The sequence below is a fragment of the Serratia sp. LTN-2 genome (assembly GCF_059740205.1).
Genome location: NZ_JCAXDO010000006.1, coordinates 231,793 through 286,588, shown reverse-complemented (window position 1 = coordinate 286,588; position 54,796 = coordinate 231,793). Strand labels below are relative to the sequence as shown.

52 protein-coding genes and 1 rRNA gene are annotated in these 54,796 nt (G+C 60.4%); 13 read left to right on the top strand and 40 right to left on the bottom strand.

What is annotated here, in order from left to right; translation table 11 throughout:
* The 6 genes from AC6BYQ_RS14840 to AC6BYQ_RS14815 form a co-directional block, all read right to left on the bottom strand.
* A 16S ribosomal RNA gene (locus tag AC6BYQ_RS14840) occupies positions 1–407 on the bottom strand; the annotation flags it as partial.
* 399 nt (positions 408–806) lie between these two features.
* On the bottom strand, positions 807–1,340 hold the full coding sequence (gene hemG / locus AC6BYQ_RS14835) for a menaquinone-dependent protoporphyrinogen IX dehydrogenase (protein ID WP_004934493.1): 534 nt from the start codon (positions 1,338–1,340) through the stop codon (positions 807–809).
* 21 nt (positions 1,341–1,361) lie between these two features.
* Complete coding sequence (gene trkH / locus AC6BYQ_RS14830; protein WP_004934492.1) at positions 1,362–2,813, bottom strand: Trk system potassium transporter TrkH; 1,452 nt, start codon at positions 2,811–2,813, stop codon at positions 1,362–1,364.
* A 35-nt stretch (positions 2,814–2,848) separates the two neighbouring features.
* On the bottom strand, positions 2,849–3,463 hold the full coding sequence (locus AC6BYQ_RS14825) for an IMPACT family protein (RefSeq protein WP_063918300.1): 615 nt from the start codon (positions 3,461–3,463) through the stop codon (positions 2,849–2,851).
* Positions 3,463–4,794 carry a Xaa-Pro dipeptidase gene (gene pepQ, locus AC6BYQ_RS14820; protein ID WP_019455276.1) on the bottom strand — a complete coding sequence of 444 codons (1,332 nt, stop codon included), beginning with the start codon at positions 4,792–4,794 and terminating at the stop codon, positions 3,463–3,465. The genes AC6BYQ_RS14825 and pepQ overlap by 1 nt, the downstream gene beginning before the upstream one ends.
* 112 nt (positions 4,795–4,906) lie before the next feature.
* Positions 4,907–6,103: an MFS transporter gene (locus AC6BYQ_RS14815; protein ID WP_498057098.1), complete on the bottom strand. Its 1,197-nt coding sequence runs from the start codon at positions 6,101–6,103 to the stop codon at positions 4,907–4,909.
* Between the two features lie 233 nt (positions 6,104–6,336).
* On the opposite strand from AC6BYQ_RS14815, the gene fadB reads away from it, so the two are divergent.
* Together fadB and fadA are read left to right on the top strand one after the other, a co-directional pair.
* The gene (gene fadB, locus AC6BYQ_RS14810; RefSeq protein WP_154747345.1) at positions 6,337–8,526 is read left to right on the top strand and encodes a fatty acid oxidation complex subunit alpha FadB; all 2,190 of its coding nucleotides are present in this window, start codon (positions 6,337–6,339) and stop codon (positions 8,524–8,526) included.
* Between the two features lie 10 nt (positions 8,527–8,536).
* Complete coding sequence (gene fadA, locus AC6BYQ_RS14805) at positions 8,537–9,700, top strand: acetyl-CoA C-acyltransferase FadA (protein ID WP_063918298.1); 1,164 nt, start codon at positions 8,537–8,539, stop codon at positions 9,698–9,700.
* Positions 9,701–9,872: 172 nt separating this feature from the next.
* Here fadA and fre read toward each other — a convergent pair whose 3' ends face one another.
* The 3 genes from fre to pepE form a co-directional block, all read right to left on the bottom strand.
* Positions 9,873–10,574, bottom strand: coding sequence for an NAD(P)H-flavin reductase (gene fre, locus AC6BYQ_RS14800; protein WP_025160385.1), 702 nt, complete (start codon positions 10,572–10,574; stop codon positions 9,873–9,875).
* Between the two features lie 50 nt (positions 10,575–10,624).
* Positions 10,625–12,145 carry a 4-hydroxy-3-polyprenylbenzoate decarboxylase gene (ubiD, locus tag AC6BYQ_RS14795; RefSeq protein WP_043129093.1) on the bottom strand — a complete coding sequence of 507 codons (1,521 nt, stop codon included), beginning with the start codon at positions 12,143–12,145 and terminating at the stop codon, positions 10,625–10,627.
* A gap of 62 nt (positions 12,146–12,207) precedes the next feature.
* Entirely contained in the window at positions 12,208–12,933 is a 726-nt protein-coding gene (pepE, locus tag AC6BYQ_RS14790) for a dipeptidase PepE (RefSeq protein ID WP_498057097.1), read from the bottom strand.
* A gap of 247 nt (positions 12,934–13,180) precedes the next feature.
* Here pepE and rfaH point away from each other — a divergent pair, with 247 nt between their 5' ends.
* A complete protein-coding gene (gene rfaH / locus AC6BYQ_RS14785) occupies positions 13,181–13,669 on the top strand; it encodes a transcription/translation regulatory transformer protein RfaH (protein ID WP_498057096.1) in 489 nt (162 codons plus the stop codon).
* 42 nt (positions 13,670–13,711) lie between these two features.
* Here rfaH and hemB read toward each other — a convergent pair whose 3' ends face one another.
* The 12 genes from hemB to udp all read right to left on the bottom strand — a co-directional run bounded on the left by hemB (position 13,712) and on the right by udp (position 24,330).
* Positions 13,712–14,734: a porphobilinogen synthase gene (hemB, locus tag AC6BYQ_RS14780; RefSeq protein WP_042783470.1), complete on the bottom strand. Its 1,023-nt coding sequence runs from the start codon at positions 14,732–14,734 to the stop codon at positions 13,712–13,714.
* A 14-nt stretch (positions 14,735–14,748) separates the two neighbouring features.
* Positions 14,749–15,531 carry a 3'-5' ssDNA/RNA exonuclease TatD gene (tatD, locus tag AC6BYQ_RS14775; RefSeq protein WP_025160386.1) on the bottom strand — a complete coding sequence of 261 codons (783 nt, stop codon included), beginning with the start codon at positions 15,529–15,531 and terminating at the stop codon, positions 14,749–14,751.
* 53 nt (positions 15,532–15,584) lie between these two features.
* On the bottom strand, positions 15,585–16,355 hold the full coding sequence (gene tatC / locus AC6BYQ_RS14770) for a Sec-independent protein translocase subunit TatC (protein WP_019455285.1): 771 nt from the start codon (positions 16,353–16,355) through the stop codon (positions 15,585–15,587).
* Positions 16,356–16,358: 3 nt separating this feature from the next.
* A complete protein-coding gene (tatB, locus tag AC6BYQ_RS14765; protein WP_019455286.1) occupies positions 16,359–16,928 on the bottom strand; it encodes a Sec-independent protein translocase protein TatB in 570 nt (189 codons plus the stop codon).
* Positions 16,929–16,931: 3 nt separating this feature from the next.
* Positions 16,932–17,195, bottom strand: coding sequence for a Sec-independent protein translocase subunit TatA (gene tatA, locus AC6BYQ_RS14760; protein ID WP_019455287.1), 264 nt, complete (start codon positions 17,193–17,195; stop codon positions 16,932–16,934).
* A gap of 79 nt (positions 17,196–17,274) precedes the next feature.
* Positions 17,275–18,906, bottom strand: a complete 1,632-nt coding sequence (gene ubiB / locus AC6BYQ_RS14755; RefSeq protein WP_019455288.1) for a ubiquinone biosynthesis regulatory protein kinase UbiB — start codon at positions 18,904–18,906, stop codon at positions 17,275–17,277.
* Positions 18,903–19,511, bottom strand: coding sequence for a ubiquinone biosynthesis protein UbiJ (gene ubiJ / locus AC6BYQ_RS14750; protein WP_019455289.1), 609 nt, complete (start codon positions 19,509–19,511; stop codon positions 18,903–18,905). Before ubiJ ends, ubiB begins: the two co-directional genes overlap by 4 nt.
* Before the next feature lie 13 nt (positions 19,512–19,524).
* Entirely contained in the window at positions 19,525–20,280 is a 756-nt protein-coding gene (ubiE, locus tag AC6BYQ_RS14745) for a bifunctional demethylmenaquinone methyltransferase/2-methoxy-6-polyprenyl-1,4-benzoquinol methylase UbiE (protein ID WP_004934443.1), read from the bottom strand.
* A 78-nt stretch (positions 20,281–20,358) separates the two neighbouring features.
* The gene (gene rmuC, locus AC6BYQ_RS14740) at positions 20,359–21,906 is read right to left on the bottom strand and encodes a DNA recombination protein RmuC (RefSeq protein WP_498057095.1); all 1,548 of its coding nucleotides are present in this window, start codon (positions 21,904–21,906) and stop codon (positions 20,359–20,361) included.
* Between the two features lie 140 nt (positions 21,907–22,046).
* Entirely contained in the window at positions 22,047–22,577 is a 531-nt protein-coding gene (locus tag AC6BYQ_RS14735) for a DedA family protein (RefSeq protein ID WP_019455291.1), read from the bottom strand.
* 79 nt (positions 22,578–22,656) lie between these two features.
* Positions 22,657–23,439, bottom strand: a complete 783-nt coding sequence (locus tag AC6BYQ_RS14730) for a tyrosine-protein phosphatase (protein ID WP_498057094.1) — start codon at positions 23,437–23,439, stop codon at positions 22,657–22,659.
* A 129-nt stretch (positions 23,440–23,568) separates the two neighbouring features.
* Positions 23,569–24,330: a uridine phosphorylase gene (gene udp / locus AC6BYQ_RS14725; RefSeq protein WP_004934432.1), complete on the bottom strand. Its 762-nt coding sequence runs from the start codon at positions 24,328–24,330 to the stop codon at positions 23,569–23,571.
* Between the two features lie 487 nt (positions 24,331–24,817).
* Between udp and AC6BYQ_RS14720 the strand changes: the two genes are divergently transcribed.
* A complete protein-coding gene (locus AC6BYQ_RS14720) occupies positions 24,818–25,645 on the top strand; it encodes a dienelactone hydrolase family protein (RefSeq protein WP_074055613.1) in 828 nt (275 codons plus the stop codon).
* Between the two features lie 83 nt (positions 25,646–25,728).
* Here the strand turns inward: AC6BYQ_RS14720 and metE are convergent, their stop codons facing one another.
* A complete protein-coding gene (gene metE, locus AC6BYQ_RS14715) occupies positions 25,729–28,017 on the bottom strand; it encodes a 5-methyltetrahydropteroyltriglutamate--homocysteine S-methyltransferase (protein ID WP_498057093.1) in 2,289 nt (762 codons plus the stop codon).
* Positions 28,018–28,107: 90 nt separating this feature from the next.
* Here metE and metR point away from each other — a divergent pair, with 90 nt between their 5' ends.
* A complete protein-coding gene (gene metR, locus AC6BYQ_RS14710; protein WP_074055615.1) occupies positions 28,108–29,052 on the top strand; it encodes an HTH-type transcriptional regulator MetR in 945 nt (314 codons plus the stop codon).
* A gap of 32 nt (positions 29,053–29,084) precedes the next feature.
* On the opposite strand, the gene AC6BYQ_RS14705 is transcribed toward metR, so the two are convergent.
* Entirely contained in the window at positions 29,085–29,945 is an 861-nt protein-coding gene (locus tag AC6BYQ_RS14705) for a carboxylate/amino acid/amine transporter (RefSeq protein WP_019455296.1), read from the bottom strand.
* A gap of 151 nt (positions 29,946–30,096) precedes the next feature.
* Here AC6BYQ_RS14705 and AC6BYQ_RS14700 point away from each other — a divergent pair, with 151 nt between their 5' ends.
* Complete coding sequence (locus AC6BYQ_RS14700) at positions 30,097–30,426, top strand: hypothetical protein (protein WP_198636712.1); 330 nt, start codon at positions 30,097–30,099, stop codon at positions 30,424–30,426.
* On the opposite strand, the gene AC6BYQ_RS14695 is transcribed toward AC6BYQ_RS14700, so the two are convergent.
* The 12 genes from AC6BYQ_RS14695 to AC6BYQ_RS14640 form a co-directional block, all read right to left on the bottom strand.
* Positions 30,407–31,363 (bottom strand): AEC family transporter, encoded by a 957-nt coding sequence (locus AC6BYQ_RS14695; protein ID WP_498057092.1) that lies wholly within the window; start codon positions 31,361–31,363, stop codon positions 30,407–30,409. The two genes, AC6BYQ_RS14700 and AC6BYQ_RS14695, sit on opposite strands and share 20 nt — an antisense overlap.
* A 60-nt stretch (positions 31,364–31,423) precedes the next feature.
* Entirely contained in the window at positions 31,424–32,161 is a 738-nt protein-coding gene (gene ugpQ / locus AC6BYQ_RS14690; RefSeq protein ID WP_019455299.1) for a glycerophosphodiester phosphodiesterase, read from the bottom strand.
* Positions 32,161–33,231 (bottom strand): sn-glycerol-3-phosphate import ATP-binding protein UgpC, encoded by a 1,071-nt coding sequence (locus AC6BYQ_RS14685; protein WP_019455300.1) that lies wholly within the window; start codon positions 33,229–33,231, stop codon positions 32,161–32,163. The genes ugpQ and AC6BYQ_RS14685 overlap by 1 nt, the downstream gene beginning before the upstream one ends.
* Before the next feature lie 5 nt (positions 33,232–33,236).
* Positions 33,237–34,082, bottom strand: a complete 846-nt coding sequence (ugpE, locus tag AC6BYQ_RS14680) for a sn-glycerol-3-phosphate ABC transporter permease UgpE (RefSeq protein WP_019455301.1) — start codon at positions 34,080–34,082, stop codon at positions 33,237–33,239.
* Positions 34,079–34,966 (bottom strand): sn-glycerol-3-phosphate ABC transporter permease UgpA, encoded by an 888-nt coding sequence (gene ugpA / locus AC6BYQ_RS14675; RefSeq protein ID WP_015376293.1) that lies wholly within the window; start codon positions 34,964–34,966, stop codon positions 34,079–34,081. The genes ugpE and ugpA overlap by 4 nt, the downstream gene beginning before the upstream one ends.
* A 78-nt stretch (positions 34,967–35,044) precedes the next feature.
* A complete protein-coding gene (ugpB, locus tag AC6BYQ_RS14670) occupies positions 35,045–36,364 on the bottom strand; it encodes a sn-glycerol-3-phosphate ABC transporter substrate-binding protein UgpB (RefSeq protein WP_498057091.1) in 1,320 nt (439 codons plus the stop codon).
* 312 nt (positions 36,365–36,676) lie between these two features.
* Positions 36,677–37,864, bottom strand: coding sequence for an aminotransferase-like domain-containing protein (locus AC6BYQ_RS14665; RefSeq protein ID WP_019455304.1), 1,188 nt, complete (start codon positions 37,862–37,864; stop codon positions 36,677–36,679).
* 44 nt (positions 37,865–37,908) lie between these two features.
* Positions 37,909–38,610, bottom strand: a complete 702-nt coding sequence (livF, locus tag AC6BYQ_RS14660) for a high-affinity branched-chain amino acid ABC transporter ATP-binding protein LivF (protein WP_019455305.1) — start codon at positions 38,608–38,610, stop codon at positions 37,909–37,911.
* Position 38,611: 1 nt separating this feature from the next.
* Positions 38,612–39,382, bottom strand: coding sequence for a high-affinity branched-chain amino acid ABC transporter ATP-binding protein LivG (livG, locus tag AC6BYQ_RS14655; RefSeq protein ID WP_154747355.1), 771 nt, complete (start codon positions 39,380–39,382; stop codon positions 38,612–38,614).
* The gene (locus AC6BYQ_RS14650) at positions 39,379–40,662 is read right to left on the bottom strand and encodes a high-affinity branched-chain amino acid ABC transporter permease LivM (protein ID WP_019455307.1); all 1,284 of its coding nucleotides are present in this window, start codon (positions 40,660–40,662) and stop codon (positions 39,379–39,381) included. The genes livG and AC6BYQ_RS14650 overlap by 4 nt, the downstream gene beginning before the upstream one ends.
* On the bottom strand, positions 40,659–41,585 hold the full coding sequence (gene livH / locus AC6BYQ_RS14645) for a high-affinity branched-chain amino acid ABC transporter permease LivH (protein WP_019455308.1): 927 nt from the start codon (positions 41,583–41,585) through the stop codon (positions 40,659–40,661). Before livH ends, AC6BYQ_RS14650 begins: the two co-directional genes overlap by 4 nt.
* A gap of 117 nt (positions 41,586–41,702) precedes the next feature.
* Positions 41,703–42,818 (bottom strand): branched-chain amino acid ABC transporter substrate-binding protein, encoded by a 1,116-nt coding sequence (locus AC6BYQ_RS14640; protein ID WP_015376289.1) that lies wholly within the window; start codon positions 42,816–42,818, stop codon positions 41,703–41,705.
* Positions 42,819–43,223: 405 nt separating this feature from the next.
* On the opposite strand from AC6BYQ_RS14640, the gene panM reads away from it, so the two are divergent.
* From panM to AC6BYQ_RS14625, 3 genes are read left to right on the top strand one after another with little or no spacing between them, the layout of a single operon-like run.
* Positions 43,224–43,616 carry an aspartate 1-decarboxylase autocleavage activator PanM gene (gene panM, locus AC6BYQ_RS14635; RefSeq protein ID WP_019455310.1) on the top strand — a complete coding sequence of 131 codons (393 nt, stop codon included), beginning with the start codon at positions 43,224–43,226 and terminating at the stop codon, positions 43,614–43,616.
* Complete coding sequence (locus AC6BYQ_RS14630; RefSeq protein WP_435981643.1) at positions 43,613–44,830, top strand: DUF3142 domain-containing protein; 1,218 nt, start codon at positions 43,613–43,615, stop codon at positions 44,828–44,830. Before panM ends, AC6BYQ_RS14630 begins: the two co-directional genes overlap by 4 nt.
* A 43-nt stretch (positions 44,831–44,873) precedes the next feature.
* Positions 44,874–46,892 carry a hypothetical protein gene (locus tag AC6BYQ_RS14625; protein ID WP_498057101.1) on the top strand — a complete coding sequence of 673 codons (2,019 nt, stop codon included), beginning with the start codon at positions 44,874–44,876 and terminating at the stop codon, positions 46,890–46,892.
* 62 nt (positions 46,893–46,954) lie between these two features.
* Here AC6BYQ_RS14625 and rpoH read toward each other — a convergent pair whose 3' ends face one another.
* From rpoH to ftsY, 4 genes are all read right to left on the bottom strand, one after another.
* Entirely contained in the window at positions 46,955–47,812 is an 858-nt protein-coding gene (rpoH, locus tag AC6BYQ_RS14620) for an RNA polymerase sigma factor RpoH (protein ID WP_004934345.1), read from the bottom strand.
* A 316-nt stretch (positions 47,813–48,128) separates the two neighbouring features.
* On the bottom strand, positions 48,129–49,082 hold the full coding sequence (gene ftsX, locus AC6BYQ_RS14615) for a permease-like cell division protein FtsX (RefSeq protein WP_019455313.1): 954 nt from the start codon (positions 49,080–49,082) through the stop codon (positions 48,129–48,131).
* A complete protein-coding gene (gene ftsE, locus AC6BYQ_RS14610) occupies positions 49,072–49,743 on the bottom strand; it encodes a cell division ATP-binding protein FtsE (RefSeq protein ID WP_004934337.1) in 672 nt (223 codons plus the stop codon). The genes ftsX and ftsE overlap by 11 nt, the downstream gene beginning before the upstream one ends.
* Positions 49,744–49,748: 5 nt before the next feature.
* Positions 49,749–51,398, bottom strand: coding sequence for a signal recognition particle-docking protein FtsY (ftsY, locus tag AC6BYQ_RS14605; protein WP_498057090.1), 1,650 nt, complete (start codon positions 51,396–51,398; stop codon positions 49,749–49,751).
* A gap of 242 nt (positions 51,399–51,640) precedes the next feature.
* On the opposite strand from ftsY, the gene rsmD reads away from it, so the two are divergent.
* Positions 51,641–52,261 (top strand): 16S rRNA (guanine(966)-N(2))-methyltransferase, encoded by a 621-nt coding sequence (gene rsmD, locus AC6BYQ_RS14600; RefSeq protein WP_049186124.1) that lies wholly within the window; start codon positions 51,641–51,643, stop codon positions 52,259–52,261.
* On the top strand, positions 52,251–52,523 hold the full coding sequence (locus AC6BYQ_RS14595) for a DUF1145 family protein (protein ID WP_004934327.1): 273 nt from the start codon (positions 52,251–52,253) through the stop codon (positions 52,521–52,523). Before rsmD ends, AC6BYQ_RS14595 begins: the two co-directional genes overlap by 11 nt.
* Before the next feature lie 3 nt (positions 52,524–52,526).
* Here the strand turns inward: AC6BYQ_RS14595 and AC6BYQ_RS14590 are convergent, their stop codons facing one another.
* A complete protein-coding gene (locus AC6BYQ_RS14590; RefSeq protein WP_498057089.1) occupies positions 52,527–52,883 on the bottom strand; it encodes a DUF2500 domain-containing protein in 357 nt (118 codons plus the stop codon).
* A 265-nt stretch (positions 52,884–53,148) separates the two neighbouring features.
* On the opposite strand from AC6BYQ_RS14590, the gene AC6BYQ_RS14585 reads away from it, so the two are divergent.
* Positions 53,149–53,883, top strand: coding sequence for a hypothetical protein (locus tag AC6BYQ_RS14585; protein ID WP_498057088.1), 735 nt, complete (start codon positions 53,149–53,151; stop codon positions 53,881–53,883).
* Between the two features lie 264 nt (positions 53,884–54,147).
* Entirely contained in the window at positions 54,148–54,774 is a 627-nt protein-coding gene (locus AC6BYQ_RS14580; protein ID WP_019452518.1) for a lysoplasmalogenase, read from the top strand.
* Positions 54,775–54,796: the final 22 nt, after the last annotated feature.

Genomic DNA, 54,796 nt, shown 5'->3' with positions numbered 1-54,796 from the left:
ACACGCGGCATGGCTGCATCAGGCTTGCGCCCATTGTGCAATATTCCCCACTGCTGCCTCCCGTAGGAGTCTGGACCGTGTCTCAGTTCCAGTGTGGCTGGTCATCCTCTCAGACCAGCTAGGGATCGTCGCCTAGGTGAGCCATTACCCCACCTACTAGCTAATCCCATCTGGGCACATCTGATGGCAAGAGGCCCGAAGGTCCCCCTCTTTGGTCTTGCGACGTTATGCGGTATTAGCTACCGTTTCCAGTAGTTATCCCCCTCCATCAGGCAGTTTCCCAGACATTACTCACCCGTCCGCCGCTCGTCACCCAGGGAGCAAGCTCCCCTGTGCTACCGCTCGACTTGCATGTGTTAAGCCTGCCGCCAGCGTTCAATCTGAGCCATGATCAAACTCTTCAATTAAAAGCTTGATTTGCTTCCACTCGAGAAGCGATGCTCAAAGATTTACTGCATGAATTTTACTTCAGTTAGTCACTCTTCAAGACTTGATATTTTTTTGCATCCGAAGATGCTGGATATCGTCTTGTGGAGTGCCCACACAGATTGTCTGATAAATTGTTAAAGAGCAGTGAGTTAGGCGCTTTCGCTTGCTAACTCGAGGTGGCGTATATTACGCTTTTCACCCGGAGAGTCAAGCGTTTATTTCGCTTTTCTCTCGCTGACCCGGCGGCTTGTCAGTCGTTGTTCCCGGTCAGTGGAGGCGCATTATAGGGAGTTCTCGGCGGGCCGCAACCCCTAATTGCAAAAAACTTTTCAAGCGCGGATTTTTTCGGCAAAACGCTGGCCAAACCCGCGTTTTTGTCACTTTTCGTACTGGATCTGGCTAAATTCCTGGGCGAAACGATCGACCTGCTGCCAATCTGTGTACTCCACTTCCTTACTGGTATCCGTTTCACCGCCCGTCATACGCATAATAAATTGAATCATGATGCGGTCGAACCAACGATAGCGCGGATAACGCAATGCGCCGGCAAACACCGCGCACTGTTTTGGCTGCCACGGCGAGGCCAACAGGAACTTGCGGGTATAGGCGTTGGTTTGCGGCGAACGCTTTTCCGGTTTACGCGCGGTCAGGTTCACCGCGAAGAACGCGCTCGGCATCCTATTCAGCTGTTCGGCATGGCGCTTAACGAATTTATCCAGTACCGGGTTAAAGTGCCCGTAGCGGATGGAGGCGCCGATCATCACCTGCTGATACTGGCTAAGGTCGACCTGTTCCGCCTGCAGCAGATCGATCACCTCACAGCGCAGCGTGTCCTGCAACTTGCTTGCTATATAAGAAGCGATAGCACGTGTTTGCCCGTCACGGCTCGAATAAAGTATCAATGCCTTCATGGCGTACTCCTTATATCAGGCTCACTCACGCCAGAAGGTTGGCGTGAACAGCACCAGCAATGTAAACACTTCCAGACGCCCGAACAGCATCGTCACCACCAGGATCCACTTGGCTGCCGCTGGCATCGTGGTGAAGTTATCCGCCACCACGCCCAGGCCGGGGCCAAGGTTATTGAGCGTTGCCGTCACTGCGGCGAACGCGGAAAAGTCGTCGACACCGGTGGCAATGATCGCCAGCATGCTGACGATAAACACCAGCGCGTAGGCGGAGAAGAATCCCCATACCGCTTCCAGAATGCGTTCCGGCAGCGCGCGATTGCCCAATTTGATGGTATAGACCGCGTTGGGGTGCACCAGCCTCTTCAACTCGCGCGAGCCCTGCAGGTATAGCAGCAGAATACGGATCACCTTCAGGCCGCCGCCGGTCGAGCCGGCGCAGCCGCCGATGAACGCCGAACACAGCAACAACATCGGTAAGAACAGCGGCCATTTGGCGATGCTGTCGGTCGTAAAACCGGCCGTGGTCGCCATCGAGACCACCTGGAAAAACGCCTGATTGAGCGTTTCCATACCGCTCTTGTACACGCCATGCCCCCAGAGCACCAACGTACACACCACCACCAGCGTCAGCTGAACGAAGATAAACATGCGGAATTCAGGATCGCGCCCATACACCTTCAGACTGCGGCCACTCAGCAAAGCGAAGTGCAGGCCATAGTTACAGCCGGAAATCAGCAGGAACACGGCGATGATGGTGTTGATGGTCGGACTGGCGTAATAACCGATACTGGCGTCGTGGGTAGAAAAACCGCCGATGGCGATAGTCGAGAAACTGTGGCCGATGGCATCGAACACCGACATCCCGGCACCCCATAGCGCCAGCGCGCAGGCCACGGTCAGCAATACATAGATCAGCCACAGGGTTTTGGCGGTTTCGGCAATGCGCGGACGCATCTTGTTATCTTTCAGCGGCCCAGGCATTTCCGCCCGATACAGCTGCATGCCGCCGACGCCTAGTATCGGCAGTATCGCCACCGCCAACACGATGATCCCCATACCTCCCATCCATTGCAGCATTTGGCGATAAAACAGAATGGCCTTCGGCAGCGAGTCCAATCCCACCAGCGTCGTCGCACCGGTGGTCGTCAATCCCGAGAAGGATTCAAAGAAGGCGTCGGTCAGTGACAAGTTGGGCCGTTCCGAAAACAGGAACGGCAATGCCCCTACGCTGCCCAGCACGGTCCAGAACAATACGACGATCAGGAAGCCTTCGCGCGGCTTCAGCTCGTGTTTCTGTTTGCGGTTCGGCCACCACAGCATCAGGCCGATGGTCAGCGCCACGAAGAAGGTTTGGCTGAACGCGCGCCCCGCCCCATCGCGGTAAATCAATGCCACCAGGCCGGGAATAAACATCGTCCCGGAGAACAGGATGACCAGCAGACCAACGATACGGGTTATGGCGCGAAAATGCATTTCAGCAAGATCCTTAGCAATTCAATTGGGAGGAATTATTGCGAAATGGGGGTTAATTGCAAATTACCGCGACTGAGATCACGCAATTTATTCCCAAACAGATCGACCTCGGTGGCCGGCAACGCCAGATGCAGCACGACGGCGGCGCCGTATTCGCCCTGCAGGATCCGACCTGCGGTTTGCTGCAGCAAGTTCTCCACCAACGCCAACTGCGCATAGTCGCACTGCAAGATATATTCGGCTTCCGGCACCTTTTGTACCAATGCCAACTGCTTCAACGCCTGTTGAACGCCGTTGCCATAGGCTTTCACCAGCCCGCCGGTGCCTAATTTGACGCCGCCGTAGTAACGGACAACCACGGCGGTCACTTCGCCGATACCGCTGCCCATCAGCTGCGCGAGGATCGGTTTGCCGGCGGTGCCCGACGGTTCGCCGTCGTCGGAGAACCCCAACTGCTGCGAGTCATCGGGACTACCGGCGACGAAGGCCCAGCAGTGGTGCCGCGCCGCCGGGTGCTCATCCCGTACCTGCTGAATAAACGCCTTTGCCGCTTCTACCCCGCTGGTCGGCGCCAGCAGGGTGATAAAACGGCTCTTCTTTATCTCTTCGGTAAAGCAGGTTGCTTCCGCCGGTATCGGGTACGGCCGCATCAGGCCAGGTTCAGATCGCGCGTCATGTTCTCGATGCGCTTTTCGTGGATCACGATGTTGTCTTCGATACGGATGCCGCCATACGGCTTCAGCGCATCGATGCGATCCCAGGCGAAGTGCTGCTTGAACTCACCGCTGCGCCACGGCGCCAACAGAGAGTCGATAAAGTACAGACCCGGTTCGATGGTCAACACCATGCCCGGCTGCAACACGCGGGTACACCGCAGGAACGGATACTTGGACGGCGCCGCCAGATGGGTGCCTTGCTCATCCTGCATAAAGCCGGCGGCGTCGTGCACCTGCAGGCCCAGCGGGTGACCCAACCCGTGCGGCAGGAACGGCGTGGTGATGCCCGTTTCAACCATCGCCTCTTCGCTAAGGCCGTTCACCAGCTTGTGATTCTTGAGCAGCTTGGCGATGCGCTGGTGCATCTGCACATGATAGTCGGTATAGCGCACGCCGGTCTTGATGGTGTCGATCAACGCCAGTTGTTCACTATTGAGATCTTTCACCAGGTGGGCGAACTCGCTGCCGCTTTGCGCTGCATAGGTGCGGGTCAGATCGGCGGCGTAGCCGTTATATTCCGCACCGGCGTCGATCAGGAAACTCAGTGACTCGGCCGGCGGCTGGTGATCCAGTTTGGTGTAGTGCAGCACCGAAGCGTGTTCGTTCAGCGCCACGATGTTGTCGTAAGGCACGTCGGTATCGCGGTGGCCGGTCGCCGTCAGGTAGGCCAGGTTGATGTCGAACTCGCTCATGCCGGAGAGGAAGGCCTCATGCGCCGCGCGATGGCCGGTTACCGCCGTCTTCTGCGCTTCGCGCATGCAGGCCAGCTCGTAACCGGTTTTGATCGAACGGTGGAAATCCAGGTAGTTCAACACCGCTTTCGGATTGATGTTCTCAGAAGGGATGCCGAGATCGCGGGCGCGCTGTTGCGCATAACCGATATAGCCGACGCGCTCACGCTGAGGCGGAAGCTGCTGCGCAATAGCGTCAGCGTTGGCCAGCGGCATCAATTCAAGGGATTTGGTCCAGAAACTGTTCGGCAGCGGCTCTACGCTATGCCAATAGTCAACCGGAGAGTAGAACCACAGCTTCGGCTTATTGACGCCGTCGATCCACAACCAGCAGTTCGGCACCGACGTCACCGGCACCCAGGCTTTGAAATGCGCATTCACTTTGAACGGATAGCTATGGTCGTCCAAAAATACCTTTTGCAGTTCCCCGGAGTGAATCAGCAGCGCATCCAACTTGTTGCGCTCAAGCACTTCGCGCGCGCGTTTTTGCAGCTCTGCCAGGTGGTCGTTATACAAAGAAGCCAGCGTTTCCATCACAATACCCTTATGCCTTAGCACGAAAGAAGCCATCTTAACACAGCGCTCCGGCGCACCAACCTCATCGCGTTGGGCATGCGGAGCAGCTCGCAATTCCCTGCAAATGCCGTTACATCCGCAGTTTAACCATCAGCCAGCCGGCCAGACCGAGCAGCGCTATCGCCAGCGCCCACAGGCCATGGTGCTCCAACAACACCGCGCCGGCTGCGGCGACGCCCGCCAGACACTGCTGCAGAAAACCGCACAGCGCCATCGCATAGGCGCCGTACTCTTTGGCGTCGCTGACCGCCATCGCCATGCTGTTGGGAAACAGCACCGCCTGGCCAAAAATAGTCAGGCAATACAGCGCGATGAACACCACCATGCCGGAAAGGCCGGCCAGGACGCCGCTCCACCACAACAGCAGGATCGCTGCCGTCGCCAGAGCCACGATGCCGCTGCCGGTTTGCATCAGCTTTTTCCCGCCGACACGCGCCACCGTGCGGTTCACCGTCAACGCGCCGCTAAAGTAGGCGATGCCGATCACCAATCCCAACGCGCCGAACGCCGTGACGTTGAGACCAAAACCTTGCTGCATGACGAACGGGCTCACCTCCTGCAACGTCACCGTGGTGGCGAAGCCCAGCCCGCCAACGCAGGCCGGCCAAAAGAACCCCGGCCGCCGCAGGATGGCGAAGTAGGTGGCCGCCATCGCCGGACGTGGCCCGCGTGCCCGCCCCGCCTCCAGCGGCAGCGTCGCCATCAGCGCCAGAACGGTCAATCCGGTGGCGCCCATCAAGACGAAGCCCATCTGCCAGTGCGAATATTGGCTGAGTAGGCCGCCGATAAACTGCCCCCCGCCCAGCGCGGTGATGAAAGCGATGGAGAGCACCGACAGACGGCGCGCCAGCTCATCACCGCTCCAGTTATCCCGCACGATGATACGCGCAATGATCGCCGCACCGCCGGCGCCGACGCCCTGCAGAGCGCGCAGGGTCAGCAGCTCGGCACCGTTGCTGCACAGCGCCAACAGCCCGCTGCAGCCAATGAAGAGAAACAGGGAAAGCGTCAGCGGCGCTCGACGGCCAAAGCGATCGGCCGCCGCGCCCCAGAACAGCACCGGCAACGCAGCGCCGATGACGAAAATTGAAATGGACAACTCGGTGGCTCGCCGGCTCATCGTCAACTCCCGCATCACCGTCGGCAGCGAAGGCAGGTACAGGGTCGTCGCCATTTGTGCCATGAACACCAACAGACACGCCAGCGTCATGGTTCTGGCGGGAATGCTCCATAAGCCGCTGCGTTTGACACAAGCCGCCTTATTCATGCGTAACCTCGTCTGAATGATCAATCGCTGCGAGCAAGTGTATGAGGGCCGACCAACTCCAGCAAATGCCGATAGCACATAAAATATAACTTCGTTCTAAATCAAAACACTAACTTGGTGAGATGTGATCCGACCAGCAAATATGCAATCTCTTATTTGCATATTATTAACATAAAAACCACACTCCTCTTCATCTGGTCATACCAGATCATACGCTGATTCAGGAGATAGACATGCTCTACCAAGGCGAAACATTACAACTGCACTGGCTCGATAACGGCATCGCCGAGCTGGTGTTCAATGCACCAGGCTCGGTCAACAAGCTGGATACCCGCACCGTCGCCAGCCTGGGCGAAGCGCTCACCGTGCTGGAAAACCAGCCTGCGCTGAAGGGGCTGCTGCTGCGCTCCACCAAAGCCGCGTTTATCGTCGGCGCCGATATCACCGAATTCCTTTCTCTGTTCGCCGCGCCGGCCGAAAAGCTGCAAGAGTGGCTGGTGTTCGCCAACAACGTCTTTAACCGGCTGGAAGATTTGCCGGTGCCGACCATTTCGGCCATTAACGGCTATGCGCTTGGCGGCGGTTGCGAATGCATTCTGGCGACCGATTTCCGCGTCGCCTCACCGGACGCGCGTATCGGCCTGCCGGAAACCAAATTGGGCATCATGCCGGGCTTCGGCGGTTCCGTCCGCCTGCCGCGCCTGCTGGGTAACGACAGCGCGCTGGAAATCATCGCCGCCGGCAAAGACGTCAGCGCCAAAGACGCGTTGAAAGTCGGCCTGGTCGATGCGGTAGTGGCGCCGGAAAAACTGGCCGAAGCGGCGCTCAAAATGCTGCAACAGGCGATCGACGGCAAACTGGACTGGCGCGCCGCGCGTCAACCGAAGCTGGAGCCGCTGAAGCTCAGCCCGATCGAAGCGGCGATGAGCTTCACCACCGCCAAAGGCATGGTGCTGCAGACCGCCGGCAAACATTACCCGGCGCCGATGACCGCAGTGAAAACCATTGAAGCCGCCGCCAAGCTGGGCCGCGATGAAGCACTGAAACTGGAAACCGCCAGCTTCGTGCCGTTGGCGCGTTCCAACGAAGCGCGCGCGCTGGTCGGCATCTTCCTCAACGACCAGTTCGTGAAGGGCCAGGCGAAAAAGCTGGCCAAGAATGTGGATGCGCCGAAACAGGCGGCGGTGCTGGGCGCCGGTATCATGGGCGGCGGCATCGCCTACCAATCGGCGCTGAAAGGCGTGCCGGTGATCATGAAAGACATCAGCGACAAGTCGCTGGCGCTGGGCATGAGCGAAGCGGCCAAGCTGCTCAACAAGCAGCTGGAGCGCGGCAAGCTGGATGGCCTGAAAATGGCGCAGGTGCTGTCGACCATTCAGCCGACGCTGGACTACGCCGGCATCGAGCGCGCGCAGGTGATCGTCGAAGCGGTGGTGGAGAATCCGAAGGTGAAAGCCGCCGTGCTGTCGGAAGTGGAAGGCCTGATCGGTGAAGACACCGTTCTGGCGTCGAACACCTCGACCATTCCGATTAATCACCTGGCAAAATCGCTGAAGCGCCCGCAAAACTTCTGCGGCATGCACTTCTTTAACCCGGTGCACCGCATGCCGCTGGTCGAGATCATCCGCGGCGAACAGACCAGCGACGACACCATCGCCAAAGTGGTGGCCTACGCCAGCCGCATGGGCAAAACGCCGATCGTGGTGAACGACTGCCCGGGCTTCTTCGTCAACCGCGTGCTGTTCCCGTATTTCGCCGGTTTCAGCCTGCTGCTGCGCGACGGCGCCGACTTCCGTCAGATCGATAAAGTGATGGAGAAACAGTTCGGCTGGCCGATGGGCCCGGCCTACCTGCTCGACGTCGTGGGCATCGATACCGCGCACCACGCGCAGGCGGTGATGGCCGCCGGCTTCCCGGATCGCATGAGCAAAGACTACCGCGACGCCATTGACGTGATGTTCGACAGCCAGCGCTTCGGTCAGAAAAACCAACTGGGCTTCTACCGTTACAGCCAGGACAACAAAGGCAAGCCGCGCAAGGACAACGACGAACAGACCGATGCGCTGCTGGCCGAAGTGAGCCAACCGCGCCAGACCATCAGCGACGAAGAAATCATCGCGCGCATGATGATCCCGATGATCAACGAGGTGGTTCGCTGCCTGGAAGAGAAGATCGTCGCCAGCCCGGCGGAAGCCGATATGGCGCTGGTCTACGGCATCGGCTTCCCTCCGTTCCACGGCGGCGCGTTCCGCTACCTGGATACGCTTGGCACCGCCAACTACGTTGAGCTGGCCCAGCGTTACGCACACCTCGGCGCTCTGTATCAGGTGCCGGCCGGTCTGCGCGCCAAGGCCGAGCGCAATGAAAGCTACTACCCGGTGGCGACACCGCTGTCCGACGTCGCTACCCGCCAACCGGCATGAGGTCATAAAGATGGAAAACGTAGTTATTGTTGATGCCGTACGCACGCCGATGGGCCGCTCCAAGGGTGGCGCCTTCCGCCAGGTACGCGCCGAAGATCTCTCCGCTCACCTGATGCGCGAAGTGCTGAGCCGCAACCCGGCGCTGGACGCCGCCGAGATCGATGACATTTACTGGGGCTGCGTGCAGCAGACGCTGGAGCAAGGCTTCAACATCGCCCGCAACGCCGCGCTGCTGGCCGAGATCCCGCACCGCGTGCCGGCGGTGACCGTCAACCGCCTGTGCGGCTCTTCGATGCAGGCGCTGCATGACGCGGCGCGCGCCATCATGGTGGGCGACGCGCACGTCAGCCTGATCGGCGGCGTGGAACACATGGGCCATGTGCCGATGAACCACGGCGTGGATTTCCATCCGGGCCTGAGCCGCAGCGTGGCCAAAGCCGCCGGGATGATGGGGCTGACCGCCGAAATGCTGGCCAAGATGCACAACATCAGCCGCCAGATGCAGGATGAATTCGCCGCCCGCTCCCACCAGCGCGCGCATGCAGCGACGCTGGCGGGTTACTTTAAAAACGAGATCGTACCGACCAACGGCCACGACGCCGACGGCGTGCTGACCCGTTTCGACTTCGATGAAGTCATTCGCCCGGAAACCACCGTCGAAAGCCTGTCGGCCCTGCGCCCGGCGTTCGATCCGGTCAACGGCACCGTCACCGCCGGCAGTTCTTCCGCCCTGTCGGACGGCGCTTCCGCCATGCTGCTGATGAGCGAATCGCGCGCCAAAGCGCTCGGTTTGAAGGCCCGCGCCCGTATCCGCTCGATGGCGGTCGTCGGCTGCGATCCTTCCATCATGGGCTACGGCCCGGTGCCGGCCAGCAAGCTGGCGCTGAAACGTGCCGGTCTGAGCGTGCAGGACATCGATCTGTTCGAGCTGAACGAAGCGTTCGCCGCCCAGTCGCTGCCGTGCATCAAGGATCTGGGGCTGATGGACAGCCTCGACGACAAGATCAACCTGAACGGCGGCGCCATCGCGCTCGGCCACCCGCTGGGTTGTTCAGGCTCTCGCATCTCGACCACCTTGTTGAACAACATGGAACGTCGCGACGCGCAGTTTGGCCTGGCGACCATGTGCATCGGTCTGGGCCAGGGTATCGCCACCGTCTTTGAACGCGTTTAGCTGTGTCTATCTTGGGATGACCGCGTCACCACTTCAAATCGCGGCATCCCGCCAAGTTTAGTTGCCGTTCTTCCCGCCTGTCAGGGGCGGGTTTTTTATGCCTGAAATTTGCCGACGCCCAAATAAAAACGGGGCGACCCTCGGCCACCCCGTTCACTGTGCATCGCTTCTGTCAGATAAACGAAAACGCGTCGCCGAACATATGCGCTTCCTGCGCGCCGCGCTCGGCGCAGAAACGCTCGCGGGCGATTTTCGCCATCTCGAAACGCCCGGCGATATAGATGTCATGCTCCGCCAGCGTCCCGAAATCCTGCAGCACCGCGCTGAGCACGGTGCCGCTGCGGCCGCGCCATTCGGCATCCGGCTGCTCGACCACCGGGATCACCTTCAGGTTCGGGTGCTGCAACGACAGCGCTTCCAGCTCGCTCAGATCGTACAGGTGCTTCAGCTCACGCCCGCCCCAGTAGATAGAAATGTCGCGATCGGGCTGCTGCTCCAACGCGGTCAGCAGAATTGAACGCGCATAAGAGAAACCGGTGCCACCGGCGATCAGCACCAGCGGACGGCTGCCCTCTTCCCGCAGCCAGGCATCGCCGTGCGGCATGTCGACGGTGATCGCCTGCTCTTTCAGGATGCGATCCATCACCGCCATGGCGTACAAATTCAGTTCCGAAGCGCCGATATGCAGCTCGATATAATCTTGCTGCGTCGGGGTAGATGCCAGCGAGAACGGACGCTTGTCGCGCTCGTCCATCACCACCATCAGATATTGCCCTGCCTTGAAAGAAAACGGCTGTTCAGGCACCAGACGTACCCGATAAACCGTATCGGTAATGGCCTCTACCGAGGTCACTTTACAGCTCAATATTGTCATGCGTTCCCTCTGTCGGGTCATCAATGCAAAGCTGAGAACAGAGCCTGACGTTATAACGTCGGCTCCCTGTCACTGAAGATTGCGAGCTCATCCCAGATTTCGTCGACGCGCGCACGTACCTTTTCATCCATCTGAATCGGACGGCCCCATTCGCGATCGGTTTCACCCGGCCATTTATTGGTGGCGTCCAGCCCCATCTTCGAACCCAGCCCGGAAACCGGCGAGGCGAAGTCCAGATAGTCGATCGGCGTATTCTCCACCAGAACGGTATCCCTTGCCGGATCCATTCGTGTCGTGATCGCCCAAATCACGTCGTTCCAGTCGCGCGCATTGACGTCATCATCACAGACGATAACAAATTTGGTGTACATAAACTGCCGCAGGAACGACCAGACGCCCATCATCACGCGTTTAGCGTGGCCGGCGTACTGTTTTTTCATGGTCACTACCGCCAGGCGATACGAGCATCCCTCCGGCGGCAGATAGAAATCAACGATTTCCGGGAACTGCTTTTGCAGGATCGGCACGAACACTTCGTTCAGCGCCACGCCCAGGATCGCCGGCTCATCCGGCGGCCGGCCGGTGTAGGTCGAGTGATAGATCGCGTTGCGGCGCTGGGTGATGTGGGTGACGGTGAATACCGGGAACTGGTCGATTTCATTGTAGTAGCCGGTGTGATCGCCGTACGGGCCTTCCGGCGCCATTTCACCCGGTTCGATATAGCCTTCCAGCACGATTTCAGCGCTGGCGGGCACTTCCAGATCGTTGGAAAGGCACTTGACCACTTCGGTTTTATTGCCGCGCAGCAGCCCGGCAAAGGCGTATTCAGACAGGGTATCCGGCACCGGCGTGACCGCGCCGAGGATAGTGGCGGGATCGGCGCCCAACGCCACGGCGACCGGGAAACGCTCGCCGGGATGCGCCTGGCACCACTCCTGGTAATCCAGCGCGCCGCCGCGGTGCGACAGCCAGCGCATGATCACTTTATTCTTGCCCAGCACCTGCTGGCGGTAGATGCCGAGGTTTTGCCGTTCCTTGTGCGGGCCGCGGGTCACCGTCAGCCCCCAGGTGATCAGCGGCGCGGCGTCTTCCGGCCAGCAGTGCATCACCGGAATACGGCTGAGATCGACATCATCGCCTTGCCATACCTGCTCCTGACAAGGCGCTGAACCCAGCACCTTGGTCGGCATGTTCAGCACCTGCTTGAACTTCGGCATTTTGTCGAACAGATCGCGGAAACCTTTCGGCGGTTCCGGTTCTTTGAGGAACGCCAGCAGTTTGCCGACTTCGCGCAGCGCGCTGATGTCTTCCTGCCCCATGCCCATCGCCACGCGATTGGCGGTACCGAACAGGTTGCACAGCACCGGCATGTCGTACCCTTTCGGGTTTTCAAACAGCAATGCCGGGCCGCCCGCCCGCAGGGTGCGATCGGCAATCTCCGTCATTTCCAGGTAAGGATCGATCGGCTGGCTGATGCGTTTTAGTTCCCCTCTCTTCTCCAGCAACGAGAGGAAATCGCGTAAGTCACGGTATTTCATGCTGATCATTATAGCGGCCAGTGGGGAGGGCATTATAAGCCCTCTTCACGGTTGTTGCTGCAATTTTGTTAACGCCGCCCGCTGCCGGGCGGCGTTCAGCGGCAGTGGAACGGCACCAGTGAGGCCAATGCGTGCGTATCCTGATATTCGCGCGTCTCTTCGCCGTGGCGGAACACTTTGAAGCCTTGCCCGTTGGCGCTGAAGTAACGCAGCTCGTTGCCTTCAACGTGCAACAGGCTGCCTTCACGCAGCGCCACTACCGATTCGCTCGGGTTGATCGCGCAGAACTCCGCCAGGCGCTCATCACGGGTTTCGCCCATGTGGCCGCTGATATGCGCATCGATGTAATGCGGGTTGATCTGCACCGGGAACAGCCCTAGCGCCGGCAGCACCACGCTGCAGCGCACCGGCATATCGTTGGTGGTGCGAATGCTCGGCGTGGCCACGTTGCAACCGGCACTCCAGCCGACGTAAGGCACTTCGCGTTCGCGCACCGCGCGCTGGATAGGCACAATCAGGCCTTGCTCGTGCAGCATCTGGTTCAGCAACCAGGTATTGCCGCCGCTGACCAAAATGCATTCCGCCTGCGCGATGGCCTCCGCGGGCGAAGCGGCGTGGTGGATGCTGGTGACTTCAATGCCCAACGTTTGCGCCAGCTCCTGCGCACGCCGATCGTAGTCGTAACGGATCAGCGCGTAAGGGATAAAGACGGCGGATTTAATGCCGCGGCGCGCAATCATCGCCAGCAGTTGGCTTTTGGCGTACCCCAGCAGTTCGGCTTCGCCAGACAGCTTGCCGTTGCTCAACAGAAACAGCTCCATTTCTCTCCCCCTCGGTCAAAAACGATGAATAGCGTCACAGCCGGTGGCGCAACGCCTTGCCATACTGTGACGGTAACAAATTTTTCAGCCCTCTGTTATACCAGCACCGTATCGACAAGTGTGTGACCCTTCGCTAATAGCCATAGATTCATAGAGATAGGCGATGTTACATGCTGAAACTTGCATCACTATGTATCCGGAATAGCTTTTGATATGCTTACCGGCTGGCAGAAAGGCATGTGAAATTATGGAATCCTGGTATCTACTTTATTGCAAACGCGGTCAGCTGTTGCGGGCGCAGGAACATCTGGAACGGCAGCAGGTAAACTGCCTCAGCCCGATCATCACGCTGGAAAAAATCGTGCGTGGCAAACGCATTGCGGTCAGCGAACCCCTGTTTCCCAACTATCTGTTTGTGGAGTTCGACCCGGAGCGCATTCACACCACCACCATCAGCGCCACCCGCGGCGTCAGCCACTTCGTGCGTTTCGGCACGCTGCCGAGCGTCATCCCGAGCAAGGTGATCGATGAGCTGCGCACCCACGCCAGCGAAGCCTATGTCGATCCGGAAACCCCGCAGCCTGGGGATACCGTCCTGATCGTCGACGGCGTGTTCGAAGGATTGCAGGCGATCTACACCGAGCCAGACGGCGAGGCGCGCTCCATGCTGCTGCTGAACCTGATCAACAAACAGGTCAGTCAAAGCATCGACAATCGGCAATTCCAGAAAATGTAATGTAAAAAGGCGCCCTCAGGCGCCTTTTTTACGGTTTCGCGCTTAGCGGCGCAGCGCTTCTTCATGCAGCCACTGGGCGACACGCTTGGCGAAGTAAGTCAGCACGCCGTCGGCACCGGCGCGTTTGAAGCACATCAACGACTCCATCACCGCCGGCTGCTCCTGCAGCCAGCCGTTCTGAATCGCCGCCATGTGCATGGCGTACTCACCGGACACCTGATAAGCGAAGGTCGGCACGCCGAAGGTATCCTTCACGCGGCGCACCACGTCCAGGTACGGCATGCCCGGCTTCACCATCACCATGTCCGCACCTTCCTGCAGATCCTGTGCAATCTCCTGCAGCGCTTCGTCGCTGTTGGCCGGATCCATCTGATAGGTCTTCTTGTTGCCGCCCTTCAGATTGCCGCTGGAGCCCAGCGCATCGCGGAACGGGCCGTAGTAGCAGGAAGCGTACTTGGCGGAGTAGGCCATGATCTGAGTGTTCACCAGGCCCTGCAGCTCCAGACGATCGCGGATCGCTCCGATGCGGCCGTCCATCATGTCGCTCGGCGCCACGATTTCCGCGCCCGCTTCGGCATGGGACAGCGCCTGACGCACCAGAATGTCTTTGGTCACGTCGTTAATTACGTAGCCCTGTTCATCGATCACCCCGTCCTGCCCGTGCGTTGTGTAAGGATCGAGCGCTACGTCGGTCAGAATGCCCAGCTCAGGCACCGCGTCTTTCAGCGCGCGCACCGTGCGCTGCACCAGCCCTTCCGGGTTATAGGCTTCTTCTGCATGCAGCGATTTCAGGCCCGGTTCGATCACCGGGAACAGGGAGATCACCGGCACGCCGAGTTTGGCGATGGTTTCCGCTTCCTTGACCAGCAGATCGATCGTCATGCGCGATACGCCCGGCATCGAGGCCACTTCTTCCTGGCGGTTGCTGCCTTCCATAACAAACACCGGATAGATCAGGTCGTTGACCGTCAGTTGGTTCTCGGCCACCAGGCGGCGGCTGAAGTCATGACGGCGCACGCGGCGCATACGGCGACCAGGGAAGGTGCCCGGAAATGCATAGCTCATAGTTTTCTCCTAGCTCAAACCAGCCGGAATAGCCGGCGGGCGTTCTCATCGGTTTTTTGCCCCAGCCATTGCGGCTCTTCCTGCCGCCAGATGGCGACCTGATGCACGATGTGGGGCAGGAAACAGGGTTCGTTGCGGCGAGATGCGGGTTTAGGCAGTAAATCCCGGGGCAACAGATAAGGGGCGTCCGTTTCCAGCAGCAGACGCTCGGCCGGGATCTGCGGCAACAGGGCGCGCAATTCCAGGCCGCGCCGCTCGTCGCAGACCCAACCGGTAATCCCGATCGACAGGCCCAACGACAGGCAGCTTGCTAATTCTTCGGCGGTGCCGGTGAAGCAGTGCACCACGGCCGCGGGCAGTTTATCCAACCACGGCGTCAGTAGCTCGGCAAAACGTGCGTGTGCGTCGCGGCAATGCAGAAAAACCGGCAGCGCCAACTCCGCCGCCAGCGCCAGCTGCGCAGTGAACGCCGCTTCCTGCTGCTCAGGCGTCGAGAAATTGCGGTTGAAATCCAGACCGCATTCGCCGACCGCCACCACTTCGGGGCGGGCGGCCAGGGCATAAATCTGCTCGGCGGTTTGTTCATTCCAACTGCTGGCGTAGTGCGGATGCACGCCGGCGGTAGACCAACAATAGCCCGGATGTTGTTGCGCCAGTTCGGCGGCTTCGCGGCTCTCCGGCAGATCGGTGCCGGTAATCAACATCCCGGTCACCCCTGCGGCGCGGGCACGCTCCACCACCACCTGACGGTCTTTGGCGAATTGGCTGCTGGTGAGATTAACGCCGATATCAAACATGGTTTTTTCCAAAGCAAAAGCCGCCCAATGGGCGGCTTAGCAATCAATGTGGTTCAGGGGGCTGGGGGTTCGTCGCCCTCGTCTTCTTCTTCCGCCTGCGGACGACGTTTGCCGGTATAGAAGCGGGCGAAGAACACCCCGACTTCAAACAGCAGATACATCGGTATCGCCAACAGGGTTTGCGAGAACACGTCCGGCGGCGTCAACAACATGCCGACCACAAACGCGCCGACCAGCACATACGGCCGTTTCTTCTTCAGGTCGTCCGGCGAAGTGACGCCACTCCAGCACAGCAGAATAATAGCGACCGGCACTTCGAAGGCGACGCCAAACGCCATAAACAGCGCCATGACGAAGTCGAGGTAGTTTTTGATGTCGGTAGCAATGGTCACCCCCATCGGCGCGGTCTTGGCGAAGAAGCCGAAGGCCAGCGGGAACACGATGAAGTAGGCGAAGGCCATACCGAGGTAAAACAGCAGGCTGCTGGACACCAGCAGCGGCATCATCAGGCGGCGTTCGTGCTTGTACAGCGCCGGCGCGATGAATGCCCATACCTGATACAGGATCATCGGCGCAGAGACGAACACCGAGACGATCATGGTCAGCTTGATCGGAGTAAAGAACGGTGACGCCACGTCGGTGGCGATCATGCTCGCCCCGGCCGGCAGCTGCTTGAGCAGCGGCGCGGAAACCAGCTGGTAGATGTCATTGGCGAAAAACACCAGCACCACGAACACCGCCAGCACGCAAATAATCGAGTTCAACAGCCGCTTGCGCAGCTCTATCAGATGACTGATAAGGGGTTGGGTATCTTCAACAGCCATGTATTAACGATCGCCACTAGGTTGGTGAGACGCTGGGGTTTTATCCGCAACAGGTTCGACAGAGGCAGGCGCCGTTTCCACCGGCGCTTTAGCGGGTTGCGCCGCCACTGGCGGTGCCGGTGACACGGGCGCGACGGCTTCAGGCTCCGCTGGCGGTTTTGGCGCAGCGGCGGGCGCGCTGGCGCGGGTTGCCGCTTCAGCCGGCGTCACGCCGTCATGCAAGGCTTCCGGATCGGTGACCTGCGGATTATGAATGGTATTCGCCAGCTCTTCTTTCTCGCCCCGGTAGGTGCGTTTCAAAGATTCCGCCGCGTCTTTCAGCTCATCCATCGACGCCTTCAGCTCCGGCGTCAGGTTCTGCAGGCCGGCCTGTTCCGCTTTTTTCAGACTGTCCTGCAGCTCCTGCAGCTTCAGCTCTTGAGACAGTTCGTGCTGCACCGAGGCCGCCAGCGAGCGCAGCGCGCGGATCCAGCCCGACACCGTTCTGACCGCGACCGGCAACCGTTCCGGCCCCAGAACAACCAGGCCGATCACCAGCACCAACAGCAGCTCACTAAACCCAATGTCAAACACGGTTTATACCTGCTCTTTGTTCTTCGACTCTTCCGGTTTCACTTCCGGCTGCTTTTCGGTAATAGGCTTGGCCGAGAAGTCAGCGTCATCCAGGCTGCTTTTTTCAGCCGTGTTGGTAGTCGACGGCGTATCGTCGCCGATCGCCTTCTTGAAGCCCTTGATCGAGGCGCCGAGATCGGAGCCCAGCGTGCGCAGTTTTTTGGTACCGAACAGCAGCACCACGATCACTGCGATGATCAACAATTGCGTAATACTAATACCGCCCATTTTAATTACCTCTAATTTAAAGGGTCTTTTAAAGCCAGCCCGCATTATAGGGCCGACTTTACCAGAGTAACGAATTAGATCAGGTGGTTCGCTTCCAGCCAATCACCCAGCATACGATGCCGGCGGCCATCATCCAGGCGGGAAACACCTCGATTTGCCCCAGCAGCAACAGCGTGCCGCTTACCAACAGTGTAGCGCCAACGCCGAACAAATAACGTGACTGCCCCTGACGAACCCGCTGAGCCTGCATCTGATTAGTCAGCTTATCAACGCTTTGTTGCAACAGTTTATGTTGCTGCAGGCTGTCGTAAAACAGCTCGGGCAGTTCAGGCAGCTTCTCCGCCCAGAACGGCGCTTTCTCTTTCAGCGCGCGCACCACCGCCGGAATGCCGACCTGATCGCGCAGCCAGCTCTCGAGGAACGGCTTGGCGGTGGTCCACAGATCCAGCTGCGGATAGAGCTGGCGCCCCAGACCTTCAACATACAGCAAGGTCTTCTGCAATAACACCAGCTGCGGCTGCACTTCCATATTGAAGCGGCGCGCGGTGTTGAACAGGTTCAGCAGCACGTTGCCGAAGGAAATCTCCGCCAGCGGCTTCTCGAAAATCGGTTCGCACACCGTGCGGATGGCGAATTCGAAGTCTTCCACATTGGTGTCGCGCGGCACCCACCCGGAATCGACGTGCAGTTCCGCCACCTTACGGTAATCGCGGTTGAAGAAGGCGATGAAGTTTTCCGCCAGGTAACGTTTGTCATCCTTGTTCAGCGAACCGACGATGCCGCAGTCGATGCCGATGTAGCAGGGATCTTCCGGATGTTCATAGCTGACGAAAATATTACCGGGATGCATGTCCGCATGGAAGAAGCTGTCGCGGAATACCTGGGTAAAGAACACCTGGACGCCGCGTTCCGCCAACAGTTTCATGTTGGTGCCCTGTTGCTCCAGCGTGGCGATGTCCGAAACCGGAATGCCATAGATGCGTTCCATCACCAATACGCTTTCGCGGCAGTAGTCGGAATAGACCTCCGGCACATACAGCATCGGGCTGCCGTCGAAATTGCGGCGCAGCTGAATGGCGTTGGCCGCTTCGCGCAGCAGGTTCAATTCGTCCAGCAGCGTTTTCTCGTACTCGCGCACCACTTCGCGCGGACGCAGGCGGCGGCCGTCCGGCAGCAGCTTCGGCACCCAGCCGGCCAACCGGTACATCAGCCGCACGTCGGCCTTGATAACCGGCCCGATATCCGGCCGGATCACCTTCAGCACCACTTCCTGACCGGTGGTTTTCAGCCGCGCGGTGTGCACCTGCGCTATCGAAGCAGAAGCCAGCGGCTGCTGTTCGAAGTCGTCGAACCAGGTTTCCAGCGGGCCGCCCATCGCCAACTCGATATGCTTGCGCGCCAACGCACCGTCGAAAGGCGCCACCCGATCCTGCAGCAGCGTCAGCTGATCGGCAATCTGCGGTGGAAACAGATCGCGGCGGGTCGACATCATCTGGCCGAACTTGATCCAGACCGGCCCTAACTCCTGCAGCGCCAGCCGCAGGCGTTCGCCCAGCGGTTTGTCCTTGTGCCGATTCGGCATCCAGAACAGCAGCCGGCGGCCGAAGCGCAGCGGCAGCGTCAAACGCATTTTAGGGATCAGCTCATCCAGCCCATAGCTGAGAAAAACGCGGACGATAAAATACAAACGACGCAGTTCGCCTGGGGTCATCGCTTGCCCTCCAACTTGTCCATACGGGCAATCAGCGCTTCCGCGCTGCGGGCGAGCGCGTCGACTTCTTCATGGAACCACACCACTTCCAGCGGCCCCGGCGCCAGACGCCACTCTTCGGTCAGCGCCTCCGCCATGTCTTGTTGCCGACGCATCAATCCGGTCTTGAGTAACGAGGCACCTTTTCCCAGCGCCTGCGTGATGCCCTGAGCGGCGATATCGCCGATGTAGGGCGCCAGCCACTCCGCCGGATCCCACTCCGCCAGATCGAGCAGGCCAACCAGCTGTTGCACCACCTGAATATCGCCTTCCACCGTCAATTCACCGCTGCGCATCAGCACCGGCAACTGCTGGCGATCGCGCAGCTTCAGCAAGGAGGGAATGCGGCTGCGCACCGTGCAATCAGCGCTGTCTTCAGACTGCCCCAGCACATCCACGCGCAGTTCGCTGAACACCAGCACCAGCGGCGAAGCCAACTCTTCCAGTTCAATGCGCAGCACCTTGCCCGCCAAACGTTGGCGGGCGGCTTTCATGCTGCGATCGCGAAACAGCAGATTATTCAGCGAGGTTTCCAGCGCACCGGTCAGCAGAGGGGTAAACAGCATCGGCATCTCCCTCTCAGAACTTGAAGCCGCGATGCAGGGCGACAATCCCACCGGTCAGGTTGAAATAGGTGACGTTTTCAAAACCGGCGTTGCCCATCATGCCCTTCAGGGTTTCCTGATCGGGGTGCATGCGGATCGATTCCGCCAGGTAACGGTAACTGTCCGGATCTTTCACCACCAGCTCGCCGATCTTCGGCAGCACGTGGAAGGAGTAAGCGTCGTAGGCTTTGCTCAGCGGCGCCAGCAGCGGCTTGGAGAACTCCAGCACCAGCAGGCGGCCGCCCGGCTTCAGCACGCGGAACATCGAACGCAGCGCTTTGTCTTTGTCGGTGACGTTGCGCAGGCCAAAGGAGATAGTGATGCAATCGAAGTAGTTGTCCGGGAACGGCAACGCTTCCGCATTGGCCTGGACGTAGTTGATGTTGCCGACAATGCCGCGATCGCGCAGCTTCTCGCGCCCCATTTTCAACATCGAATCGTTGATGTCCGCCAGCACCACCTGCCCCTGCTCGCCCACCATGCGGGAGAACTTGGCGGCCAGGTCGCCGGTGCCGCCGGCCAGATCCAGTACGCGCTGCCCACGGCGCACGCCGCTGCAGTCAATGGTGAAACGCTTCCAGATACGGTGAATGCCGAACGACATCAGGTCGTTCATCACGTCATACTTTGCCGCTACCGAATGAAAAACGTCCGCCACCATGGCCTGTTTTTCGTCTCTAGCGACGGTGCGAAAACCGAAATCGGTGGTTTCCTGCGATTGATCTGCCATTGTCCTGCCTGCTATTCAGTCAATTTTGTGTGGATGAGTGTACCAGAAGCCCGGGGAATACCCCACCTCACCACGGCCTCAGCCGTGCGAAACGAAGCCCGGTTCCCCGGCGGTATCATCATCGTCGTTCATCTGCGGCAGCGCGGCGACATCGTCGTCGTTCGCCTCTTCCGCTTCATCGTGTTGCGCGCCGGCTTGCTGCGCCAGCAGCGGGTTGATCGGCCGTTTGACCTCAACCCCCAACGCGCGAAAACCTTCAATTTGGCCAATAAGATTACCACGGCCTTCGCTCAGTTTGTTCATCGCCTGACGATAACTGCCTTGAGCCTTGTCCAGACTCTGCCCCAGCGCGGACATATCGTCCACGAACAGCCGCATCTTGTCATACAGTTTCGCCGCGCGATCGGCGATGCGTTGGGCGTTATGGCTCTGATGTTCATAGCGCCACAGATTGGTGATGGTGCGCAGCGCCACCAGCAACGTGGTCGGGCTGACCAGCATGATGTTGTGCTTGAGCGCTTCGCTGATCAGCTCCGGCTCGCGATCGATAGCCAGCAGGAAGGCGGGTTCGACCGGAATGAACATCAACACATAATCCAGCGAGCGCAGCCCCGGCAATTGCTGGTAGTCCTTGCGGCCCAGCATGCGGATGTGGCCACGCAGCGAAGCGATATGTTCGCTCAGCGCCGCTTCGCGCTCCACTTCGTCTTCACCGTTGAAATAACGTTCGTAGGCGATCAGCGACATCTTGGCGTCGATCACTACATCCTTGCCCTGCGGCAGACGCACGATAACATCGGGCTGCATGCGGCTCTGGTGATCCACCCGCACGTTGACCTGCGTTTCATATTCGTGCCCTTCGCGCAGGCCTGAGGCCTCCAGCACCCGGCTCAATACCACCTCGCCCCAGTTGCCCTGCGTCTTGTTGTCGCCTTTCAGCGCCTTGGTGAGGTTGATGGCCTCGCGCGCCATCTGCGCGTTCAGCTGCTGCAGATTGCGTATCTCGTGCGTCAGCGTGTGGCGCTCCCGCGCCTCCTGGCCAAAGCTGTCTTGCACCTGACGGCGGAAACCGTCCAGCTGTTCGCGCAGCGGCAACAGTAAACGATCCAGACTTTGCTTATTTTGCTCGTCAACCTTGCGGCCGCTGTGTTCAAAAATGCGGTTGGCGAGATTTTCAAACTGGGTGGTGAGCCGCTGTTCGCTGTTGATAAGCAGGCGTTGCTTCTCTTCCGCCGCCATGCGCGTCTCTTCCAGACGGATGGTGACTTCGCGCAGTTCGGCTTCTTGCGCGCTATTGACCTCGCGCTGGGCACGCAGCTCCTGATTGAGCAGTTCGCATTCGTTGCGCCAATGGTTGAGCTGTTGCAGCTTCTCATGCCCGGCCGCCAGTTGGCTGTGCAGATTGCGCAGCTCCAGCTCGCTCTGGCGCAGCTGTTGCTCGTGGCGCTGCAACGTTTCCTGCCGCGCCGCCGTTTCCTGCTGCGCCTGCTGCAACGCTTGCTCCAGCAACCGCAGCTCGGTTTCATGTTGCGCATGCGTCTGCTGCACCCGCAGACTGGCGATCAGCCACCCCAACAGCATGCCGATCGCTACGCCGCCAATCCCATAAATCAGACTGGTATCCACCCTGCCTCCTGTTGCACCTTGCCGTTGCGGCGTTTTGCACGCCCATTGCCCGTCACGTTAAGGGGAGGCTGTATGGATGTCCAGCCTGATTTTGCCAGCCACGCACAATATTGCGCAGCGCTGCGCAATTTAGCGAGAAATCAACCCAGCCACTGGCTGAGCCACTTGATGCCGAATGCCCCCGGCGCCAGAATACCGAACGCCCAGATCATCGCCGACGTGACGTTGGCCAGTTGGAAGTAGCGCTGCGGCATGCCGCAAATGCCGCCCACCAGCGGCACCACGGCGCGCAGCGGGCCGAAGAAGCGGCCGATGAAAATGCCCAGCACGCCCCAGCGTTCAAAGAACGCGTGCCCGCGCGCCAGCAACTGCGGATTGCGCGACAGCGGCCACATATGGGCCACGCGATCCTGATAGTGGTAGCCGATCCAGTAAGAGAGCCAGTCGCCGAAAAATGCCCCGACGGCGGCGGCGGCCCAAATCGGCCAAAAGGCGATGCCGCTTTCGCCGATCAGCGCGCCCAGCGCCAGCAGGATCACCGTGGCCGGCAACAGCAGCGACAAAAACGCCAACGACTCGCCGAACGCCAGGAAAAAGATGATGGGAATGGCCCAGCCTTCGTGCTGACGCACGACGTCGCTGACCCAGTTGATAACGTCATTGAGGCTCAATGCGGGGCTCCTGATACGCGATAATTCACCGCTTAGGATAGGCCGGGGCGAGTTAAACCCCGGTTAAACACGCGGCGATTTACTCGAGGTAGAACGCCTGCAGCACTTCGCGCTGTGCCGCGCCCAGACCATATTCCGCCTCCAGCCAGCGGTCGGTGGAGCCGTATTGCTGACGGATGCAGCCCAGCGCGGTCATCAGGAACTCCTCACGCGCGCTGAGCACGTAGGCGAATTGCTCCAGCGCCGCCGCATTCAGCTTGATAGACAGCTGATCCAGCATCTGCTCGCGGAAAGCGGCCAGCGTGGTTTCGGTCAGCAGATAGTCTTCCAGCACGGTCGCCTCGTCGGCCCCCAGCGCGAACAGCACCAGCGCCGAGCCGACCCCGGTGCGATCCTTGCCGACCGCGCAATGCTGCACGATGGCGCCGCCGCCAGGATTGCTCAGCAGCTGCGCCAGCCGCTGATAGGCTGCATTGCCGAACGGCAGGCGACGATACAGTTCCAGCATGAACGCGCGGGCGTCGAAAGCGGCCAGCGTTTCGTTGGTGAGCTTCTCCAGGTTGGCGTTGACTTCGCTGCTCAGCGGGTTGGCCGGCACGTGATGATAGTCGGCACCATTCCACAGAATATCCGGCTTGGCCTGCACTTCGTCGGCATCGCGATAGTCCAGCACCGAACGCACCGGCACACCGGCGAGAAAGGCGCAGTCGTTTTCCGTCAGCCGCTCGAGGGAACCGGAGCGAAACAGCAGGCCGCGCTTGATGCGGCGCCCATCGGCCACGCCGTTGCCGCCGAAGTCACGGAAATTGATGCCACCGTCGAGCGGCGCAAGCGAAGGATGAAGCAGGATCTGGGCGGTCATAAACGTCCTCGTTGTTGTTGTTCTGACAACGCGCGGCGGCCATCGGCGCAGCGCTGAGGAGTATCACCGTAACAGATTAGTCGCGAATGGAAAAACGAGCCGCGTCGGCGGCCCGTTCAGGGAAGGTGATTACAGCAGGCGACGAGCGGCGTCCACCACGATCTGCACCGCTTTGCTTTCGGTGTTTTTCATGGTCTCGGCGTTCGGGATCTCTTGCTGGGTGCGGTTGACGATCACCCCAGCCACCATGCCGGCGCGCAGGCCCTGGCTGGCGCACATGGTCAGCAGCGTGGCGGATTCCATTTCATAGTTCATCACGCCCATCGCCTGCCACTCTTCCATCGAGCCTTTGAAACGGCTGACCACGCGGCCGGAGTAGGTATCGTAACGTTCCTGGCCCGGGTAGAAAGTATCGGAAGAGGCGGTTACGCCAATGTGGGTGGTCGCGCCGCTGGCTTTGGCCGCTTCCACCAGCGCGGTGGTGCAGGCGAAGTCCGCGACCGCCGGGAACTCCATCGGCGCAAAGTGTAGGCTGGCGCCGTCGAGGCGTACCGCCGCCGTGGTGACCAGCACGTCACCGACGTTGATGTTCGCCTGAATGGCGCCGGTGGTGCCGATGCGCAGGAAGGTGCGGATGCCCAGCTGCGCCAGCTCTTCCACCGCGATAGAGGTAGACGGGCCGCCGATGCCGGTGGAGCAGACGATCACCGCCTTGCCGTCCAGCTCCGCGCGCCAGGTGGTGAATTCACGATGGGAGGCCAGATGCACCGGATTTTCCATCAGCTTGGCAATCTTCTCTACGCGCTGCGGATCGCCCGGCACGATGGCAAGCTGGGCCCCTTGTAAATCGTTCTTGGTGAGGCCGAGATGAAAAACGTCAGACTGAGACATACGAGACTCCTCATGGATCATGTTTATTGGGAGGAACAAAAAAGCACTCTACTGAAAATCGTCGCCTATTTTCGTGACGACAGTCACTATGAAAAGAGAAACAAATTACATGCTACATATTTTTTGTGATTTTTATCACAAAATAACGAGACAGCGCCGCCAGCACTCTCTTGCTGAACCTCAGTCTAGCCGACAAAGCTTGCCACCTCTCCCCGTTGGTTGCCGGTTGAAACTATTTAGCTCAACAACCAGAAATAACCCTATCTTATCGGCTGCTTAGGGACAAAAAAGCCATCTAACGCACCTTATGGCAATTACGTGGGCCAAAACCCGCAATAACATGATAAAAAGCGCCTAAAAATGCCGTAAAGCCAGATAATTAGCCGTTTTTTATCGACTTGTCCGAAAGTGCTCCACGCAGCGCCAATAATGGGTAATCTTTCCTATAGTTAATCTCAGCGCTTTTTTCTATTGCACGGAGACCGCAATGAAAACCGAACATGTGATGACATTAGAACAGGCTCAGGGGGGATTCGCCCCGGCCGCCGCGCCGTTGGCCGCCTCCGCGATTATCACCGATGAACAGGGCATTCACGCCGGGCAAACGACCATCCCTTCTCAGGGAGACGCGCTGCCGGCCTACGTCGCCAAACCCGCCGACCATAACGGCCCCTTCCCCATCGTGCTGGTGGTGCAGGAAATCTTCGGCGTACATGAACATATTCAGGATCTGTGCCGCCGCCTGGCGAAACAGGGCTATCTGGCGATCGCGCCCGAGCTCTATTTCCGCCAGGGCGACGCCAATAACTACACCGATATCGGCGAGTTGTTCCAGCAACTGGTGACCAAGGTGCCGGATCGCCAGGTGCTGTCGGATCTGGACCACGCCGCGCACTGGGCCATCCGCCACGGCGGCGACGCCGGCAAGCTGGCGATCACCGGCTTCTGCTGGGGCGGCCGCATTACCTGGCTGTATGCGGCGCACAACCCGCAGTTGAAGGCGGCGGTCGCCTGGTACGGCAAGCTGGTGGGTGAAAAAACGCTGAATTCACCGAAGCATCCGGTCGATGTCGCAACGCACCTGTCGACGCCGGTGCTGGGGCTGTATGGCGGGCAGGACAGCAGTATTCCGCTGGAGACGGTGGAAACCATGCGTCAGGCGATCCGCGCCGCCAACGCTGATGCTGAAATCGTGGTGTACCCCGGTGTCGGGCACGCGTTCAACGCCGACTATCGCCCCAGCTACAACGCCGAAGCGGCGCAGGACGGTTGGCAGCGCATGCTGGCGTGGTTCGCCCAGCACGGCGTCAAGTAACCTCCCCCGCATAAAAAAGGGCGCCGAAGCGCCCAATCATCACACCAGTAAATCTATAAGCGGCGGTCAATACGCCGCACTCATCACGCCTGCTCGCGCAGGCGCTGCGCCGCCAATACCATGTTGGCCAGCGACTGGCGGGTTTCCGGCCAGCCGCGGGTTTTCAGGCCGCAATCCGGGTTAACCCACAGGCGTTCAGCCGGGATATTCTGCGCGGCTTTACGCAGCAACGCTTCAATCCATTCCACGCTCGGCACGTTCGGCGAGTGGATGTCGTAGACGCCCGGCCCGATTTCGTTCGGGTATTCGAACTCTTTGAAGGCTTCCAGCAGATCCATATCGGAACGCGAGGTCTCGATAGTGATCACGTCGGCGTCCAGCGCGGCGATGGAGTCCATGATGTCGTTGAACTCGCAATAACACATGTGGGTGTGGATCTGGGTATCATCCCGCGCCACGGCGGCGTTCAGCTTGAAGGCGTCCACCGCCCAGTTCAGATAGGCGGCCCAATCGGATTGACGCAGCGGCAGCCCCTCGCGCAGCGCAGGTTCGTCGATCTGAATGATGCCGATGCCGGCTTTTTCCAGATCTTCCACCTCGTCGCGCAGTGCCAGCGCAATCTGCTTGGCGATCACTTCGCGGGTCACGTCTTCACGCGGGAACGACCAACACAGGATGGTCACCGGCCCGGTCAACATGCCTTTTACCGGCTTGTCGGTCAGAGACTGGGCGAATTTGGCCCATTCGACGGTGATGGCTTCCGGGCGGCTGACATCGCCGATGATCACCGGCGGCTTCACGCAGCGGGAACCGTAGCTCTGCACCCAGCCGTTCTGGGTAAACACGAAGCCGTCCAGGTTCTCGCCGAAGTATTCCACCATGTCGTTGCGCTCGGCTTCACCGTGCACCAGCACGTCCAGCCCGAGGCGCTCCTGCTCAACGATCGCCTGTTTGATGTGCTCACCGATGCTGGTGCGGTAGTTGCTGCCGTCCAGACGGCCCTGCTTGAAGTCCAGGCGCAGGCCGCGGATCTCGGTGGTCTGCGGGAACGAACCGATGGTGGTGGTCGGCCAGGCCGGCAGGTTGAAACGTTCGCGCTGCGCCCTGGCGCGCTCGGCGTAAGCGCTGTGGCGCTCGCTGTCCTGCGCGGTGATAGCGGCCAGACGGCGCTCAACCTGCGCATTGTGTACACGGCTCGACTGACGGCGGGCGCGGATCGGCGCGCTGTAGGCGTCCAGTTCGGCCTGTTTCGCCGCGTCGGGCGCGTTCAGCGCCGCAGTCAGCAGCGCCAGCTCGGCACATTTTTGCAACGCGAAGGCGAACCAGCTCTTCACTTCTTCGTCCAGACGGCTTTCCACGCTCAGATCGATCGGGCTGTGCAGCAGTGAACAGGAGGTGCCGATCCACAGCGGGCGGCGGCCCACCAGCGGTTGCAGACGTTCGAACCAGCGGCTCAGATCGGCGCGCCAAACGTTGCGGCCGTTGATCGCGCCCAGCGACAGCAGCCACTCTTGCGGCAATGCGGCGCTCAACGCGGCGATATCGTCATGGCCGGCGACCAGATCGACGTGCAGCCCCTGCACCGGCAGCGTGCGAATAGTGTCGAGGTTGTGGCCGACGCTGTCGAAGTAAGTGGTCAGCAGCAGTTTCACCTGCCCCTGCAGCGCGTCGTAAGCCGGTTTAAAGGCGCCCAGCCAGGCCTGCGGCAGCTCCAGCACCAGCGCAGGCTCGTCAATCTGCACCCACTCGACGCCGCGTTTCGCCAGCTCGGCCAGCACCTGCTGGTAAACCGGCAGAATGTCTTTCAGCAACGACAGGCGATCGAACGGCTCGCCCTTCACTTTACCCAGCCACAGATAGGTCACCGGGCCAAGCAGCACCGGTTTGATGCGGTGACCAAGCGCCAGCGCTTCGTCCACTTCGTCCAGCAGCTGGGTCCAGCCCAGCTTGAACTGCTGACCTTGCTGGAACTCGGGCACCATGTAGTGGTAGTTGGTGTTGAACCATTTGGTCATTTCCGCCGCGGCCGCCGGCTCGCCGGTCGGTGCGCGGCCTCGGCCGATGCGGAACAGCGTGTCCAGATCGATCGAGCCATCCGCATTCTGATGGCGCGCCGGCACGTTGCCCAACAGCAGGCTGGTGGTCAACACATGATCGTACCAGGCGAAATCGCCGACCGGCACCAAATCCACCCCGGCCTGCTGTTGCTGTTGCCAATGGCGAGCGCGCAGCTCGCGGCCAACCGCCAACAGCTCTTCCTGCGTTGAGTTGCCAGCCCAGTAGCTTTCCTGAGCTTTTTTCAGCTCACGTCGCAGCCCAACGCGAGGAAAACCCAGTGTGTGATTCAAAATTGCCATCGTCATATTCCCCATTTAGCCGTCCAGATGTTTACACATCCATAATCAGCAGGTACTGTATTAACCACAAGCGCAATTTATTCACTGTCAATGTGAAGGACTCTCATGATCGAACTGAAACATTTACGGACGCTGCAGGCCCTGCGCAGCAGCGGTTCGCTGGCGGGGGCGGCGGCCCAACTTCATCAGACGCAGTCTGCCCTGTCGCACCAGTTCAGCGATCTTGAGCAACGTCTGGGCTTCAAGCTGTTCGTGCGCAAGAGCCAGCCGCTGCGCTTCACCGCCCAGGGCGAGATCCTGCTGCAGCTGGCGGAACAGGTGCTGCCACAAATCTCACAGGCGCTGCAGGCCTGCCACGAGCCCCATCAGACTACGCTGCGCATCGCCATCGAATGCCACAGCTGCATTCAGTGGCTGACGCCGGCGCTGGACAATTTCCGCCGGCGTTTCCCACAGGTGGTGATGGACTTCACCTCCGGCGTCACTTTCGATCCGCAGCCGGCTTTACAGCAGGGCGAGCTGGATCTGGTGATGACGTCGGATATTCTGCCGCGCAGCGGCCTGCACTATTCGCCGATGTTCGATTTCGAGGTGCGTCTGGTGCTGGCGCCGGATCATCCGCTGGCCGCCAAGCCGCACATCGAACCGGAAGATTTGAGCGATGAAACTCTGTTGATTTACCCGGTGCAGCGCCAGCGGCTGGATATCTGGCGGCATTTCCTGCAGCCGGCGGGCGTCAGCCCGGCGTTGAAGAACGTCGATAACACGCTGCTGCTGATCCAGATGGTATCGGCGCGGATGGGGATTGCGGCGCTGCCGCACTGGGTGGTGGAGAGCTTCGAACAGCAAGGCCTGGTGGTGACCAAAACCCTGGGCGACGGCCTGTGGAGCCGGCTGTACGCCGCCGTGCGCGACGGCGAGCAACGCCAGACGGTGACTGAAGCCTTTATCCGCTCGGCCCGTCAGCACGCCTGCGATCATCTGCCGTTTGTGCGCGACGCCGCACGCCCCGGCGCAACCGGCGCCAAAGCGTTGGCGGCCGGCGTATAAACTTGCGGGCCCCTCTGCCGGGGCCCATCCTCTTAGCCGTTCTGTTTCGGCGCCACCCAGCGGCGGTGCACCCACAGCGAAGCGACGATCACCGCTCCGCCGATGATAAAGCTCGGCCAGTGCGGCTGCTGTTGCCAGATAGCCAGGTTGACCAACAGCCCGGCCGGCACATGCATATTGTTCATGATGCCGAGCGTGCCGGCATCCACCTGCGTCGCGCCGTAGTTCCACATGAAATAACCCAGCCCCGACGCCACCACGCCCAGCCAGATCAGCACGCCCCACTGCAGGTGAGTGGTCGGCAGCTGTTGCGGATTGCCCCACAGGCACCAGGCCACCACCGCCACTACCGCCGCCCCCAGGTAGAACCAGGAAAATGCGGTGTGCTGCGGCAAGGGGTGCACTTCCATCAGGCGCTTATAGCCGACCATGCCGATGGCGAAGCTGATGTTCGCCGCCTGCACCAACAGCAGCCCCCACCAGAAGTGCTCGCTCAACTGGTGATAGCGGATGATCGCCGCGCCCAGCACCGCCAACAACGCGCTGAATACGTAGCCCCAGCGCAAGCGCCGGCCGCTCAGCAAATCATAGATCAGCGTGATGTACAGCGGCGTCAGCACGGTAAACAGCAGGAACTCCGGCACCGTCAGGTAGAGATAGGCGCGGAAGCTGAACAGGTACATGATGCCCAGTTGGCAGGCACCCACCAGCATATACAGCAGGATCACCCTGGGTTTGATATTGCGCCAGCGCAGAAACGGCAGGAATACCAGCGCCGCCAGCCCGATGCGCATCAGCACCGAGAACCAGCTGTCGACATGGCCCGCCAAATATTCGCCGATCAGGCTGAAAGAGAACGCCCACAAAATGGTGGTGATAACCAAGAGCAGCACGATGGGTTCATCCTAAAAATACCGAAAGGGCGATTGTAACGGAAGATGGATGCATAAGGGGATGAAAGGCGGTTTACATCTGAGCAAAAGATAAACTACCGGCAAAATTTCGCCGCTGCGTTAGGCTTAATAAAAAAGCGAGGTAACCATCATGAAAACGTCTCACATCCTGTTCGCTCTGTTGCTGCTGCCCGGTCTGGCTGCGGCGGCCAACGGCGTGACCGACCTGCGTTCACAGCAGCAGTTCCTCAACCAAAACAGCCAACAGGCCCAGCAACAGCGCCTGTTGAACAACCGGCAGATGGATCAACGCCGCCAGCAGCAGCAGCGGCAGTTCGACAATCAGCGGCAACAGCTGCTGCAAACCACGCCGAACGGCGGCCAACTGCTGCCTAACGGCAACCAACCGCGCGATCCGTTCAACCGCACCACGCCGGCAGTGCCGCAGGCGCCGCTGCCGGCTACGCCCGCACGCCCATAACGGTGAGGATCAGCGGCGTGGTGATCGCCGCCAGCACGGTGGACATCACCAGGCTGGTGGCGGCCGGGCCGGTGAGCGTATTGAACTGGCGCGACATCAGGTAGACGTTCACGCCCACCGCCATTGAGCCCAGCAGCACCACGACGCGGGTCTCCATCGGCGGCAGCGCCATCATCCAGGCCAGCAGCCAAATCACTAACGGCTGCACCAGCAATTTCAACACGCAGATGGCGCTGCTCAACTGCCAGACTTCGCTGATGCGGTACTCAGCGAGCCCCATGCCGAGCACCACCAGCGACAGCGGCGCCGCCACCTGGCCGAGCATGCTGACCGGCCGGTCGACGAAGTCCGGCAGCGGCAAGCCGGTCAGGCTGAACAGTGTGCCGGACAAAATGCCGACGATCAGCGGATTGGTCAGTACGCTGCGCGCGGTTTTAGCAAAGCCCCCCAGCGTCGGCGAGCCGTTGCGCGCCCATTCGATCGACACCGTGACCAGCGTCCACAGGATCAGGCCGTTGAACACCAGCACCAGCGCCACCGACGGGATCGCCGCCTCCCCCAGCATCACGCTGGCGATCGGTAAACCGAGCATCACGTTATTGGAGAAAATACCGCCCAGCGCAAACACCGACCCGGCGACGCCATCCAGCCGGAAAAGGTGCCGGGCGACGAGACGGCCGAGCACGAACACGATCAGGCAACTGCCGAAGAACGCGATCAGCAGCCGGGCGTCGACCGCCGGACGCTGCGAGAAGTCGCACATCATGCGAAATAGCATGGCGGGCAAGGCGAGGGAAAACACAAAGCGCGTCAGGCCATCGGTGATGCTGGTGGGCCATTTCCCCCAGCGAATCAGCCCATAACCCAACGCGATCAGGACGAACAGCGGTAAAGACAGCACCATCTGGTGCCACAGTGACAGGATAAAGCCAGGCATCGCATTCCTTCCGGTGGTGCGGCGGCAAGGCTTGTCGTCGCGGGATTCATCGGCGCCGGATTAGAACTCCGGGCCAATCAAATCTATCCGGTCGGTGCAAATGCAGTCAACGCCCCAGTCGAGCAGCAGGCGCGCGCGATCCGGCTGGTTAACGGTGTACACCAGAATGCGCAGACCGGCGTCTTTCAACGCTTTCACCCGCTCGGCGGTCAGCGCTTTATGGTCGATATGCAGCGAGACGCAGTCCAGGCGCTCCGTCAGCTCGCGCCAGTTATCGTCCCAGTCCTCCAGCAGCAAGCCGCGCGGCAAATCCGGCACGGTGCGCTGCGCCGCCGCCAGCGCTTCCACCGAGAAGGAGGAGAGCAACGGGTCGGTCTGCCCTTGCCACAGCAGCCGCGCCGCCAGCGCCACCACCCGGCCGGTTTCATCGTCGCTGCCGGTGGTCGGTTTGATTTCGATATTGGCCATCAGACCATGTTCCTGGCAGCGTTCCGCCACTTCCGACAGCAGCGGCAGCCGCTCGCCCTTGAAGGCCGAGCTGTACCAGTTGCCGGCGTCCAGCTGCACCAGTTTATCCCACGGCAGTTCGCCCGCCACGCCCCAGCCGTTGCTGGTGCGATCCAGCGTATCGTCATGCAGCAGGAAAATTTGTCCGTCCTGCGCCAGCTTGGCGTCGAACTCGATCATCTTGTGGCCATGGCGCGCGCCGACGTCGATCGCCGCCAGGGTATTTTCCGGCGCCAGAGAACCGCCGCCGCGATGGGCGACAATATGAGGATAAGGCCAGGGTCTAGTCATCAATCCATCCGTAATCCGCTGTGGGTGTCAAAGAAGTGCAGCGCCTGAGCAGGCAGCTGCAAATATAGCGTACTGCCCGCCGTCGGCAAGGTTTCATGCGACAACCGCGCGATCACTCCGTGGCCGCCCCACTGGCCGTGCGCCAGATTGTCGGCTCCCAGCAGTTCCAGCGTCTGCAACTGCAACGGCACGCCCTGGCCTTGCGCCACCAGCTGAATATGCTCCGGCCTGACGCCCAGCGTCAACTGCCGCCCCGCCCACTGCGGTTTGGCCACCGGCAACGGCAGCGCCATGCCGTCCGCCAGCAGCAGCTGGCTACCGTCGGCACTGAGGGTACCGGGCAGCAAATTCATCGCCGGCGAGCCGATAAAGCCGGCGACGAACAGCGAAGCCGGCCGTTGGTACACTTCGCTCGGCGTGCCGATCTGCTCCGCCACGCCCTTATTCATCACGATCACCCGCTGCGCCAGCGTCATCGCCTCCACCTGATCGTGGGTCACGTACAGGCTGGTGGTTTTCAGGCGTCGGTGCAGCTGTTGCAGCTCCAGGCGCATCTGCACCCGCAGTTTGGCGTCCAGGTTGGACAAGGGTTCATCGAACAGGAACACCGCCGGTTCGCGCACGATGGCGCGCCCCATCGCCACGCGCTGACGCTGGCCGCCGGATAGCTCGCGCGGTTTACGCTTGAGCAGCGGCTCCAGCTCCAGAATGCGCGCCGCCTCCTCCACCCGCTGGCGGATATGATCCTTGCCAAAACCGCGGATCTTGAGGCCGTAGGCCATGTTGTCGTATACGCTCATGTGCGGATAGAGCGCGTAGTTCTGGAACACCATCGCGATGCCGCGATCCTTGGGCTCCAGATCGGTCACGCGCCGGGTATCGATATAGATATCGCCGCTGGTGGTGCGTTCCAGCCCGGCTACCATGCGCAGCAGCGTGGACTTGCCGCAGCCGGACGGGCCAACCATCACGATGAACTCACCGTCCGCCACATCGAGATCGATCTGTTTGATCACCGGCGTTTTACCGTCGTAAGACTTGGTGACCGCCTGTAGTTTTAATCCTGCCATCGTCGTTATTTCTCGCTATCAACCAGACCGCGCACAAACCAGCGCTGCATCAGAAGCACCACCGCCAGCGGTGGCAATAAAGTCAGAATCATCGCCGCCATCACCTGGTTCCACTGGGTCGGCGCGCCGGAAGTGGAGATCATGCTTTTGATACCCGCTACCGCGGTGCCCATCGAGGCGTCGCTGGTGATCAGGATCGGCCACAGGTATTGGTTCCAGCCGTAGATAAAGGTGATGACGAACAGCGCCGCCAGATTGGTCTTCGACAGCGGCAGCACGATGTCCCAGAAGAAACGCATCGGCCCGGCGCCGTCGATGCGCGCCGCCTCCAGCAGCTCATCCGGCAGCGTCATGAAGAACTGGCGCAGCAGGAAAGTGGCGGTAGCCGAGGCCATCAGCGGCAGCGTCAGACCGGTGTAACTGTCCAGCAGGTTGAGATTGGAGATCACCTCCACCGTCGGAAAAATACGCACTTCCACCGGCAGCATCAGGGTGAGGAAAATCAGCCAGAAGAACAGGCTGCGCAGCGGAAAGCGGAAGTACACGATGGCGTAAGCCGACAGCACCGACACCGCGATCTTGCCGAAGGTGATCGCCAGCGCCATGATCACGCTGTTCAGCAGCAGCAACGAGAACGGCACTTTGAGGTTGCCCACGCCGCCCTGCCAGATATTGCGGATGTTCTCCCACAGGTGGCCGCCGGGCACCAGCGTCATCGGCACCTGAAACACCTGTTTGTCGTCCAGCGTGGCGGCGACAAAGGCCACGTACAGCGGGAACAGCACCACCAGCACGCCGATAATCAGCATCACATGGCTGAAGATGTCCAGCCCGCGTCGATTCTCAATCATTGGTAGCGCACCTTACGTTCAACGAAGCGGAACTGGATCACCGTCAGGCCGATCACCAGCAGCATCAGGATCACCGACTGCGCGGCGGAGCTGGAGAGATCCAATCCGGCGAAGCCTTCGCGGTAGATCTTGTAGATCAACGTGGTGGTGGACTGCACCGGCCCGCCGCCGGTGGCGGCGTCGATCACCGGGAAGGTATCGAAGAAGGCGTACACCAGATTGACCACCAGCAGGAAGAAGCTCACCGGCGCGATCAGCGGCAGCACCAGATGGAAGAAGCGGCGTACCGGGCCGGCGCCGTCGATGGCGGCCGCCTCCACCAGCGAACGCGGGATCGACTGCAACGCGGCGAGGAAAAACAGGAAGTTATAGCTTATCTGCTGCCATACCGAGGCCAGCACCACCAGGAACATCGCCTGGCCGCTGTTTTGCGCATGGTTCCAGTTATAGCCCAGCCCATTGAGGAAGTGAGTGATCAACCCGAGACCGGGGTTGAACAGAAAGATCCACAGCACCGCCGCCACTGCCGGCGCCACCGCATAGGGCAGGATCATCAGCGTGCGGTAGAGGCGGCTGCCGCGCAGCACGTAGTCCACCAGCGCGGCGAAAAACAGCGAGACCGCCAGCCCGATGCCCGCCACCAGGAAGCTGAAGATCAGCGTGGTGTAGAACGAGTCGAGGTAGTAAGGATCCTGGAACAGCTGCTTAAAGTTATCCAGCCCGACAAACTGGCTGGACAGGCCGAACGGATCGAGACTCTGCACCGAATACCACAGCGCCTCGCCGGCGGGCCATAAAAAGAACACGGCGGTAATCAGCAGCTGCGGCAGCACTAATGCATAGGGCAACCAGCTGCAGCCGAAACCGGGACGGGAAGATGACATAGACGTTAAACCATTAATCGGGTGCGGGAGGATCGGCGTGAAGATGCGAGCCCGGTCTACCGGGCCCGCGACACAGGATTACTTGGTCGACGCTTCGAAACGGCGCAGCAGCACGTCACCGCGCTGCACGGCGGCGTCCAGCGCCTGCTGAGGCGTTTTCTTGCCGGTCCACACGCCTTCCAGCTCCTCATCCACCACGCTGCGGATCTGCGGCATGTTGCCCAGGCGCAGCCCCTTGGTGAACGGCAATGGCGGCTTGTTCAGCATCTGGCGAGTGGCGACGTCGGCGCCCGGGTTCTTGTCGTAGAAGCCCTGCTGCTTGGTCAGATCGTAAGCCGCGGTGGTGATCGGCAGATAGCCGGTCTTCTGGTGCCATTCGGCGGCGATTTCCGGCTGCGCCAGGTACTGCAGGAACTCGGCCACGCCCTTGTAGGTGGCGGCGTCTTTGCCGTTCATCACCCACAGACTGGCCCCGCCGATGATGGCGTTCTGCGGCGCGTTTTTCGCGTCGGCATCGTAAGGCATCATGCCGACGCCGTAGTTGAATTTAGCGTAGTGCTTGATGTCCGCCAGCGAACCGGAAGAGGCGGTGGTGATGGCGCAATCGCCGTTGTAGAACTTCTCGGTGGATTCGTCTTTGCGGCCGAAGTAGGTGAAATCACCCTTCTTGTTCATCGCTTCGAGCAGCTCGATATGCTTGACCTGCAGCGGCTTGTTGAACTCCAGCTTGGCGTTGGTACCGCCGAAACCGTTGTTTTCACTGGCGAACGGCACGCCGTGCCAGGCGCTGAAGTTCTCCAGTTGGATCCAGCCCTGCCAGCCGCTGGCGTAGCCGCATTTCATGCCGGCCGCGCGCAGCTTGGCAGTATCCGCCGCCAGTTCCTGCCAGGTTTTCGGCGGCTGATCCGGGTTCAGGCCGGCCTTCTTGAAGGCGTCTTTGTTGTAGTACAGCACCGGCGTGGAGCTGTTGAACGGCTGCGACAGCAGATGGCCGCTCTTGTTGTCGGTGTAATAGCCGGCCACCGTCGGCACGAACACCGACTCGTCGAAGTTGATGCCGGCCTCTTTGAACACTTCGTAGACTGGCTTGATGGCCTTGCTGGCCATCATGGTGGCGGTGCCCACCTCGTAAACCTGCAGGATCGCCGGCGCCTTGCCGGAGCGGTAAGCGGCGATGCCCGCCGCCAGGCTCTGTTCGTAGTTGCCTTTATAAACCGGCACAATCTTGACGTCGCTGTGCGACTGGTTGAAGCGCTCCGCCAGGGAATCCACTTCCTTACCCAGTTCGCCTTCCATCGAATGCCAGAACGGGATCTCGGTCGCCGCCAGTGCCTGAGTGCTGACCGCCAGGGTCAACGCGACGCACAGCGTGGTTTTGCGAATAGCGTAGGTGAGCATGCCTAACTCCTGAAAAAAGCTGGTGTAAAAGCGCGTGAGCGAAAAGAATCAATTCTTGATGAGGGAGTGCCCCCTATAGCTTTCGAGTTGCAGCCAGGCGGCAACCTGCTGGCACCCTGGAGCTTAGCTAACTAAGTGACAGGGGGGCAGCCGGGCAGCCAACAACGCTGCGGCTCGAAAGATGACGGGGGATAACATGCCATGCTCGGATGACAGAAAAATAACCGTTACATGACAGCCACATGACGGCAAGGTGAAGTGAAGATGGCGGTTTGATGTCGGCGGCGGGCATGTGCTCCGCCGCCGCGAGGATTACAGCGAACGGCGCAGACGCGCCACCGCTTCCTGCATCTGTTGCTCGGTGGCGGTGGCGAACGACAGGCGGAAGGTCGAACGATCCGGATTGTCGGAGAAGAAGTATTCCCCCGGCACGAACACCACGCCCTGCTGCAGGGTGGCGTTCAGCCATTCGGTGGCGTTGAACGGCTGGCGGAAACGCGCCCACAGGAACATGCCGCCCTTCGGCTTATCGAAGGTGATGTAGTCGCCCAGTTCCTGTTCCACCAAACCGGCCAGGATCTCGCCCTTCTGTTTGTAGGCGGCGCGGATCTTGTCGATCTGCGCCGGCAGGCGGCCCAAACCGAGGTAGCACTCGACGATGCTCTGCGACAGCGCGCTGGCGTGCAGATCCGCCGCCTGTTTGATGATCGCCACTTTATGCAGCAGGAACGGCGGCAGGATCGCCCAGCCCAACCGCAGGCCCGGCGCCAGGATCTTGGAGAAGGTCGAGGTATAGATGATGTGGTCGGTGTTGCCCAGCACCCGCTGCGACACCTGATGCAGCGTCGGGTGGCGCTCTTCGGTGAAGCGCAGCTCGCCGTACGGATCGTCTTCGATGATCAGGAAGTTATGTTCGGCGGCCAGCTTCACCAGCAGTTCGCGGCGCGCGGCGCTCAGGGTGATGCCGCTGGGGTTGCCGAAGTTCGGCACCACATACACGCCCTTGATGCGCTGGGTTTTCAGCAGCTCGGCCAACTCTTCCACCACCATGCCGTCGCTGTCGGACGAAACCGACATGATGTTGGCCTCCGCCAGTTCCAGCGTTTGCAGCGCCGCCAGGTAGGTCGGGCGCTCCACCACGAATACGTCGCCCGGGTTGACGATGGCGCGCATCACCAAATCCAATGCCTGCTGAGAGCCGGCGGTGACCATCACCTCTTCCGCGCGAGCGGTGACGCCGCGCTCGGCGCACAGCGCGCAGATGCGCTCACGCAGCAGCGGGCTGCCCTCGGTCAAGCCATACTGGAACGCGCTTTTCGGCTGTTCGGTGATCGCCTGCTGCGTGGCGATGCTCAATCCTTCGAAATCGAACAGCGCATCAGAGGGGATGCCGCCCGCCAGCGAAATGACGTGTTCCATCTTGCTGTGCTTAAGCAATTCACGGATGGCCGAACTTTTTACGTTAACGATGCGCTGCGCGAGTAACCCTTCTGTCTTCATTTCTTCTTCTCGTACCTGATTATTTTAATTCGTAGGGGGGCGGATTAACCGCCCAGATACGCCGACCTCACTGCTTCGTTGGCTAACAATGCAGCCCCCGTATCTTCCAACACCACGCGGCCGTTTTCCAGCACATAACCGCGGTCCGCCAATTTCAGCGCCTGATTGGCGTTTTGCTCCACCAGGAAGATGGTCATGCCCTCTTCCCGCAGCTGCTGAATGATGTCGAAGATCTGCTGGATGATGATCGGCGCCAGCCCGAGCGAGGGCTCGTCGAGCAGCAGCAGCTTCGGCTGGCTCATCAGCGCGCGGCCGATGGCCAACATTTGCTGCTCGCCGCCGGACATGGTGCCGGAGCGCTGGTTACGCCGCTCCAGCAGGCGCGGGAACAGAGTGAACACCCGTTCGATGCGCTGTTGATACTGCTGGCGATCGGCGAAAAAGCCGCCCATCGCCAGGTTTTCTTCCACCGTCATACGCGAGAAGACGCGCCGCCCTTCCGGTACGATCGCCACCGCCTCGCGCATGATGCGCGAGGTTTGCCACTGGGTGATGTCCTGATCCAGGAAGATGATGCTGCCTTCGCTGGCGCGCGGTTCGCCGCACAGGGTGCCGAGCAGCGTGGTTTTACCGGCGCCGTTGGCCCCGATTAACGTCACGATTTCGCCCTGCCTGATCGTCAGGCTGACCTGATGCAGCGCCTGAATTTTGCCGTAATGGGCGGATACCTGATTGAATGACAACATATTATTCTTCGCCCAAATAAGCCCGGATCACGTCCGGGTTGTTGCGGATCTCCGCCGGTGTGCCCTGCGCCAGCGGCGTGCCCTGATTCACCACATAAATGCGGTCGGAAATGCCCATCACCAGCTTCATGTCGTGCTCGATCAGCAGTACCGATACCTTATGCCGGTCACGCAGCTCGACGATCAGATGATCCAGCTCATCGGTCTCTTTCGGGTTAAGGCCGGCGGCCGGTTCGTCCAGCATCAGCAACTCCGGCCGGGTCACCATGCAACGGGCGATCTCCAGCCGCCGCTGCTGCCCGTAGGCCAGGTTGCCCGCCGAACGGTTGGCCATATCCAGCAGGCCGACGCGCTCGAGCCACTCCGCCGCGCGCGTCAGCGCCTCGGCTTCGGCGCGGCGGAAGGCCGGGGTTTTCAGCAGTCCGGCGAACACGCCGCTTTTCAGATGCTGATGCTGCGCCACCAGCAGGTTCTCGATCACCGTCATTTCACGGAACAACCGCACGTGCTGGAAGGTGCGCACCACGCCCATACGGGCGATGGCCTGCCCCGCCAGCCCTTCCAGATGGCGATCGCGCAATTTGATGGTGCCGCCGGTCGGGCGGTAAAAACCGGTCAGGCAGTTGAACACCGTCGTCTTGCCGGCGCCGTTGGGGCCGATCAGCGATACGATTTCGCCTTCGTTCAGCGTCAACGCCACATTGTTGACCGCCAGCAGCCCGCCGAAACGCATCGACAGGCCTTCCACCTGCAGTAAAGGTTGAACGCTCATGCCTGCTCCCCCTTGCCCGCGCGAATATCCGCCGCCTGCAGCTTCAGCTGCGGCCGTTTCATCGGCAACAGCCCCTGCGGCCGCCAAATCATCATCAGCACCATCAGTGCACCCAGCAGCAGCATGCTGTATTCATTCAGATCGCGCATCAGCTCGCGCGACACCACCAGCAGGATCGCCGCCAGAATGACCGCGAACTGCGACCCCATGCCCCCCAACACCACGATCGCCAACACGAAGGCCGATTCGACGAAGGTGAAGGATTCCGGGCTGACGAACCCCTGGCGCGCGGCAAACAGCGTGCCGGCGAACCCGGCGAAGGCGGCGCTGATGGTAAAGGCGGTCAGCTTGATGCGCGTCGGGCTGAGGCCCAGCGAGCGGCAGGCGATCTCGTCTTCACGCAGCGCTTCCCACGCGCGCCCCAGCGGCATGCGCAGCAGGCGGTTGATGACGAACAGCGTCAGCACCACCAGCAGCAGCGCCACCAGGTACAGGAACACGATGCGATCGCTCGGATCGTATTTCAGGCCGAAGAAGTTATGGAAGGTATCCCAACCGCCGTCGCGCAGGCTGCGGTTAAACTCCAGGCCGAAAAAGGTCGGTTTCGGGATCTGGCTGATACCGTTCGGCCCGCCGGTGATCTCGGTATTGTTCAGCAGCAGGATGCGCACGATCTCGCCGAAGCCGAGCGTCACGATCGCCAGATAGTCGCCGCGCAGCCGCAGCACCGGGAAACCGAGCAGGAAGCCGAAAGCGGCGGTGACGATGCCCGCCAGAGGCAGGCTCTCCCAAAAACCGAGGCCGTAATAGTGATTCAGCAGCGCATAGGTGTAGGCGCCGATGGCGTAGAAACCGCCATAGCCCAACACCAGCAGACCGGACAAACCCACCACCACGTTGAGGCCGAGGCCCAGCATCACGTAGATCAGCGTCAGCGTGGCGATATCCACCGTGCCGCGCGACACCAGGAACGGCCAGGCGACCGCCGCGACGAGCAGCAGAGCCGCCAACAGCTTTTGCCGCGGCGTGGTGCCGTCGAAGCTCGGCAGCACGAACGCCGGGCCGGAGACCTTTTTCAGCCCCTGCTGCATCAGCGGGCGCAACAGCTGGAAGAGAAAGACGATGGCGCAGCCGATGCCGATCCACATCCAGCGCACTTCCGCCGCGCCGTGTACCACCAGTTTGGTGCCGTCCAGACTGAGCTGCATGCCCATCAGGAACGACGCCATCACAAACAGCACCGCCGTGGCGATCAGCGCATTAAGCAGATTGAGTTTCATACTTTCTCAACCTCCGGACGCCCGAGGATGCCGGTCGGCATGATCAGCAGCACCACGATCAGCAACGCGAACGACACCACGTCTTTGTACTCGGTGCTCAGGTAGGCGGAGGTCAATGCCTCCGCCACGCCCAGCACCAGGCCGCCGATCATCGCGCCGGGAATGCTGCCGATGCCGCCCAGGACCGCGGCGGTAAAGGCTTTCATACCGGCCATAAAGCCGATGTAAGGGTTGATGACGCCGTAGAACTGGCCGAGCAACACCCCGGCCACCGCCGCCATTACCGCCCCGATAACGAAGGTCAGCGAGATCACCCGGTCGGTGTTGATGCCCAGCAGGCTGGCCATCTTCAGGTCCTCCGCGCAGGCGCGGCAGGCGCGCCCCATGCGCGAATAGCGAATAAACAGCGTCAGCGCCAGCATCGCCAGGAAGGTCACGATCCAAATGGTCAGCTGCATGGTGCTGATGGTGGCGGCGAAGCCGTTGCTTTCCCCCAGCACCCATTGGCCGGTCACCAGGCTGGGCAGCGCCAGATCGCGCGAACCCTGCGTCAGGCTGACGTAGTTTTGCAGGAATATCGACATGCCGATGGCCGAGATCAGCGCAATCAGGCGCTTGGAGTTGCGTACCGGCTTGTAGGCCACCCGCTCGATGCTCCAGCCGTAGGCGCTGGCAATGACGATCGAGACCAGGAACGCGGCGCCGATCAGCAGCCAGCCGACGTCGATGCCGAGCATCATCAGGGCGGCGATGACGATAAAGGAGACATAGCTGCCGATCATGTACACCTCGCCGTGGGCGAAGTTGATCATGCCGATGATGCCGTAAACCATGGTGTAACCGATGGCGATCAATGCATAGGTGCTGCCCAACGTTAAGCCGTTGAACATCTGCTGCAGAAAATAGAGGAGTTGCTCTGACATACTCTGAACCCTTGGCTGCGAAACCCGCCGGCGGAGAACCGGCAGGTAAAGGGAAGCGGGGCCGGCAAGCCGACCCACCGGGCGCAGCGCGCTGCGCCCCACCCTAATCATTATGGCTTATTTGATCGGTGTGGATGTGCCGTTGGCATGCCACTCGAACACGCCGAACTCGAAGCCTTTCAGGTCGCCCTTGTCATCCCAGCTCAACGGCCCCATCACGGTGTCCACCGGCTTGCCGGTTTTCAGATCCTTGACGATGTCCGCCGGTTCCTGGCTGCCGCTGCGCTCCATGCCGGTGGTCAGCGACTGCAGCGCGGCATAGGTGGTCCAGACGAACGGGCCGGTCGGATCCAGCTTCTTGGCTTTCAACGCATCGACGATCGGCTGGTTGGCGGGCACCTGATCGTAGCGTTTCGGCAGCGTCACCAGCATGCCTTCCGAGGCGGCGCCAGCGATGTTGGACAGCGAGGAGTTACCCACGCCTTCCGGCCCCATGAAGCGGGTGGTCAACCCGGCCTGTTTGGCCTGACGCAGGATCTGGCCCATTTCCGGGTAGTAACCGCCGAAATACACGAAATCGATATTTTCTTTCTTCAGGCGCGCCACCAGGGTGGAGAAGTCTTTGTCGCCGGCAGTGATGCCTTCGAACATTGCCACTTCGGTGCCCTGTTTCTTCAGACTGTCGCGCACCGAGCGCGCCAGGCCTTCGCCGTATTGCTGCTTATCGTGCACCACGGCGATGCGCTTCGGTTTGATGTCGCTGAGGATGTACTTGGCGGCGGTCGGACCCTGATCCGAATCCAGGCCGGTGGTGCGCAGGATCATCTTGTAGCCGCGGGTGGTCAGATCGGCGTTGGTAGCCGCCGGGGTAATCATGATCACGCCTTCGTCTTCATAGATATCGGACGCCGGCTGGGTGGAAGAGGAGCACAGGTGGCCGATTACGTAGCGAATGCCGTCGTTGATCACCTTGTTGGCGACCGCAACCGCCTGTTTCGGGTCGCAGGCGTCGTCGTATTCGACACCGACCAGCTTGTCGCCCTTGATGCCGCCCTTGGCGTTGATGTCGGCGATCGCCTGGCGTGCGCCGGTAAACTCCATGTCGCCATACTGCGCCACCGGACCGGACATCGCCCCGACGATCGCCACCTTGATGTCTTTCGCCATGGCCGCCTGGCTCATGGCCATCGCAATACAACCCGCCAGCAGTGCCTTACCTGTTGTTAATTTCATCCGCAAATCCCCATCTGTCGTTGTGAACGTACCTGTTGTGTTTGCCTGCGCCCGATCGTTATTGACCGCTTTTGTTATAAGTAATAATGATTTAGGCGTTTTGTCGGCATTATTTTCTAATAAGACTTTATTTTTCATGCCATTAAACAGGAATTTTCTGCTGCAAATCAACTTCATCCGGCAGAAACAAGCGGTGTAAACAGGATAAAATTCGAATTAAATCTGCGCTGTTTACCTTGAGGCGTAGCGCGTTGTGCTGGTTAACAATCCCTTTACTAACTATTTACTCGGAAAATGCCCCGTGCAAAAAACATATTGCACAGTAATCGTACAGAAAAACTTACACAACGCTCTGCACAAGATCTATTACACTGTCGGCATCATTTAGCTGCGCGGAAATTCTGCATGAAACTGACCATCGAGCGCCTGACCGCGCTGTCCCCGCAAGACCTTATCGACCTCGGTAAAATTTGGCCGCACCAGCAGCCGGAACAGTGGCAGAACTGGCTGAACGACGGCAAAGCGCTGTTCGCCGCCCGCTTTAACGAGCGCCTGCTGGGCGCGGTAAAAATCGTGCTGCAGGACGACCGCGCCGAGCTGCAGGATTTGCTGGTCCGTGAAGTGACGCGCCGCCGCGGCGTCGGTCTTTACCTGGTGCAGGATGCGCAGCGTCAGCTGCCGCAGGCAGCCCACTGGCAGCTGTCGACTGCCGGTCTGACGCCGCGCGAACGCGGCGAAGTCGATAACTTCATGCGCGCCTGCGGCTTCGCACCGCAGGGCGATCTCTGGCAAAAATGAAACGCCGTCTGGCGGCGCTGGTGCTGATTGCGCTGGGGTTGGCGGCCTGGTTCGCCGGGCGCCAGCAGGCGCTGCGCCTGCCCCCTGTCTGGGATCAGCAGGTTTATGTCTGGCAGCGGGTCTGGACGCCGCAACACGCCGATGCGCTGGCGCACAGCCGTGATCTGTTCACCGAGCTGCGAGTATTGGCATTGCAGGTGCATCCAGGCGAAGGTTGGCGAGAAATCCCGGCCGACCTTCGCTTGCTGCGGCAGGACGGCCGCCCGCTGTGGCTGGTGGCACGCCTTGACGGCCAGCTGCCGCAGTTGGACCAGGCGGCCATTATCCAGCGTCTGCTGGCGCTGGCCCAGCGCTGGCAGACGGCCGGGCTCCACGTCACCGGCGTCGAGATCGATCATGACGCCGCCACCGCTCGCCTGCCCGACTATCAACGTTTTCTGCAGCGGCTGCGCCAACGGCTGCCCGCCTCTTTGCAACTCGGCATTACCGCCCTGCCGGCCTGGATCGGCTCACCCGACCTGCCCGGCGTACTGCAACAGGCCGATAGCTCCGTCCTGCAGGTACACGCGGTGCTCTCACCGCAGCAAGGGCTGTTTGACGGCCCGCTGGCGCTGCGCTGGGTACGGCAGTACGCCGCCGTCACACCGAAGCCGTTTCGCGTCGCGCTGCCGGCCTATGGCATGGCGCTGCTGGGTTTTGATGCGCAGGGCGCACAGGTGGAGAGCGAATCCTCGCTGCGCGTGGCGGGCAACGGCCGCGAGCTGACGGTCGCGCCGCGGCAGATCGCCGATTTTCTGCAAACGCTGACGCAGCAAACGCCGCCCCGGCTGCGCGGCATTATCTGGTTCCGCTTGCCGCTGGCGGACGATCGGCGCGCCTGGTCGCTCGCTACGCTACGAGCGGTGATCGAACGGCGGTCACTGAACGTCGACTGGCAGGTAAAATTTAGGCCTCAGCCACAGCAAAACGGGCTGTATGATCTGATAATTCATAACAACGGGCCGGTGGACGCCCCGCTGCCGCAAGAAGTGCTCATCCGCGCCGACGACTGTCTGGCGGCGGACGCGGTCGGTAGCTACCGGTTGGAATCCGCACCGCAACGGCAGCGTTTTATCCGCATCAGCAGCGATCAGCTGCGCGCCGGGCAATCCCGGCCGCTGGGCTGGCTGCGCTGCCAACAACTGACGCCAGGAGGCACCCTTGTCACACCTTGATACGCGCGCGGCACGGAACACCCGCCGCCTTCTTCCGCTGGCCATGCTGATCGGCGCCGCGCTGACGCTGCCGCTGAACGGCTATGCCTGCGGCCCGGATTTCCCTAACCGGCTGCTGATCGACCGCAACGGCACCCTGCTGTATATGCCGGAGGGCAATTTCGCCTTCGAAGCCGGCCGGCTGGTGCCGGCGGACAGTCAGTTGCCGCACTGGCAGGCCCCGCCGCCGCCGATGCCGCCGAAACCGATGCCGCAGTCGCTGGAAACGGTGGCGATCGGCAAAATGCGCGCCGCCAATACGGTGGAAGAAGCTGACGCCGTCAATACACAGGGGTTATCCAACGCCGCGCGTCTTTATCAATTGGGGGCCGTCGCTTTCGCCAGCCACGATCCGCGCGCCACAGACTATTTCCAGCAGGTGTTGAAGCTGCCGGCCGCCGAGCAGGGCGATTGGGGACTGCGGGCGCAGTATTCGCTGGGGCGGGTATTGATGGATGACCACGGTACGCCGGTCAATGAATCTGGTGAAGCGGCTCCCGCCGCCGAGCATCCGCCCAAAGCCGAACTTGAACAGGCGCTGGCGGCATTCCAGCAGGTGATCGACCGGGTGAAAGGCGGCGCCGCCGATCCCGATCAGCTGGCGCTGAGCAGCCTTGGGCAGCAGGCGCGCATCCATCTGTGGCTGGGTGAGGTCACCCCTGCCGCCCACCTGTACGCACTGCAGGCGGCGCAGGGCGATCCGAGCGGCGGGCAGTCGTTGCAGTACGTCTCCAGCTTCCTGGTCAATCCCGATCATTTGGACACGCTGAAACAGGCGATCGGCGATCCCTTGATCCAGCAGTTGGTAACCATTGAGCTATTCGCCCGCAGCGGCAACCTGCAAATGGCAGATACCGATGGTAACAGCCGCTCCGCGCAGATCATCAGCCAGATCCTGGCGCTGCTGGATGGCTCCGTGAAAAGCGGCTTCGCCGGCAGCGATCGACTGGCGGCATTGGCTTACCGCTCCGGCCAGTACCCGATGGCGGCAAGCCTGCTGAAAAACGCCGGTGACAGCGGCCTCGCATGGTGGCTGCGCGCGAAAATGGCGCTGCGCGACGGCGACGTGAAGGCCGCCAGCGCAGCCTACGCCAAGGCGGCAAGCGCGTTCCCCGCCGACGAAAGCTGGGGCGAACAGCGCAACGCCGACTTTGTCGCGGAAACCATCGTGCCCGAATGCCGGGTGGCCGGCGAACAGGCCATTCTGGCGCTGAACCGCGGCGACTATCTGCAGGCGATGGACCTGCTGTATCGCGGCAAAGCACTCTATTGGGCCGACGTGGCCGATGTGGCGGAGCGGGTGCTGACCGTCGATGAGTTGAAAGGCTTTGTCGATAAGCACGTCCCGGCGCCGACGACGCCACTCAAGCCGGTTAACCCGGACGACTACGGCGGCCAGCAGATCACACCGGAGGTGCAGCTGCGCGAACTGCTGGCGCGGCGGCTGATGCGCGTAGGAAGAGCCCCGGAGGCGCTGGCCTACTTCGATATCCCCAACTACCGGCAGGCGGCGCAGCAGTACGCCGACGAGCTGAAGGCCGCCAAGGACAAATCCGCCGCACCGCTGGCGCGTGCGCAGGCTTACTATCGCGCTGCCAACCTGCTGCGCGCCCAGGGGCTGGAATTTACCGGCTATGAGATGACGCCGGACTACGCCATCTATGGCGCCGGCTATTCCTATCTGGGGGATGCGTTCGATACTCGCGAGCTGAAGCATAAAAGCTGGATCGACAGCGCAGAAGCGGCGCGCGCCAAGGCGGCGTTGCCGCCGGAAGACAACCGTTTCCTGCACTATCGCTGGCAGGCGGTGGGGCTGGCGCAACAGGCGGCCGATTTGCTGCCGCCGAAGAGCCAGGCCTACGCCGCCGTGCTGTGTAACGCCGCCAGTTGGGTGATCAAGCGCGACGCCAAAACCGGCCGGGCGCTTTATCAGCGCTACATCAACACCGGCACCCGCTACCCGTGGGCGGCGAAATTCGGCTACGACTGCCCGGCGCCGGACTTCGCCACCGTAGCGCCATAACGCCGGATTTCAGGCATGAAAAAGCCCGGCTTGCCGGGCTTTTTTTCGAATATCGCGTCAACTCAGGCTTCGATCGCCATTTTCAGTTTCTTCATGGCGTTCTTTTCCAACTGGCGCACGCGCTCGGCGGAAACGCCATACTGATCGGCCAGCTCCTGCAACGTCGACTTGTTGTCGTCGTCCAGCCAACGGGCACGAATGATATGCTGGCTACGCTCGTCCAGACCTTCCAGCGCATAGGCCAGCTTGTCTGCGGCGTTGCTTTCCCAGTTATCTTCCTCGATGCCTTCGGCGAAGTCAGAACTCTTGTCCTGCAGGTACAGCACCGGCGCCATCGACTGGCCGTCGCGGGCCTCGTCGTCCGGAGTCGGATCGAAAGTCATGTCCTGCGCCGCCATACGAGATTCCATCTCGCGCACGTCTTTGCTGGTTACGCCCAGCTCGCGGGCCACCAGTTCCACTTCATCCTGGTTGAACCAGCCCAAACGCTGTTTGGTTTTGCGCAGGTTAAAGAACAGCTTGCGCTGCGCTTTGGTGGTCGCCACTTTTACGATGCGCCAGTTGCGCAATACGTACTCGTGGATTTCCGCCTTAATCCAATGCACCGCAAAGGAAACCAGACGCACGCCGACTTCAGGGTTGAAGCGGCGAACGGCTTTCATCAGGCCGATATTGCCTTCCTGAATCAGATCCGCCTGTGGCAGACCATAGCCTGAATAGTTGCGGGCAATATGAGCGACAAAGCGCAGGTGAGACAGGATGAGCTGCTTAGCGGCATCCAGATCGCCCTGATAATGCAGCCGTTCAGCCAGCTCCCGCTCTTCCTCTGCCGTCAGCATCGGATAGGCGTTGGCTGCCCGGATATAGGCTTCCAAGCTACCTTGGGGTACTAAGGCTAAAGTTTGCATTTCTTTGGTCATTCAAACCCTCTCTATGAGAATACAAAATCATGCAGGTGATTATTACAGCGGGGAAATGATTGATTCTACGGCAGTTGCTGAAGCAAAAGCGGTTCCACACGCCGGGCACCTTAACATTTGCTGCAATTTTTGACCGTACTCCGCCCTATAAGTTCACCCTTTTTTGCAAGCATTGTTGCTGACAATACGTGACGAGGGTACAGGCCGATAGGGAATTTGTGCGCTAAGAAGAGAGGGTGGTGCTGACTTCGCTTGAGGTCACTCTTCTCCCGCAACGCGATCAAAAGCAGCAGGAGAAGAGTATACCAAAAAAATCTTACTGTGGTGTAAATCGGCGTAAATGTTGCACCGTCGCCAGCCAGGCGGCGATCCAACCGATCATCGCGGAGATGATCAGCAGCAGCAGCGCCTCATCCCAACCCAGCCCGTGCAGGGTGAAGGTGGTGCCGAACACTTTGGCTACGCCGGTGACCACCGACTCAAGCTGCCACACCAGCGCGCCGGACAGCACCAGCGACAGCAGCGCGCCGGCAAAGCCCAGCATCGCTCCGCCGTTGAGGAACGGCCGCAGAATAAAGCCGTCGGTGGCGCCGATCAGCTTCATCACGTTGATGGTGTCGCGACGGCTGAAAATGCTCAGACGCACGCTGTTGCCGATCACCAGGAACACCGCCACGATCATCAGCACGCCGATGATCGCCGCGATCTGGCCCGCCAGGCCGGTCAGCGCCGCCAGGCGGGCAAACCAGCTGTCATCCATACGCACTTCCTCCACGCCCTGCACCGCCGCTACGCGATCGCGCAGGGTGTTGAGGGTGTCCGAACTCTGGAAGCTCAGCTTCGGCGTGACGATCGCCACCGCCGGCAGCGGGTTCTCCTCCAGCATGTCCAGCGCGCCGCCAAAGCCCGACCAGTTGCGGAATTCGCCGCGCGCTTCTTCACGCGACAGGTAGTTCACTTTCTCCACCCCGGCTTCCGCCTTGATGGCGTCGAGCACTTTCAGCGCCGCGTCGTCATCGAGCGATTTATCCAGGTAGACCGTCAACTGCGGCGTCGGGTACCACTGGCTGGCCGCGGTGCTGACGTTTTTCCACACGATGTAGCACACGCTCGGCAGCGTCAGGGAAATGGCGATCACCATCACCGTCAGCAGCGTCGCCAACGGCTGACGCAGCATGTCTTTGATGGCGTTCATCCAGGCATAACGCCACTGTTCGCGCCAGCCGCCGCGCAGCGCCTTGCTCTTGGCGGTTTTTGCGTTATTGGCCATGGTGAGCGCCCCCTTGCATGCGGCCCTGGCTCAGCGTCAGGATGCGGTAATTGCGGCGGGCGATAAGCCCGGTGTCGTGCGTCGCCATCAGGACGGTCACGCCGACGCGGTTGAATTCTTCAAACAGGCGCAGAATGCCTTCCGACAGCGCATCGTCCAGGTTACCGGTCGGTTCATCCGCCAGCAGCACCGCCGGTTTGTTCACCACCGCACGGGCGATGCCCACACGCTGCTGCTCACCGCCAGACAGCTGAATCGGGAAGTTCTTCGCTTTATCCAGCAGACCGACCTTATCCAGCGCGGCGGAGACGCGGCGACGGATGTCTTCGGTGCTGGCACCGGCGATGATCAGCGGCATCGCCACGTTGTCATACACCGTGCGATCCAGCAGCAGGTGGTGATCCTGGAAGATCATGCCGATCTGCCGGCGCAGGAACGGCACCTCGCGGTTTTTCAAACGGCTGATGTCGTGACCGCCAAACCAGATGTGGCCGGCGCTGGGCCGTTCGATACCGCAAATCAGTTTCAGCAGGGTACTTTTCCCCGCGCCGGAATGGCCGGTCAGAAACGCCATTTCCGCTGGGCGCAGATGGAAATCTACCCCCTGCAGCGCTTGCCGTCCGCCCAGATAAGCTTTACTGACCTGTTCAAAGCGAATCATCCGTATTAATCCTCTCGGGCAAAAAGTGCCTCAATAAAATCGTCAGCCTTAAACGGCCGCAAATCTTCGATGCCTTCCCCGACGCCGATATAGCGAATCGGGATACCGAACTGATCGGCGATGGCGAAGATCACCCCGCCCTTGGCGGTACCGTCCAGTTTAGTCAGCGTGATACCGGTTAAGCCCACGGCTTCATTAAATAATTTCGCCTGGCTGACCGCATTCTGGCCGGTGCTGGCATCGAGCGTCAGCATAACCTCATGGGGGGCCTGGTCGTCCAGTTTTTTCATGACGCGGACGATCTTCTTCAGCTCTTCCATCAGATGCGATTTGTTCTGCAGACGGCCGGCGGTGTCGGCGATCAAGACATCGATGCCACGCGCCTTGGCGGCCTGCACCGCATCGAAGATCACCGAAGCGGAATCCGCGCCGGTATGCTGCGCCACCACCGGAATGCGGTTGCGCTCGCCCCACACCTGCAGCTGCTCCACCGCCGCGGCGCGGAAGGTGTCCCCCGCCGCCAGCATCACCGACTTGCCTTCCGCCTGGAACTGGCGCGCCAGTTTACCGATGGTGGTGGTTTTACCCACGCCATTCACGCCGACCATCAGGATGACATACGGGGTTTTCCCGCTGACATCCAGCGGCTGATCGACCTTGGCCAGAATTTCGGACATTTCCTCCTTCAGCTTGCCGTACAGCGCTTCGGCGTCTTTCAGCTGCTTGCGGCTGGCGTGCTGAGTCAGGGAGGTGATGATCTTGCGCGTGGTGTCCACGCCAACGTCGGCGATCAGCAGCTGTTCTTCCAGCTCGTCGAACAGGTCGTCGTCGATCTTTTTGCCGCGGAACAGCCCCATAAAGCCGGAGCCGAGGTTCTGCTTGGTCTTCAGCAGGCTGCGCTTCAGGCGCGCGAAGAAGCCCTCTTTGGTCGGGCGCTCTTGCTCTTGCGCAGCGGCCGGCACGACGGGTTCCAGCGGCTCTTCTTCCGCTTCCGGCTCTGGCTCAACGACTGGCTCGGGTTCAACAACCGGCTCAGGTTCGACGACCGGCTCAGGCTCAACGACCGGCTCAGGCTCAACAACCGGCTCAGGCTCAACGACCGGCTCGGGTTCGACGACCGGCTCTGGCTCGACAACAGGCTCGGGTTCGACAACCGGCTCTGGCTCGACAACAGGCTCAGGTTCGACGACCGGCTCAGGCTCAACGACCGGCTCTAGCTCGACAACCGGCTCGGGTTCAACGACCGGCTCAGGCTCAACGACCGGCTCGGGTTCAACGACCGGCTCTGGCTCGACGACCGGCTCGGGTTCGGTGACAGGTTGCTGCTGCGCCGCCACCTGTTCGGTAACGCTGACGATCTCTTCGGCCAGCGCTTGCGCCGCCGGATGCTCGGCCGCCGCAGGCAGATTTTCCGCGATTTGCTCGCCGGCCTGACCGTTATCCCACTCTCCCGGGGTGTCGACGGAGGCGGCAGGTTCAGATTCCTGGGCGGGGAGCTTGTCGTCCAGCTTGGCGGCGACCGGTTCAGCCGGCGTCTCCGCGGCCTGAGGTTCCGCCTGCTCTACCGACGGCTCAGGTTGCTGTTGCTCTTCTTCCTTCTCCTTCTGGCCAAAGCCCAGCCAGGAGAAAAACCCACGTTTCTTATCTTTTGCCATGTTATGACTCTACTCCGTACCGAAGGCTCGCTTACCCTACATACCTGAAGGATATATGCTGACAATAATCCGCCGAGTCTATCACTTTCCCTCGCGCAGCAACACGCATCCGGCATGCTTTCCGGCGTGAAATCAGACAACAACGTTTTACCGTTCCCCCCGACGCCCGTCACCGGTAGAATAGGGACAACTTTTCGTTAACCTCGGCGGCCCCGCGCCGCGAAAGAAACCAAACAACGCTTATGACAAGACTCTCGCCACGGGCGGCGGCCAAAAAACCGCCCCAGGCCGCAGCCGGACAGATCCGCATCATCGGCGGCCAATGGCGCGGTCGCAAACTCCCGGTGCCGAACAGCCCGGGGCTGCGCCCCACCACCGATCGGGTACGCGAAACCCTGTTCAACTGGCTGGCGCCGGTGATTCAGGGCGCACGCTGCCTCGACTGTTTCGCCGGCAGCGGCGCATTGGGGCTGGAGGCGCTGTCGCGCTATGCCGGCAGCGCCACGCTGCTGGAATTCGAACGGCCGGTGGCGCAGCAACTGGAAAAAAATCTGGCGCTGCTGCAGGGCAAAGGGGTAGTTATCAACACCAACGCGCTGAGCTGGCTGGCGGGCGATGGCCAACCGTTCGACGTGGTGTTCCTCGATCCGCCGTTTCGCAAAGGCCTGCTGGCGGAAACCGCCCTGTTGCTGGAGCAACGTGGCTGGCTGGCCGACGAGGCCTGGATCTATGTAGAAGCCGAGGCGGAGAGCGCCGCGGCGGACGTGCCTGCCAGCTGGCAGCTGCACCGGGAAAAGGTCGCCGGCCAGGTGGCCTATCGCCTTTATATTCGTTCGCAAGAGAAAACCGACCATGCTGATTAATCTGGGCCGCCTGCTGATGCTGTGCGTGTGGGGCTTCCTGCTCTCTAACCTGTTCCATCCATTTCCCAAGCCGCTGAAGTATTTCATCGACGTGGCGCTGTTCTTTATGGTGGTGATGCACGGCCTGCAACTGGTGCTGTTGAAATCCACCCAGCCGAAGGATCAGCCGATCAGCTACTGGCAAGAGGCCAAGATCTTTATCTTTGGCGTGTTCGAGCTGCTGGCCTGGCAAAAGAAACAGCCGCCCATCAAGAAGAAGTGACCGCTACGGCTGAGCGGTGAACGAGACGAAGCGCGTGCCCTGCATGTTCAACGTGCCCTGCGCGCCCTTTTCTATCGGGTTGTACTGCCATTGCTTCAGCCGCAACTGGATGTCTTCACCTCCCTGTACCGGGCTGAACACCACCTCGTAATTCATCGGTTCATTGACCAACGGCTCGCGCTGCGGCGCGCGGGTCTTGGTGACCGGCACCCCGCGTTTGTCGCTCACCGTCACCTGCAGACTGCGCATCGGCGCGCGATCGTTTTCCGCCTCCTGCTGCCGCTGCTTGAAGTAGCGTTGCGTGGCCAGCACGGCGATCAACGCAATCACGGCGACAAAAAATAACGGTGGCTTACTCATCGGTTTCCCATTTCCTTCACGGCTAAATCAGCGTAAACATAGCACACCTGCACAACCTGACGTGAAACTCTATGCTCTCCCGAAGGGGGACAAAGCTGTAAGAACTTGCTCCGCCAATCTATTATAGATGTTCACAACGTTTCTCTGTTTGGAAATGGTTAATTATTATGCTAGCCTAAATCCGGAAATATATTAGCACCCCTCTAATTCTGAATGGCAACATAAAGACCTGCTAAACAATCGATCTTAATCAAACGGATTTGACATGGTAAAAATAAGCAAATTAGCTTGGACAGGCCTGGCGATCAATATCATTCTGGCTGCAATCACCCAGTTTTATTTATCTCAGAATGGCGTATTAAGCAGCTATGAAGAGCTGCTCCTTGAAGATTTCATTAAAATAGTTCTTATTATATTTGCAATATCAATACCTATGCAGGTTATCAGCCTGTTGCTTTTATCTAAAGCGCCGAAAACGGGCCGTGTGCTCGCCTTCATCGCCACCGTCATGATGTTGCCACTGAGCATGATCTTCTTCATCGGCTATCTGTTCAGTTATGAATGGCGTTACAACCGGGGGTTGACGCTCTTCAACGCCAGCGCTTACCCTCCGCTTGATGTCAGCCTGGGATTCAATGTGAAGCAATTTTCATTATCCGGGATATTATGTATCGTCCTCGGCATCGTTATCGCCCTGCTCGGTATCAACGTCGGTTGGGTGGTGGTCGTCGCCGGAGTGGTGGCATTGATCAATTCATTCCGCTTGGAAAACCGCATTATGATCGGCGTCTCACAAGATAATTTGATCATCACCCCGGCGCTATATGCCGAAACGTTTATCATGCCAATAAGTGACGTCACGCTGATACAAGACAAGCCTCAATCATTTAAGCTGAAAATTAAATCCGGTGGCGTTGATAGAACCTGTACCATTCTGAAAAGAAAACATCAGCAGGCGGATTTTGGAAAAGTCATCGCAAAAATTGCCACGAAAAAATAATGCCGTACCACCGATATCGATAGTAAAACGAGGAGGGAATACCTCCTCGCTTTTTTTTAGCACCGCATTCAAAATGCGATAGCGCATACTCCCCCTTGCCAGAATGCTACTCACAAGAGAAACTGCCAAACAGACCGGCCGCCGCCCGTACGCAAGAAAGCATTGTCGATCGCCGGCAGGCTACCTACACTGAAATGAAGAAGTGACATTGGTGACAGTTTGGAGCCGGTTGTTGCGGCTCCCTCATACATAAGGAAGACATAAATGAGTTGGCCGTTCCTTGCCGTATTCTTTTCCGGTTGGCTGTTCGTCGACGCCTCTTACCGTGGGCCGCGCTGGCAGCGCTGGGTGTTCAAACCCGTCACGCTGCTGCTGCTGTTGCTGTTGGCCTGGCAGGCGCCGGTGCTCAGCGCTGCGGGCTATCTGATCGTACTCGGCCTGCTGGCGACGCTGATCGGCGACGCATTGCTCCTGTTGCCGCGCGAACGGGTGCTGTACGCCATCGGCGCCTTTTTCCTGTCCCACCTGCTGTATACCCTGAGTTTCGCCAGCCAGATGACGTTCAGCCTGTTTTGGCCGCTGCCGCTGGCGTTGCTGGCGATCGGCGCACTGCTGCTGGCCACCGTCTGGACCCGGCTGGAAGAGATGCGCTGGCCGATCGTCACCTACGTGGCGATGACGCTGCTGATGGTCTGGCTGGCAGGCGAGCAATACTTCCTGCGCAGCACCGATTTCGGTTTTTCGCTGCTGACCGGCACCTCGCTGCTGCTGCTGGCCAACGTAGTTTGGCTGATCAACCGCTACCGCTTTACCTTCCGCGCGGCGGACGCCATCGTGGCCTTCTGCTACTTCTCCGGCCACTTCCTGATCGTGCGCTCGCTCTACCTGTAAATACCTGCCGCGGGTTCGGCAC

Bases quoted from the DNA above. Each gene is read 5' to 3' on its own strand.
- hemG (WP_004934493.1), bottom strand. From the start codon at position 1,340: ATGAAGGCATTGATACTTTATTCGAGCCGTGACGGGCAAACACGTGCT.
- trkH (WP_004934492.1), bottom strand. From the start codon at position 2,813: ATGCATTTTCGCGCCATAACCCGTATCGTTGGTCTGCTGGTCATCCTG.
- AC6BYQ_RS14825 (WP_063918300.1), bottom strand. From the start codon at position 3,463: ATGCGGCCGTACCCGATACCGGCGGAAGCAACCTGCTTTACCGAAGAG.
- pepQ (WP_019455276.1), bottom strand. From the start codon at position 4,794: ATGGAAACGCTGGCTTCTTTGTATAACGACCACCTGGCAGAGCTGCAA.
- AC6BYQ_RS14815 (WP_498057098.1), bottom strand. From the start codon at position 6,103: ATGAATAAGGCGGCTTGTGTCAAACGCAGCGGCTTATGGAGCATTCCC.
- fadB (WP_154747345.1), top strand. From the start codon at position 6,337: ATGCTCTACCAAGGCGAAACATTACAACTGCACTGGCTCGATAACGGC.
- fadA (WP_063918298.1), top strand. From the start codon at position 8,537: ATGGAAAACGTAGTTATTGTTGATGCCGTACGCACGCCGATGGGCCGC.
- fre (WP_025160385.1), bottom strand. From the start codon at position 10,574: ATGACAATATTGAGCTGTAAAGTGACCTCGGTAGAGGCCATTACCGAT.
- ubiD (WP_043129093.1), bottom strand. From the start codon at position 12,145: ATGCCCTCCCCACTGGCCGCTATAATGATCAGCATGAAATACCGTGAC.
- pepE (WP_498057097.1), bottom strand. From the start codon at position 12,933: ATGGAGCTGTTTCTGTTGAGCAACGGCAAGCTGTCTGGCGAAGCCGAA.
- rfaH (WP_498057096.1), top strand. From the start codon at position 13,181: ATGGAATCCTGGTATCTACTTTATTGCAAACGCGGTCAGCTGTTGCGG.
- hemB (WP_042783470.1), bottom strand. From the start codon at position 14,734: ATGAGCTATGCATTTCCGGGCACCTTCCCTGGTCGCCGTATGCGCCGC.
- tatD (WP_025160386.1), bottom strand. From the start codon at position 15,531: ATGTTTGATATCGGCGTTAATCTCACCAGCAGCCAATTCGCCAAAGAC.
- tatC (WP_019455285.1), bottom strand. From the start codon at position 16,355: ATGGCTGTTGAAGATACCCAACCCCTTATCAGTCATCTGATAGAGCTG.
- tatA (WP_019455287.1), bottom strand. From the start codon at position 17,195: ATGGGCGGTATTAGTATTACGCAATTGTTGATCATCGCAGTGATCGTG.
- ubiB (WP_019455288.1), bottom strand. From the start codon at position 18,906: ATGACCCCAGGCGAACTGCGTCGTTTGTATTTTATCGTCCGCGTTTTT.
- ubiJ (WP_019455289.1), bottom strand. From the start codon at position 19,511: ATGCTGTTTACCCCTCTGCTGACCGGTGCGCTGGAAACCTCGCTGAAT.
- ubiE (WP_004934443.1), bottom strand. From the start codon at position 20,280: ATGGCAGATCAATCGCAGGAAACCACCGATTTCGGTTTTCGCACCGTC.
- AC6BYQ_RS14730 (WP_498057094.1), bottom strand. From the start codon at position 23,439: ATGACCGCCCAGATCCTGCTTCATCCTTCGCTTGCGCCGCTCGACGGT.
- udp (WP_004934432.1), bottom strand. From the start codon at position 24,330: ATGTCTCAGTCTGACGTTTTTCATCTCGGCCTCACCAAGAACGATTTA.
- AC6BYQ_RS14720 (WP_074055613.1), top strand. From the start codon at position 24,818: ATGAAAACCGAACATGTGATGACATTAGAACAGGCTCAGGGGGGATTC.
- metE (WP_498057093.1), bottom strand. From the start codon at position 28,017: ATGGGGAATATGACGATGGCAATTTTGAATCACACACTGGGTTTTCCT.
- metR (WP_074055615.1), top strand. From the start codon at position 28,108: ATGATCGAACTGAAACATTTACGGACGCTGCAGGCCCTGCGCAGCAGC.
- AC6BYQ_RS14700 (WP_198636712.1), top strand. From the start codon at position 30,097: ATGAAAACGTCTCACATCCTGTTCGCTCTGTTGCTGCTGCCCGGTCTG.
- AC6BYQ_RS14695 (WP_498057092.1), bottom strand. From the start codon at position 31,363: ATGCCTGGCTTTATCCTGTCACTGTGGCACCAGATGGTGCTGTCTTTA.
- ugpQ (WP_019455299.1), bottom strand. From the start codon at position 32,161: ATGACTAGACCCTGGCCTTATCCTCATATTGTCGCCCATCGCGGCGGC.
- AC6BYQ_RS14685 (WP_019455300.1), bottom strand. From the start codon at position 33,231: ATGGCAGGATTAAAACTACAGGCGGTCACCAAGTCTTACGACGGTAAA.
- ugpE (WP_019455301.1), bottom strand. From the start codon at position 34,082: ATGATTGAGAATCGACGCGGGCTGGACATCTTCAGCCATGTGATGCTG.
- ugpA (WP_015376293.1), bottom strand. From the start codon at position 34,966: ATGTCATCTTCCCGTCCCGGTTTCGGCTGCAGCTGGTTGCCCTATGCA.
- ugpB (WP_498057091.1), bottom strand. From the start codon at position 36,364: ATGCTCACCTACGCTATTCGCAAAACCACGCTGTGCGTCGCGTTGACC.
- AC6BYQ_RS14665 (WP_019455304.1), bottom strand. From the start codon at position 37,864: ATGAAGACAGAAGGGTTACTCGCGCAGCGCATCGTTAACGTAAAAAGT.
- livF (WP_019455305.1), bottom strand. From the start codon at position 38,610: ATGTTGTCATTCAATCAGGTATCCGCCCATTACGGCAAAATTCAGGCG.
- livG (WP_154747355.1), bottom strand. From the start codon at position 39,382: ATGAGCGTTCAACCTTTACTGCAGGTGGAAGGCCTGTCGATGCGTTTC.
- AC6BYQ_RS14650 (WP_019455307.1), bottom strand. From the start codon at position 40,662: ATGAAACTCAATCTGCTTAATGCGCTGATCGCCACGGCGGTGCTGTTT.
- livH (WP_019455308.1), bottom strand. From the start codon at position 41,585: ATGTCAGAGCAACTCCTCTATTTTCTGCAGCAGATGTTCAACGGCTTA.
- AC6BYQ_RS14640 (WP_015376289.1), bottom strand. From the start codon at position 42,818: ATGAAATTAACAACAGGTAAGGCACTGCTGGCGGGTTGTATTGCGATG.
- panM (WP_019455310.1), top strand. From the start codon at position 43,224: ATGAAACTGACCATCGAGCGCCTGACCGCGCTGTCCCCGCAAGACCTT.
- AC6BYQ_RS14630 (WP_435981643.1), top strand. From the start codon at position 43,613: ATGAAACGCCGTCTGGCGGCGCTGGTGCTGATTGCGCTGGGGTTGGCG.
- AC6BYQ_RS14625 (WP_498057101.1), top strand. From the start codon at position 44,874: ATGCTGATCGGCGCCGCGCTGACGCTGCCGCTGAACGGCTATGCCTGC.
- rpoH (WP_004934345.1), bottom strand. From the start codon at position 47,812: ATGACCAAAGAAATGCAAACTTTAGCCTTAGTACCCCAAGGTAGCTTG.
- ftsX (WP_019455313.1), bottom strand. From the start codon at position 49,082: ATGGCCAATAACGCAAAAACCGCCAAGAGCAAGGCGCTGCGCGGCGGC.
- ftsE (WP_004934337.1), bottom strand. From the start codon at position 49,743: ATGATTCGCTTTGAACAGGTCAGTAAAGCTTATCTGGGCGGACGGCAA.
- ftsY (WP_498057090.1), bottom strand. From the start codon at position 51,398: ATGGCAAAAGATAAGAAACGTGGGTTTTTCTCCTGGCTGGGCTTTGGC.
- rsmD (WP_049186124.1), top strand. From the start codon at position 51,641: ATGACAAGACTCTCGCCACGGGCGGCGGCCAAAAAACCGCCCCAGGCC.
- AC6BYQ_RS14595 (WP_004934327.1), top strand. From the start codon at position 52,251: ATGCTGATTAATCTGGGCCGCCTGCTGATGCTGTGCGTGTGGGGCTTC.
- AC6BYQ_RS14590 (WP_498057089.1), bottom strand. From the start codon at position 52,883: ATGAGTAAGCCACCGTTATTTTTTGTCGCCGTGATTGCGTTGATCGCC.
- AC6BYQ_RS14585 (WP_498057088.1), top strand. From the start codon at position 53,149: ATGGTAAAAATAAGCAAATTAGCTTGGACAGGCCTGGCGATCAATATC.
- AC6BYQ_RS14580 (WP_019452518.1), top strand. From the start codon at position 54,148: ATGAGTTGGCCGTTCCTTGCCGTATTCTTTTCCGGTTGGCTGTTCGTC.